Origin of the sequence: Photobacterium sp. TY1-4, from assembly GCF_025398175.1 — a bacterium.
In the GTDB taxonomy this organism is placed as follows: domain Bacteria; phylum Pseudomonadota; class Gammaproteobacteria; order Enterobacterales; family Vibrionaceae; genus Photobacterium.
Genome location: NZ_CP099734.1, coordinates 3,336,203 through 3,393,873 on the forward strand (window position 1 = coordinate 3,336,203; position 57,671 = coordinate 3,393,873).

Annotated in this window: 45 protein-coding genes, 7 tRNA genes, 4 rRNA genes, 2 pseudogenes and 1 other annotated feature (2 of these 59 running past the window's edge); of the genes and pseudogenes, 24 read left to right on the plus strand and 34 right to left on the minus strand. The window is 51.8% G+C overall.

What is annotated here, in order from left to right; genetic code table 11:
- The 10 genes from dusB to NH461_RS15445 all read left to right on the plus strand — a co-directional run.
- Positions 1-571, plus strand: partial view of a tRNA dihydrouridine synthase DusB gene (dusB, locus tag NH461_RS15400; RefSeq protein ID WP_261601166.1) — the 3' portion only. Its footprint begins 395 nt before the window's first position; the window shows 571 of its 966 coding nt (coding positions 396-966); its start codon lies off the left edge, out of view; it ends in the stop codon at positions 569-571.
- 22 nt (positions 572-593) lie between these two features.
- On the plus strand, positions 594-890 hold the full coding sequence (gene fis / locus NH461_RS15405; RefSeq protein ID WP_005372656.1) for a DNA-binding transcriptional regulator Fis: 297 nt from the start codon (positions 594-596) through the stop codon (positions 888-890).
- An 842-nt stretch (positions 891-1,732) separates the two neighbouring features.
- Positions 1,733-1,948, plus strand: a complete 216-nt coding sequence (locus NH461_RS15410; protein ID WP_261602929.1) for a helix-turn-helix transcriptional regulator — start codon at positions 1,733-1,735, stop codon at positions 1,946-1,948.
- A 5-nt stretch (positions 1,949-1,953) separates the two neighbouring features.
- The gene (locus NH461_RS15415) at positions 1,954-2,358 is read left to right on the plus strand and encodes a hypothetical protein (RefSeq protein ID WP_261601167.1); all 405 of its coding nucleotides are present in this window, start codon (positions 1,954-1,956) and stop codon (positions 2,356-2,358) included.
- A 181-nt stretch (positions 2,359-2,539) separates the two neighbouring features.
- Positions 2,540-2,800, plus strand: coding sequence for a hypothetical protein (locus tag NH461_RS15420; RefSeq protein WP_261601168.1), 261 nt, complete (start codon positions 2,540-2,542; stop codon positions 2,798-2,800).
- Positions 2,801-2,903: 103 nt separating this feature from the next.
- Complete coding sequence (locus NH461_RS15425) at positions 2,904-3,470, plus strand: HGGxSTG domain-containing protein (protein WP_261601169.1); 567 nt, start codon at positions 2,904-2,906, stop codon at positions 3,468-3,470.
- A gap of 363 nt (positions 3,471-3,833) precedes the next feature.
- A complete protein-coding gene (locus NH461_RS15430; protein WP_261601170.1) occupies positions 3,834-4,586 on the plus strand; it encodes a helix-turn-helix domain-containing protein in 753 nt (250 codons plus the stop codon).
- Between the two features lie 55 nt (positions 4,587-4,641).
- Positions 4,642-5,562: an IS5 family transposase gene (locus NH461_RS15435; RefSeq protein WP_261600582.1), complete on the plus strand. Its 921-nt coding sequence runs from the start codon at positions 4,642-4,644 to the stop codon at positions 5,560-5,562.
- A gap of 58 nt (positions 5,563-5,620) precedes the next feature.
- Positions 5,621-6,931, plus strand: coding sequence for a hypothetical protein (locus NH461_RS15440; protein ID WP_261601171.1), 1,311 nt, complete (start codon positions 5,621-5,623; stop codon positions 6,929-6,931).
- A 791-nt stretch (positions 6,932-7,722) separates the two neighbouring features.
- A complete protein-coding gene (locus tag NH461_RS15445; RefSeq protein WP_261601172.1) occupies positions 7,723-9,255 on the plus strand; it encodes an anti-phage dCTP deaminase in 1,533 nt (510 codons plus the stop codon).
- Positions 9,256-9,320: 65 nt separating this feature from the next.
- On the opposite strand, the gene NH461_RS15450 is transcribed toward NH461_RS15445, so the two are convergent.
- Both NH461_RS15450 and NH461_RS15455 read right to left on the minus strand, forming a co-directional pair.
- Positions 9,321-10,541, minus strand: a complete 1,221-nt coding sequence (locus tag NH461_RS15450) for a tyrosine-type recombinase/integrase (protein WP_261601173.1) — start codon at positions 10,539-10,541, stop codon at positions 9,321-9,323.
- 427 nt (positions 10,542-10,968) lie between these two features.
- Positions 10,969-11,250, minus strand: a complete 282-nt coding sequence (locus NH461_RS15455) for a pyrimidine/purine nucleoside phosphorylase (protein WP_261601174.1) — start codon at positions 11,248-11,250, stop codon at positions 10,969-10,971.
- A gap of 289 nt (positions 11,251-11,539) precedes the next feature.
- Between NH461_RS15455 and adhP the strand changes: the two genes are divergently transcribed.
- Positions 11,540-12,553 (plus strand): alcohol dehydrogenase AdhP, encoded by a 1,014-nt coding sequence (gene adhP, locus NH461_RS15460; protein WP_261601175.1) that lies wholly within the window; start codon positions 11,540-11,542, stop codon positions 12,551-12,553.
- 34 nt (positions 12,554-12,587) lie between these two features.
- On the opposite strand, the gene zntR is transcribed toward adhP, so the two are convergent.
- On the minus strand, positions 12,588-13,004 hold the full coding sequence (gene zntR / locus NH461_RS15465; RefSeq protein WP_261601176.1) for a Zn(2+)-responsive transcriptional regulator: 417 nt from the start codon (positions 13,002-13,004) through the stop codon (positions 12,588-12,590).
- A 237-nt stretch (positions 13,005-13,241) separates the two neighbouring features.
- On the opposite strand from zntR, the gene purH reads away from it, so the two are divergent.
- Both purH and purD read left to right on the plus strand, forming a co-directional pair.
- Positions 13,242-14,834, plus strand: coding sequence for a bifunctional phosphoribosylaminoimidazolecarboxamide formyltransferase/IMP cyclohydrolase (gene purH, locus NH461_RS15470; protein ID WP_261601177.1), 1,593 nt, complete (start codon positions 13,242-13,244; stop codon positions 14,832-14,834).
- 213 nt (positions 14,835-15,047) lie between these two features.
- Complete coding sequence (purD, locus tag NH461_RS15475) at positions 15,048-16,331, plus strand: phosphoribosylamine--glycine ligase (RefSeq protein WP_261601178.1); 1,284 nt, start codon at positions 15,048-15,050, stop codon at positions 16,329-16,331.
- A gap of 79 nt (positions 16,332-16,410) precedes the next feature.
- Here purD and NH461_RS15480 read toward each other — a convergent pair whose 3' ends face one another.
- Positions 16,411-17,109, minus strand: a complete 699-nt coding sequence (locus tag NH461_RS15480; protein ID WP_261601179.1) for a DUF1481 domain-containing protein — start codon at positions 17,107-17,109, stop codon at positions 16,411-16,413.
- Positions 17,110-17,150: 41 nt separating this feature from the next.
- Complete coding sequence (gene hupA / locus NH461_RS15485; protein WP_261601180.1) at positions 17,151-17,423, minus strand: nucleoid-associated protein HU-alpha; 273 nt, start codon at positions 17,421-17,423, stop codon at positions 17,151-17,153.
- Positions 17,424-17,650: 227 nt separating this feature from the next.
- On the opposite strand from hupA, the gene NH461_RS15490 reads away from it, so the two are divergent.
- The gene (locus tag NH461_RS15490) at positions 17,651-18,709 is read left to right on the plus strand and encodes a CNNM domain-containing protein (RefSeq protein ID WP_261601181.1); all 1,059 of its coding nucleotides are present in this window, start codon (positions 17,651-17,653) and stop codon (positions 18,707-18,709) included.
- Positions 18,710-18,803: 94 nt separating this feature from the next.
- Here NH461_RS15490 and brnQ read toward each other — a convergent pair whose 3' ends face one another.
- Positions 18,804-20,120, minus strand: coding sequence for a branched-chain amino acid transport system II carrier protein (gene brnQ / locus NH461_RS15495; RefSeq protein WP_261601182.1), 1,317 nt, complete (start codon positions 20,118-20,120; stop codon positions 18,804-18,806).
- A 487-nt stretch (positions 20,121-20,607) separates the two neighbouring features.
- Positions 20,608-21,195 (minus strand): YjaG family protein, encoded by a 588-nt coding sequence (locus tag NH461_RS15500; RefSeq protein WP_261601183.1) that lies wholly within the window; start codon positions 21,193-21,195, stop codon positions 20,608-20,610.
- A 69-nt stretch (positions 21,196-21,264) separates the two neighbouring features.
- Between NH461_RS15500 and NH461_RS15505 the strand changes: the two genes are divergently transcribed.
- Together NH461_RS15505 and NH461_RS15510 are read left to right on the plus strand one after the other, a co-directional pair.
- Positions 21,265-22,176: a D-2-hydroxyacid dehydrogenase gene (locus NH461_RS15505; RefSeq protein ID WP_261601184.1), complete on the plus strand. Its 912-nt coding sequence runs from the start codon at positions 21,265-21,267 to the stop codon at positions 22,174-22,176.
- 28 nt (positions 22,177-22,204) lie between these two features.
- Positions 22,205-22,801 (plus strand): uracil-DNA glycosylase family protein, encoded by a 597-nt coding sequence (locus NH461_RS15510; RefSeq protein ID WP_261601185.1) that lies wholly within the window; start codon positions 22,205-22,207, stop codon positions 22,799-22,801.
- Positions 22,802-22,918: 117 nt separating this feature from the next.
- On the opposite strand, the gene hemE is transcribed toward NH461_RS15510, so the two are convergent.
- The 4 genes from hemE to nudC all read right to left on the minus strand — a co-directional run bounded on the left by hemE (position 22,919) and on the right by nudC (position 26,531).
- The gene (gene hemE / locus NH461_RS15515) at positions 22,919-23,986 is read right to left on the minus strand and encodes a uroporphyrinogen decarboxylase (protein ID WP_261601186.1); all 1,068 of its coding nucleotides are present in this window, start codon (positions 23,984-23,986) and stop codon (positions 22,919-22,921) included.
- Between the two features lie 391 nt (positions 23,987-24,377).
- Positions 24,378-25,145 (minus strand): hypothetical protein, encoded by a 768-nt coding sequence (locus NH461_RS15520; RefSeq protein ID WP_261601187.1) that lies wholly within the window; start codon positions 25,143-25,145, stop codon positions 24,378-24,380.
- The gene (locus NH461_RS15525) at positions 25,145-25,633 is read right to left on the minus strand and encodes a hypothetical protein (RefSeq protein ID WP_261601188.1); all 489 of its coding nucleotides are present in this window, start codon (positions 25,631-25,633) and stop codon (positions 25,145-25,147) included. The genes NH461_RS15520 and NH461_RS15525 overlap by 1 nt, the downstream gene beginning before the upstream one ends.
- A 139-nt stretch (positions 25,634-25,772) precedes the next feature.
- Positions 25,773-26,531 (minus strand): NAD(+) diphosphatase, encoded by a 759-nt coding sequence (nudC, locus tag NH461_RS15530; protein ID WP_261601189.1) that lies wholly within the window; start codon positions 26,529-26,531, stop codon positions 25,773-25,775.
- A 149-nt stretch (positions 26,532-26,680) separates the two neighbouring features.
- Here nudC and rsd point away from each other — a divergent pair, with 149 nt between their 5' ends.
- Entirely contained in the window at positions 26,681-27,163 is a 483-nt protein-coding gene (rsd, locus tag NH461_RS15535) for a sigma D regulator (RefSeq protein ID WP_261601190.1), read from the plus strand.
- A 260-nt stretch (positions 27,164-27,423) separates the two neighbouring features.
- On the opposite strand, the gene rpoC is transcribed toward rsd, so the two are convergent.
- The 16 genes from rpoC to murB all read right to left on the minus strand — a co-directional run bounded on the left by rpoC (position 27,424) and on the right by murB (position 44,092).
- Complete coding sequence (rpoC, locus tag NH461_RS15540; RefSeq protein ID WP_261601191.1) at positions 27,424-31,641, minus strand: DNA-directed RNA polymerase subunit beta'; 4,218 nt, start codon at positions 31,639-31,641, stop codon at positions 27,424-27,426.
- Positions 31,642-31,741: 100 nt separating this feature from the next.
- Positions 31,742-35,767 (minus strand): DNA-directed RNA polymerase subunit beta, encoded by a 4,026-nt coding sequence (rpoB, locus tag NH461_RS15545; RefSeq protein ID WP_261601192.1) that lies wholly within the window; start codon positions 35,765-35,767, stop codon positions 31,742-31,744.
- Positions 35,768-35,990: 223 nt separating this feature from the next.
- Entirely contained in the window at positions 35,991-36,356 is a 366-nt protein-coding gene (rplL, locus tag NH461_RS15550) for a 50S ribosomal protein L7/L12 (protein ID WP_261601193.1), read from the minus strand.
- A gap of 61 nt (positions 36,357-36,417) precedes the next feature.
- The gene (gene rplJ / locus NH461_RS15555; RefSeq protein ID WP_261601194.1) at positions 36,418-36,912 is read right to left on the minus strand and encodes a 50S ribosomal protein L10; all 495 of its coding nucleotides are present in this window, start codon (positions 36,910-36,912) and stop codon (positions 36,418-36,420) included.
- Positions 36,913-37,170: 258 nt separating this feature from the next.
- A complete protein-coding gene (rplA, locus tag NH461_RS15560; protein WP_261601195.1) occupies positions 37,171-37,875 on the minus strand; it encodes a 50S ribosomal protein L1 in 705 nt (234 codons plus the stop codon).
- Between the two features lie 4 nt (positions 37,876-37,879).
- On the minus strand, positions 37,880-38,308 hold the full coding sequence (gene rplK / locus NH461_RS15565) for a 50S ribosomal protein L11 (RefSeq protein WP_261601196.1): 429 nt from the start codon (positions 38,306-38,308) through the stop codon (positions 37,880-37,882).
- A 121-nt stretch (positions 38,309-38,429) separates the two neighbouring features.
- On the minus strand, positions 38,430-38,975 hold the full coding sequence (nusG, locus tag NH461_RS15570; RefSeq protein ID WP_261601197.1) for a transcription termination/antitermination protein NusG: 546 nt from the start codon (positions 38,973-38,975) through the stop codon (positions 38,430-38,432).
- 11 nt (positions 38,976-38,986) lie between these two features.
- Positions 38,987-39,364: a preprotein translocase subunit SecE gene (gene secE / locus NH461_RS15575; protein ID WP_261601198.1), complete on the minus strand. Its 378-nt coding sequence runs from the start codon at positions 39,362-39,364 to the stop codon at positions 38,987-38,989.
- 216 nt (positions 39,365-39,580) lie between these two features.
- Positions 39,581-40,765, minus strand: a complete 1,185-nt coding sequence (gene tuf, locus NH461_RS15580; protein WP_261601199.1) for an elongation factor Tu — start codon at positions 40,763-40,765, stop codon at positions 39,581-39,583.
- A gap of 102 nt (positions 40,766-40,867) precedes the next feature.
- A tRNA-Thr gene (locus NH461_RS15585) sits at positions 40,868-40,943 on the minus strand.
- A gap of 12 nt (positions 40,944-40,955) precedes the next feature.
- Positions 40,956-41,030 (minus strand) — tRNA-Gly (locus tag NH461_RS15590).
- 38 nt (positions 41,031-41,068) lie between these two features.
- Positions 41,069-41,153: transfer RNA gene (locus NH461_RS15595), tRNA-Tyr, on the minus strand.
- Between the two features lie 36 nt (positions 41,154-41,189).
- Positions 41,190-41,265, minus strand: a tRNA-Thr gene (locus NH461_RS15600).
- Between the two features lie 96 nt (positions 41,266-41,361).
- On the minus strand, positions 41,362-42,093 hold the full coding sequence (locus tag NH461_RS15605) for a type III pantothenate kinase (protein WP_261601200.1): 732 nt from the start codon (positions 42,091-42,093) through the stop codon (positions 41,362-41,364).
- On the minus strand, positions 42,093-43,055 hold the full coding sequence (gene birA / locus NH461_RS15610) for a bifunctional biotin--[acetyl-CoA-carboxylase] ligase/biotin operon repressor BirA (RefSeq protein ID WP_261601201.1): 963 nt from the start codon (positions 43,053-43,055) through the stop codon (positions 42,093-42,095). Before birA ends, NH461_RS15605 begins: the two co-directional genes overlap by 1 nt.
- Positions 43,052-44,092, minus strand: coding sequence for a UDP-N-acetylmuramate dehydrogenase (murB, locus tag NH461_RS15615; RefSeq protein ID WP_261601202.1), 1,041 nt, complete (start codon positions 44,090-44,092; stop codon positions 43,052-43,054). The genes birA and murB overlap by 4 nt, the downstream gene beginning before the upstream one ends.
- Before the next feature lie 75 nt (positions 44,093-44,167).
- On the opposite strand from murB, the gene NH461_RS15620 reads away from it, so the two are divergent.
- The 7 genes and pseudogenes from NH461_RS15620 (at position 44,168) to NH461_RS15645 (ending at position 49,155) form a co-directional block, all read left to right on the plus strand.
- Positions 44,168-44,641 carry a GNAT family N-acetyltransferase gene (locus NH461_RS15620; protein ID WP_261601203.1) on the plus strand — a complete coding sequence of 158 codons (474 nt, stop codon included), beginning with the start codon at positions 44,168-44,170 and terminating at the stop codon, positions 44,639-44,641.
- 77 nt (positions 44,642-44,718) lie between these two features.
- Positions 44,719-46,068 (plus strand): CDP-diacylglycerol--serine O-phosphatidyltransferase, encoded by a 1,350-nt coding sequence (gene pssA / locus NH461_RS15625; RefSeq protein ID WP_261601204.1) that lies wholly within the window; start codon positions 44,719-44,721, stop codon positions 46,066-46,068.
- A gap of 11 nt (positions 46,069-46,079) precedes the next feature.
- Entirely contained in the window at positions 46,080-46,709 is a 630-nt protein-coding gene (locus NH461_RS15630) for a nicotinamidase (protein WP_261601205.1), read from the plus strand.
- Positions 46,710-47,095: 386 nt separating this feature from the next.
- A pseudogene (locus NH461_RS25830) lies at positions 47,096-47,425 on the plus strand (helix-turn-helix domain-containing protein); the annotation flags it as partial.
- Between the two features lie 44 nt (positions 47,426-47,469).
- Positions 47,470-47,637 (plus strand): annotated as a pseudogene (locus tag NH461_RS25835) (IS630 family transposase); the annotation flags it as partial.
- Positions 47,638-47,724: 87 nt separating this feature from the next.
- Positions 47,725-48,875 (plus strand): IS3 family transposase gene (locus NH461_RS15640; protein WP_261600818.1). Its coding sequence is split into 2 segments (ribosomal slippage): positions 47,725-47,962 and positions 47,962-48,875, totalling 1,152 coding nucleotides; the frame shifts between segments, so codons are not numbered across the junction.
- Positions 48,865-49,155, plus strand: a complete 291-nt coding sequence (locus tag NH461_RS15645; RefSeq protein ID WP_410000083.1) for a transposase — start codon at positions 48,865-48,867, stop codon at positions 49,153-49,155. The genes NH461_RS15640 and NH461_RS15645 overlap by 11 nt, the downstream gene beginning before the upstream one ends.
- 138 nt (positions 49,156-49,293) lie before the next feature.
- Here the strand turns inward: NH461_RS15645 and NH461_RS15650 are convergent.
- The 7 genes from NH461_RS15650 to rrf (NH461_RS15680) form a co-directional block, all read right to left on the minus strand.
- Positions 49,294-49,370 (minus strand) — tRNA-Asp (locus NH461_RS15650).
- A gap of 14 nt (positions 49,371-49,384) precedes the next feature.
- Positions 49,385-49,500 (minus strand): 5S ribosomal RNA (gene rrf / locus NH461_RS15655).
- A gap of 89 nt (positions 49,501-49,589) precedes the next feature.
- A 23S ribosomal RNA gene (locus NH461_RS15660) occupies positions 49,590-52,475 on the minus strand.
- Between the two features lie 288 nt (positions 52,476-52,763).
- Positions 52,764-52,839, minus strand: a tRNA-Ala gene (locus NH461_RS15665).
- Between the two features lie 40 nt (positions 52,840-52,879).
- Positions 52,880-52,956, minus strand: a tRNA-Ile gene (locus NH461_RS15670).
- 73 nt (positions 52,957-53,029) lie between these two features.
- Positions 53,030-54,595, minus strand: a 16S ribosomal RNA gene (locus tag NH461_RS15675).
- A 290-nt stretch (positions 54,596-54,885) separates the two neighbouring features.
- A 5S ribosomal RNA gene (gene rrf, locus NH461_RS15680) occupies positions 54,886-55,001 on the minus strand.
- The 16S, 23S and 5S rRNA genes sit together here with 3 tRNA genes alongside, the layout of an rRNA operon.
- Positions 55,002-55,090: 89 nt before the next feature.
- Positions 55,091-57,671 (minus strand) — a sequence feature (most likely nonfunctional fraction of RNA operon); it runs 1,660 nt beyond the window's last position.

Here is a 57,671-nt window from a genome sequence, read left to right on the forward strand (position 1 = left end):
TGATGTTCCGGTGACGCTGAAAACCCGGACCGGTTGGGATCCGGACAACCGAAACTGTGTCGAGATTGCCCAAATGGCTGAGCAATGCGGCATTCAGGCTCTGGCCCTGCACGGCCGGACCAAAGCCTGTATGTACAAAGGCGAGGCAGAATACGATTACATCAGAGCGGTGAAAGAAGCGATTTCGATCCCGGTGATTGCGAACGGTGATATCGACTCACCGGAGAAGGCACGCTTCGTACTGGATTACACCGGTGCCGACGCTTTGATGATTGGCCGCCCGGCTCAAGGGCGTCCATGGATTTTCCAGGAAATCCAGCATTACTTAACAACTGGCGAACATTTGCCGGCCCCATCAATTGATGAAGTCGGTAATACCATGCTGGGCCATGTTCAGGAACTTCACCGTTTCTACGGCGAGTATCTCGGGTTGCGCATCGCACGTAAACACGTGTCTTGGTACTTGAAAGAACATGCTCCGGCAGGAGATTTTCGCCAGACCTTCAACGCTATCGAAGATGCCCAACAGCAACTCGATGCGCTGCAAGGCTACTTCGAAAACGTTGCATAAATACGAGAAGAGCTGACAGAATATGTTCGAACAAAATCTGACTTCAGAAGCACTAACAGTGACGACTGTAACTTCACAAGACCAAATCACACAGAAGCCACTCCGTGACTCTGTCAAGGCGTCACTCAAGAACTACCTGGCTCAGTTAAACGGTCAGGAAGTCGATGATCTGTACGAGCTGGTTCTGGCTGAAGTTGAACAGCCACTACTGGACACCATCATGCAGTACACCCGCGGTAACCAGACGCGCGCAGCAACCATGATGGGCATCAACCGCGGCACTCTTCGTAAGAAGCTGAAAAAATACGGCATGAACTAAAGCCTAACACATAAGCTATTGATTAAAAAGCCGTGCTTCCCTTTGGGGGCACGGCTTTTTTGATATATGTACTCTCACATGTACCCCTTGCAACAGAATAAGAACACTAACGCTCTATGCGCACGATAAAAATAAATTTCCAAGCACTAGATCAAACATCTCTTGCCTTACAAGGGCTAGAGTCAATACAGCAACGTAATTTTGGCTTAGGTGACTTATTAGCAAAACTACACCCAATAGCTGAACTACACCCAATCGCTGAACTACACCCAATCGCTGAACTTGTTAGAAGCATCACCAATAGTGTGGTTAAAAAAGAGCATAGTGCGTACATCAATAAGATCACTGAGTTCACCCTGAGACATAAAGATATTCAAGATCTTATCCAGGAAAACGCTCCAATTAATAGTCTTACAACACGTGGAGTGAGAAGCCTCGTTTATAGTATTTATGGGGGAGCCGTAAGCCACGCAGAAAAACGGCCACTCATAGACAACGTTATCGACATAGCAAAACTCTTCTACAAACAGCACCCATCAATCACTATCAAGCTCGGTTGCCTCATTGAGCACATTAGAGAGCTCTGCTCGCATAAAGTTGTATTACCAGCAACGAGCATCTTTCGGTCTAAGATGAAACATCTAATTCCCAATAGCGCTGTTGGGCTAGGGAGGAGTTGTCGAGATGCAAGCAGAATCGTGAACAGCTACTTTAACCAAAACCCTCAGGTTCTAGCTACCTTAGTTTAGTGTAAATTGCCTACTGACTGTTAAGCATGCCTGCTCCACTTTAATCAAAATGAATACAAACAAATTCATTGGTTAACGAGTCAAAACATGAGCATGAAAACAGACAAAGGCAAAATTGCATCACAATCAGAGTTAAATTTTACCGATCGTCTTGTTCGAGAAGACGAGCGGCGATTACTTACATCCATTAGCCGCTCACACTGCTATCAGCTAGAAAAGCAAGGACGATTCCCTGCCCGTATTCGACTGGGAGCCAGAAGCTGTGCTTGGAAACTGAGTGAGTTGTTAGCTTGGATTGAGGGCAAGTAACTTTGGTGAGAAAAGCGAATAGCAAGGGGATGCTACCCAATGGTCGAGCAAAAGCAAAAGATGGATTTGTAAAAGCACTCCATAAAATCTTTGACCATGAGGACTATCAATCCTTGAGCCATAGCGCACAGAGCCTACTGTGGCTTCTAGCTCGCCAGTACAACGGATTCAACAACGGTTCACTAACTCTGGCCCTTTCCGTCGTCGGAAAATGGGGATGGAAAAAAAAGCTCCTTCAAAAATGCCGAGATGAGCTAATTGCCAAAGACTGGATCAGGATATCTCGAACTCCTGCGTTTCCCAAACAGCGAACGCTATACGCACTGTCATGGCAACCTATCGATGAAGTTAATGGCATCACTTATGACGATGGAGTATTGGGTCAAAAACTAAGGTCATTACGATTCTAGGGGGCCAATGGAGCCCATAAAGTCTATTTAAGGGTTCCCTTGGGTACCAAAAGTACGATAAGCGAGCAGTAACATTCCTTTTATGGCTCCTAATGGAGCCCATAACTGCCCAATCACCGCTGATTTATGGGGTGTAAAAGAGCCCCATCTATAGATATTTACCATGTGCAGGAGAGCAGCCATGTCAATGCTAACTGACAAGAAAAGAACAAACCGCCAAAACTCAGACAAAGTACTGCAAAAACACAAACAGACTGAAGACAAAGCAGAAGCCAACAATGCCAGCTCCTTACATCAGGTTATTCGAATGATGCGAGCACAAATCAGCAGACTGACCAAAGAAAATGCCCACCTCACTATGGAAAAAGGGAAACTAATGAAAGAAAACGAGATGCTCGTCAGCGAGTTAATGTCACGGCTAAAGCCAGGAAAGTCCAAATAACAGCAATATCAGCTGCGCAGTTTCATTTATGGCGAAAACGGACCCCATGAACCGAACTCAACATAGCAAGTAAACTGCGCAGTTTGCAGGAGACTGAACAGTAATGACACGATTCAAGTTAACTAGCCTCCCCCTATGCGGCGCAAAAACACGAAGCGGTACGCCGTGCAAACGAAGAGGCAACAAACGCAATGGCCGCTGCAAACTACACGGCGGGCGTTCAAGCGGAGCACAAACAGAACAAGGAAAAATGACATCGAGAGTCAATGCCCTCAAGATTTTTCCGGGCTGGCACTTTGGAGAACCCGTAGCGCAGGAATATCTGATACGTGCAACAAACTGCTACCACAAGCTTTCCGAAGCAATGAACACCAAACCAATTGATTGGCAGCATGTATTCAGCATTATTGAACAAGACCGCATTCCGTTAGAGATGCTCAAATACCATATAGGGGAGTGTACCAGTGCAGCCGATTTCATCATGATCCAAACCGCTCTAGATCGTTACTATCAAGAATATAACCACCAGCATCTTAGCTTTACGGTTTACGCTCCTATGGTGATGCCTCAGGCTTATTTCAGAGACTTAAGCTCCCCACAAAGGGAGTATCTGCTGCAATGGCTGCACAAGCATTCCATCTTCAACAAAATAGCCCTTGCAACTAAATAATAAAAAATTCGAATCCACCAGCGATTTACTCAATTAGAAACGCTGGTGGGTGTTTCGTTGTACCCATCAACTACAATTAGCTCGATAAAACAAGTGTCATATCTAACAGACTGAAGGTGACCACATCAAAGAAACCCATGCACTTCATCTGGCGTTTCATGTATATGCTCCGATGATTGCCTTCCATAAGTTTTTCAGGCAGCTGTCAGCCGCTGATAGAGGTTATCTGGATAATTGGTAAAAGAATATCACGCAAGACACCAAGACTATTTCAGTTGGTCGTCACGACAGATTTCATACAATCTGTTGTTTCATCAGCAGACCGTACGTTGAAAAACCAGTATCATATTCGGCATCATCAAGTTGAAAGAAACCACCATACGCAGCGGTGAGCAAATGAACATAACCATCGAGGATATCCTAGACCTTAAAACCCTAGTTGAGTCTGACCAAGTCGAGTTCAAACTGGCTGGTGGTAAAGACGGTAAAGGTGCATTACCCAAAGACTTCTGGTCATCCTACTCGGCCATGGCCAATGGGCGTGGTGGCTGGGTTATACTCGGTGTACAAGAAAAACATAGTGAATTCGCTCCGGTTGGCGTCGTCGAACCCGAAAAAGTGAAAACAGACCTTTTCAATCAACTCAATGATCGCGACAAAGTCAGTAGCAATGTAATATCCGATCAGGATGTACAACATGTAATACTACAGGGTAAGCCTGTACTAGCTATTCACGTTCCACCAGCATCTCGCAAGCAAAAGCCCGTTCATCTGAAGAAAACGCCTTTCGGAAATACTTACTTGCGTATGCACGAAGGCGATCGTCGCTGTGACGATGAAACAGTCAAGCGCATGCTGGCTGAACAGCTCCATGACAGTCGCGATAATGAAATCCTTTCGGATCATTACAGTTTTGCTGACGATATCAACATGGATAGCTTGAAAACCTACCGCAACCTACTCGCGGCACATAGCCCTCAGCATCCATACCTGGAATATGAACTCTTCGAATTATTCAAAAAGATAGGTGGATGGCGAAAAGACCGTGAAACAGGCAAGCAAGGGATCACCATAGCAGGCATACTAATGTTGGCTTTGTTGACTAAATCGGCGTGAACTTTTCTTGCAGTCAGTGATCTGATCTTGTGACGTTTACTGACAGGCCACCCTCATGGGAAAAAGCACTTACCGAACAGATAACTGGAAAGAGTACAACCAATCACTGATTAACCGCGGCTCGCTGACATTCTGGATCGACGAAGAAGCGATAAGCGGCTGGTTATGCTCTGAACATCACGGTAACCGTGGACGCGGCTATCAATATTCAGACACTGCGATCATGACTGCTCTCATGGTGAAGCGACTATTCAACCTGTCACTTCGTGCTGTTCAAGGTTTCATGAACTCGGTGTTTTCTCTGATGAAAGTACCACTAACATGCCCGAACTACAGCAGCATCAGCAAGCGAGCGAAAACGGTCGATATCCCTATCAAAATGCCTGCTCGGGGTGAAATTCGTCATCTAGCTATTGACGCAACTGGCCTGAAAGTATTCGGCGAAGGTGAGTGGAAAATGAAAAAGCATGGCAAAGAACAACGTCGTGTCTGGCGAAAGCTCCATCTTGCTGTTGATGCTGATACCCACCAAATTATCTGCGCAGAACTCTCGTTATCAACCGTCACCGATGGTGAGGTCATGCCAACATTACTTAACCAAACTTATCGTAAGATCAAATCGATATCAGGTGACGGCGCTTATGATACCAGGCTGTGCTATCAAGCGATTCAACGGAAGAAAGCACAGCCCCTTATCCCTCCCAGAACTGGAGCAGCATACTGGGAGCACGGTCACCCCAGAAATGTTGCGGTTGCAAACCAGCGTATTCACGGTAGCAATGAACACTGGAAAAAGACCAGTGGTTACCACAGTCGCTCAATCTCGGAAACGGCGATGTCGAGATATAAGCGACTGCTTGGTTCAGCTTTAAGCCTGCGTGATTACAACGCTCAGGTCGGAGAAGCGCTTGCTGCCGTCCGTGCGTTGAACAAGTTAACAGGGCTCGGCATGCCCGTAACTCGTAAAGTTAGCTAAAACATGGCTTAAATTGGGTCGATCTGTTGTTTTCCTGATTTGATCAACAAAGCCACTAATGTTCGGTAATTGGGAAGCTATTACAGCAGCAGCGCCTAATTACTTTGTTGATTATCAAGAGCGCCCCGAAGCCAAAACTGAACTACGATGGATTGATCGTGTCTGCCCTGATGGCACTTGGTCTGGCAACCTCTTTGATTTTTATCGCCGAGTATACCAAAAGCTTACAGCCGACCTCAAAGTACCATTCAAGCTAGAACAAGGGCAACGCAAAGCTGATACTCCTGTTCACATCGCACTTCGTGAAGCATTAGTAAATTGCATCGTCCATGCAGACTTTTCTGATCGCGTTTCTATTTTAGTCGTAAAGCGGCCGGATATGTTCGGTTTTCGAAACCCCGGTCTAATGCGAATACCTCTGGAAGAGGTAATTGCAGGGGGAACCAGTGATTGTCGCAACCGTCTGCTACATCAGATGTTTCTTCTGATAGGCTTAGGTGAGCGGGCTGGTTCTGGAATGCCAAAAATCTTTAGTGGGTGGAAATCCGTAAACTGGCGCACTCCAAAGCTCTGGGAGAAAATGCCACCAGCTCAAACATTATTAGAGTTATCTACAGCTAGTTTAATCCCAGATGACATTCGTGAACTCTTACACCAGCAGTTTGGTGATAGATTTAACAAACTAGATGACTTTGAACAACTTATTGTGACAACCGCTGCTGTGGAAGGGTGGATCAACCATGAACGAGCTTGTCAGCTGACTACCAAGCACTCTCGAGAAGTGACCCTAGCCTTACCTCGACTAGAGCACAAAGGCTTTCTGGTTTCTAATGGAGAGCAAAAACAGAAATCCTATACTCTTCCTGGCGTATCTCTTCCGACCCCAGATGAAGTTTTTGCATCTGCTTCAAACGTTAATATGTTAAACTCAACAGAAAGCTCCACACATAACGAGCAGAACTCCACATATAACGAGCAAAGCTCCGCACATAACAGCAACAACTTCACACATAAGAGCACACAACAAGAGAGTCAACGTGACCGATATGGTCGTCTATTAAATGGTTATCTCGACAAACCTTATATTGACTCTGTAGACAAACTGGAACCAAGTTATCAGCAAGAGCTATTCCTCCGAGCAGAAAAGCCTAGAAACAAAGCCCGTCTTTCAAAAGATATTATGGAAAATGCCATTTTAGAAGTATGTCGAGAACATTACGTTTCCGTCTCTTCTCTTGGTGAAATTGTTAATCGCAACCCTAATGCACTCAGGCAACAGTACCTCAAAAAATTAGTTGATGAAGGACGTCTTTGTCTAGCATTTCCGCAATATAAGAACGATCCTAAACAAGGTTACACCACAGCATGAAGCCACAAAGGATTTGATAGTTCTTTGTCAATGTAAATCACAAATCCACATAGGGATAGCTCCCGCCCGGGAAGTGGGTACTCAACTGAAATTTAGCCAGATTTCAATTCTGCATCGGGTGCTCGCTTCCCAGAGGCAAGCAGCTTCCGAAAGTTGGTCTCGTAAGCGAAACTGCCTTGAGGTTGACCTGTTTACGGAACAGACGATGCTGCGCTTCAACAGCATAGGAAATGTATATGACCCGCCAAATCGGTTAATGACACTTCATGCGCCTCGGCAACAAATTGTCCGTTTGTCTCTCAGCCGAAAGATGATAGCAACAGTGACCTATCTTGTATTAAACCACCACATATAGTGCCTCTTTCACAAGCAACATACGACATACAGCAACGAAGATATAAAACCCTTTTAATTCAGCTAGTTAAAAAAAATCTATTCACATCCCATTTTTCGAGTTTCTTCTTCACTAAGAAAATTTTTTAAGCTAAATTGATATTGAATTGATGTACGAAAGCTGTACAATTCGCAACCTATTATCTCACCCCCAGCAAGTAGGGCTCACTATGCTATCTCTAATAAAACATGAGGAAAAAGAAACTAAAACTGTAAAGCAGAGTGATACCAACTGTAGTTCTAATGTCGTGTCTATTGGCTCTAGAGACCGAAAAAGTGAGAAATCTCAGAAAAATGTGTTAGCGGCTGCAAAAAAACTAAAATGGTAACTTGCCGAATAGCGTTACTCTTATAGTCTACAGGGATTAATGAACCCTGTTTGATATGAGAGATGTATAATGCAAGTAGTAGCTGTTGCCCCTTCCCAAGCATCACCATCAGATAGCTTAACACCAGAAAATACGACCAAACACATCCAGAACAGGCGTTCTCAAGAGCTAGTTATCGGACTTTGTGGTGCTATTGGTTCCGGTGTGAAAGCACTAAAAGAAACCTTGAGCAGTGTACTAACAGCCTCTGGGTACACCATTCATCATATTAGAATTAGTGATCACATAAGTAATATTTCCGGTGGGAATCTATCTAATTTAAGGGGTTATGAGCGATACAAAGCTCTACAAGATGCTGGCGATGTACTTCGAGAGAAGCACAAAAATACATTTTTAGCTGAAGTTGCTATTAATGCCATCACTGTATTTAGAGATAAACACTTTGGTACGGATTCAGATGAAGGGGAAATCGTAAAAACTGACCTAAAAGTAGCATACATTATTGACCAACTGAAGCATCCCGACGAGATTAGCCTTCTCCGAACGGTATATCCAAACAACTTTTACCAAATTGGCCTTATCAGAACAGAAAAGGAACGAAGAGTTAACTTAAGTGATGAACAAATAGATGCTTCACACATTGACGAACTAATAAGAAGAGATCGCAAAGCTGATGACCCACATGGTCAACAAGTAGAGAAAGCTCTTTATAGTGCTGATTATTTTATCAGAAACCTCTCCAATCAAAGTAAGCTAATGAGAGAATCCGTCAGTAGGTTTGTAAACCTCATCCATGGACAAGTAGGGATAACACCGACTTATGATGAAATAGGCCTATTTGCAGCATACTCAGAGTCCTTAAAGTCAGCATGTCTATCTCGACAAGTAGGTGCCGCTATCATGGATGACACCGGGCAAATCATAGCCACTGGGTGCAATGATGTCCCAAAATATAAAGGAGGCCTCTATAATGCTAACTCTACAGGTGATTTTCGATGCATCCATCAAAAACGCTGTTCTAATGATAAACATAAACAAATGCTAGAAGCTGAAATTGAAAACGTACTGATTAGCAATAACATCCCAGGACATAGGGCTAAAGAATTAGCTAATAGTATTATCAATGAAACTAAAGCTAAATCTATTATCGAATACTCTCGCGCAATTCATGCTGAAATGGATGCAATTACTAGCCTAGCTAGAAAAGCATCATGTAGCTCTCAAGATAAAACACTTTACTGTACAACTTATCCATGTCACAACTGCGCTAGGCACATAGTAGCCGCGGGTATCACACGTGTTGTTTACATTGAACCTTATGAAAAAAGTCTTGCAATGCAACTTCATGGAGATGCTATAACTGATAGCACAGAACCAAATAAAGTGGTATTTGAACCGTTCGAAGGCGTAGCTCCAAACCGTTATGACTCATTTTTCAAATACAACACTAAGCGCAAGGATTCATCAGGAAGAGCAATTGATTTCAACATCATCGAATGCCACCACGTTGATCCACAATACTTAGATAGCTACCATGATTATGAGTACCGCATTGCAGACATTGTGAATAAAAAGCTCACTCCGCCGCCTCAAACCGCATAGCATTTCTACTATCAGATGGGAGAAAATAGCTCCCATCGTACTTATATATAAACAACTTTATATTTTTAAGCGCGCATAAGTACAACATTGTGCGGTTGAGTGGAGATCAACTCTAACCACTCAACCCACTTATCTAAAGCTTCAGCCTTCTCAGGTAAGTACTGGCTTCTGTTGTAAATAGCCATGATCCCCGGCATCGTATGGCCAAGAAGCTGCTCAACAACATAAGGTGGCGCAATACCAAGATCATTCATACGAGTATCCAAAGTACGTCTCAAGTCATGTAATGTCCATGGTTCCTTGTGGCCAAGACGTTTCCAAAACTGCCCACCTGTTTGGCTAACAGCTTCAGGCTTCTTCAACTCGCCAAGCACATAGTCATTTTCTTTATTTGCTGCTTTTAACTCCAAAAGCCAAGACTTCAGTTGCTCAGGTATTGGCCTGGTAATCTTGATATTTGTCTTACAGTGACTTTTAGGAACAGTCCAGATTAAACACTCAAAGTCCCATTCATCCCATTTTGACAACCTAACTTCTTGTGTCCTTGCACCAAAGACCATCAACAACCGGATTAAATGACGATAATATCGTAAATAGCGCTCATCATGAAACAAGCGCCAAACATCACCAAGTTCCTGATCGGTTAAATAGCGATCTCTTTTTTGCTGTTTTTTGCCAACATCCGTTACGACCAAATCATCTAAAACTCTGCTGGTGGCATAATGCCGTACCCGACAAAAGCGCAGAGCCTGCTTTGCATTTTGTAATACATATCCAGCAGCAACAGGCGCTGGACGCCTTTTACCCGGAATCCCTTTTCGAGCTCGATCAAAGCACTCAAGCCAATGGTGTGTCTCCGTTTGGCTCAATGGATAGTCACCGATATAAGGGTAGATATGCCGCTTAAACTGAGCGCGGTGCTTAGAGGCATTGGCTCGGTTTTCTTCTGCGTACTCGGTCAGCCAATACTCTAGGGCATCTTTGACAGTCACGGGCTTGAGCGTTTGATTCCGCTGTATCGCCCGCTGAAGCTTAGGGTCATACCCTTCAGCCAGCCACTCCCGGCACTGCCTTGCCGTCTCTCTCGCTTTGACCAGAGAAACTTCCGGATAATCCCCAAGATCGAGGCGCTTCCCATTTCCGTCAATCTTGTATCGGTATTGCCATCGGACCTTGCCTAAGGGAGACACTCGCGCGCCAAGCCCACCGCCATCGTTTAACACGACCGTTTTATCTCGCGGCTTATTCAGCGCTGCCTTCAGGTTTTTATCAAACAGCTTGTTCATCGCCCCATCACCCTCATCTCCAGCGTGTACATATCACCGAATATGTACCCCCATATGTACACCGAGATCACTGTAACAACCCGAAAAAACCCAGACACCCCAGAACACAAATCAATTATAGATTACTGATAATGAAAAGGAAAATGACAAGATTTCGGACAACCTCAGACAGGGCAAAACACTAAAAATGATAATACGGCATGAACTGATTGCCGGCTTCCCCGGAAGCAGACAGAATAAATAAGGGCAGAAACTTCGGTTTCTGCCTTTTGCATTTCTGGCCCGGCTCCGGGCTCGCCCCGTCAGCGGACCGCTTCACTGATGCTGTTGGCTGCGTGTACTGTTGACTGCGTATTCTATTGACTACATAAGCTGGCGGAGGGTTACCCCACCCTGTTGGCATCACCGCAGACGCTTACCATTTGAATTAACGGTAGTCACACAGGTAGGCGGTTTCTTTCTCGACTTTGACATGGAAAGACGCATCGCCCGGGACTTCAAAATCATCACCGGCATAGTAAGTTTCCCAGTCAATATGACCCGGCAACTTCACGGTCATGGCCCCTTTGACCACCGTCATCCGCTCCGGCGCAGCAGTCGCAAACGTATATTCGCCCGGCAGCATGACGCCGACACTGGCACGCTCGCCACCGCTCTCAAATCCGATGGACTTGACCTTGCCTTCAAAATATTCATTCACGTTCAACATGATTTTCCTTATCTAAGTTCCGTAACATCTTCATTTCTCGACGCTATCACATTTACGAGTCCGCCCCTAGCAAAAAATACCGACGCGATTCGGAAGTGATACGCCGCAACGCTTTCCGGGCCTGACCTCGTCGGCTTCGATGCACGCACTGGATCGCAAGTTCAGGAACAACCCCGGCAACAGTGACTCGACATCCCCCATCACTATGAGCCGGATCACATACAATACCACCTACAAGTGATAATAATTATCACTTACATCCATTCAAGAACCTCATTCAGGAGAGATTATGAAAGCTGCTGTCGTCAGTGAGTTCAAAGGACCGTTGGTGATCAAAGACATCCCGGTTCCGGCGGTCAAAGCCCGCGATGTGCTCGTGAAAATCCATGCCTGCGGCGTGTGCCACACCGATCTGCATGCCTGTCACGGCGACTGGCCGGTGAAGCCGAAAATGCCGCTGGTCCCCGGCCATGAAGGGGTGGGCGAAGTTGTTGCCGTCGGCAGCGAAATCCATCACCTGACAATTGGCGATCGGGTCGGCGTGCCATGGCTCTACAGTGCCTGCGGCCATTGTGACTACTGCCTCGACGGCCAGGAAACCCTGTGCCTGGATCAGCACAATGCCGGTTACTCGGTTGATGGCGGCTATGCCGAATATTGCCTGGCGCATGGCGACTACGCCATCAAGATCCCCGACGGCCTGAACTATGTCGATGCTGCGCCCCTGTTCTGCGCCGGGGTGACGACCTACAAGGCCCTCAAAGTCACCGGGGTGAAACCGGGGCAATGGGTGGCGATTGTCGGTGCCGGCGGGCTGGGCCACCTGGCCATCCAGTATGCGGTGGCCATGGGCATGAATGTGATTGCCATCGACACCGGTGCAGAGAAGCTGGCGCTGGCCAGAGAGCTTGGCGCCACCCATACCATCGACTTCATGCAGGAATCGCCCTCAGCGGCGGTACAGCGCCTGGTCGGCGGCGTGCACGGGGTGGTCTGCACCGCGGTGTCGAAGCCGGCCTTCGAAGAAGCCTATAAGTCGATCCGCCGCGGCGGCACCTGTGTGCTGGTTGGCCTGCCGCCGGATGAGATGCCGATCCCGATTTTTGATACCGTGCTGAACGGGGTGAAAATCATCGGCTCGATCGTCGGCACCCGGAAAGATCTGCAGGAGTGTCTGCAATTTGCCGCCGAGGGCAAGGTGAAGGCCATTACCCAGGTCAAACCGCTGGAAGACATTAACGCGATTTTTGCCGAGATGGAAAAAGGGGAGATTAACGGTCGGATTGTGATGGAATTTGCATAAACGCCCGGTCCGGCAGGCGCAAGGCCTGCCGGATTCACGAAGCTTTATCCCCCGCCGCCAGGGCTTCGAGGATCGAACAATGGCTGGCATTGTCGTCATCATGGCCACAGCAGGCATCATTGATTTTCTTCAGCGCCGTGCGAATCCGGGTCAGCTCAGCAATTTTGCTGTCGATCAGCGTCAGCTTGGCTGAGGTGATCGCCTTGACCTCGGCGCAGCTATGCTCGGTCGCTTCCAGGCGAATGTCCAACAGCTCGCGGATCTCGTCCAGGCTCAGCCCCAACTCTTTGGCTTTCAGGATAAAACTAATCTGTTTCAGGCTGGCTTCGTTATACAAACGATAGCCGGAATCACTCCGCCCCGCCGGGGTCAGCAAACCGTTCTTTTCGTAGAACCGTAAGGTATCACTGCTAACCTCACACAGCTTGGCCAGTTGCCCAATCATGTACATAGCCGACTTTTCCTTTCCAGAGGCACCATGAGAAAGTCATCCTGCCTGCCACAAGAAAAAGCAAACGTTTGCGCAACAGGCGAAATGATGTAAGATAGGCGCCATCGACACAGGGGATCCCTGCCCGGAGATACCGCCTATGGGTCGATTCTACCTGACTGAGGGTATTTGCCAAAACCCGGCTGATACGAGCCGGCTTTTGGCAAATATTCCCCGTGTACAAAAGAGATGGTCACAATGGAAAACGCTCGTCCTATTCGCCGTGCGCTGATCAGCGTATCAGACAAAACTGGAATTGTTGAATTCGCACAAGCTCTTGCCAACCGTGGTGTGGATATCCTGTCGACCGGTGGCACCGCCCGCCTGCTGGCCGAACAAGGCATCAAAGTCACCGAAGTTTCCGACTATACCGGCTTTCCTGAAATGATGGACGGCCGGGTGAAAACCCTGCACCCGAAAGTACACGGTGGCGTGCTGGGTCGCCGCGGCCAGGATGATGCGATCATGGCTGAGCACGGCATTGACCCGATTGACATGGTGGTGGTGAACCTCTACCCGTTCGCCCAGACCGTTGCCAATCCGAACTGTACCCTGGCAGATGCGGTCGAAAACATCGATATCGGCGGTCCGACCATGGTGCGTTCAGCAGCGAAAAATCACAAAGACGTGACCATTGTGGTCAACGCCCACGACTATGACCGAATTCTGTCTGAGCTGGAAAGCCACGACGGCTCACTGACCCAGGCCACCCGTTTCGACCTGGCCATTGCTGCGTTTGAACACACGGCGGCCTACGACGGGATGATTGCCAACTATTTCGGCACCATGGTGCCGTCTTACGGCGAGAACAAAGAAGGTGATGCAGAATCGAAATTCCCGCGCACCTTTAACCAGCAGTTCGAGAAGAAGCAGGACATGCGCTACGGCGAGAACAGCCACCAGGCCGCCGCCTTCTACGTCGAGCAGCAGCCGGAAGAAGCCTCGGTCGCCACGGCCCGTCAGATCCAGGGTAAAGCCCTGTCTTACAACAACATTGCCGATACCGACGCGGCGCTGGAGTGTGTCAAAGAGTTTGACCAGCCCGCTTGTGTGATCGTCAAACACGCCAACCCGTGTGGTGTCGCGCTGGGCAGCGATATCCTGGAAGCCTATGATCGTGCTTACAAAACCGATCCGACGTCAGCTTTCGGCGGCATCATCGCCTTCAACCGCGAGCTGGATGCCGCAACGGCCACAGCCATTGTCGAGCGTCAGTTTGTGGAAGTCATCATCGCCCCGAGCGTATCCGCAGAAGCTATCGCCGTCGTGGCAGCGAAGAAGAACGTTCGCCTACTGGAATGCGGTGAGTGGTCTGCCAAAACCACCGGCTTCGATGTGAAACGCGTCAACGGCGGCCTGCTGGTTCAGGACCGCGATCAGGGCATGGTCGGTCTGGACGACCTGAAAGTGGTTTCCCAGCGCCAGCCAAGCGAGGAAGAGCTGCGTGACGCCCTGTTCTGCTGGAAAGTGGCGAAATATGTCAAATCCAACGCCATTGTCTACGCCAAAGGCAACATGACCATCGGCGTTGGCGCCGGACAGATGAGCCGCGTCTACTCAGCGAAGATTGCCGGGATCAAAGCCGCGGACGAGAACCTGGAAGTCGCCGGCAGTGTGATGGCTTCCGATGCCTTCTTCCCATTCCGTGACGGCATCGACGCCGCCGCCGAAGCCGGGATCACCTGCGTGATTCAGCCGGGTGGCTCGATGCGCGATGAAGAAGTCATCGCCGCCGCTGACGAACACGGCATGGCGATGGTCTTCACCGGCATGCGCCACTTCCGTCACTAAACCCCATATTCACACCCAGGCCCCGTTCACCGGGGCCTGGGTGTTATTTAATTTAAGCTCACTCGTTGTTGTGAGCGTTATTTTTAGCAACTTTTACGCATTTAGCGCAAAGCCATTTTTTTGAGTTCAAGGAAAGCGCACGGAGTTTATGCCGATAAATGAGTACGCTTGACACCGAAACCAGAAAAATGGCGACGCGATAAGGATGAAAACATGAAAGTTCTGATCATCGGCAACGGCGGCCGCGAGCACGCCCTGGGCTGGAAAGCCGCGCAAAACCCTCAGGTTGAAACTGTCTACGTCGCACCGGGCAATGCCGGGACTGCGCTGGAGCCGAAGCTGGAAAACGTCGCCATCGGCGTCGAAGACATCCAGGGGCTGGTTAATTTTGCCCGGGACAACCAGATTGGCCTGACCATCGTTGGTCCGGAAGCACCACTGGTGATCGGCGTGGTGGATGCCTTCCGTGCCGCAGGCCTGCCGATTTTCGGTCCGACCGAAGCCGCTGCCCAGCTCGAAGGCTCTAAAGCGTTCACCAAGGATTTTCTGGCCCGCCACCAGATCCCGACAGCGGAATACCAGAACTTTACCGAGATTGAGCCTGCGCTGGCGTACCTGCGCGAAAAAGGCGCGCCAATCGTGGTTAAAGCCGACGGCCTGGCTGCCGGCAAAGGCGTGATTGTGGCAATGACGCAAGAAGAAGCTGAAGCCGCCGTGCGCGACATGCTGGCCGGCAACGCCTTCGGCGAAGCCGGTCACCGGGTGGTGATTGAAGAGTTTCTCGACGGCGAAGAGGCGAGCTTCATCGTCATGGTTGACGGTGAAAACGTGCTGCCGATGGCCACCAGCCAGGACCACAAGCGGGTCGGCAACGGCGATACCGGACCAAATACCGGTGGTATGGGCGCTTACTCCCCAGCCCCGGTGGTGACACCGGCGATCCACCAGCGGGTGATGGACGAGGTGATCTACCCGACGGTGCGCGGCATGGCTGCCGAAGGCGCGCCGTACACCGGCTTCCTGTATGCCGGCCTGATGATCATGGCCGACGGCACCCCGAAAGTCATTGAATACAACTGCCGTTTCGGCGATCCGGAAACCCAGCCGATCATGCTGCGCATGCAGTCGGATCTGGTTGAGCTGTGTCTGGCAGCGATTGACGGCAAGCTCGATACCATGGCGTCGAAGTGGGATCCGCGCGCCTCGATCGGCATCGTGCTGGCTGCCGGCGGCTATCCGGCCAGCTACAATAAAGGCGATGTGATTTCCGGCCTGCCAACGCAAAACACCGAAGGTGAGAAAGTCTTCCATGCCGGTACCTGCATGCAGGACGGCAACGTGGTGACCAACGGCGGCCGGGTCCTGTGTGCCACAGCGATGGCCGACAGTGTGTCTGCGGCGCAGCAGCGTGCCTATGCGCTGGCGCAGCAAATCAGCTGGGACGGCATGTTCTTCCGTGAGGACATCGGCTACCGTGCGATCGCCCGCGAGCAGTAATCCCGTCATCCTTCGTGGATGAACACCATAAAAACGCGCTGATTTCAGCGCGTTTTTTGATCGTCTGGCCGCAGCGGGACTATTGGGGATCCAGCAACACCGGCGACACCAGACACTGCTGGCTGTTATCGGCCAGCAACAGTACCTGGCTGGCTTCGATGCTGTCGCGCCGGACTTTACCGGTCAGGGCCATATAGCCTGTGGCGCGATCATGCCCGGAGGCCGCCGCCTGCGCCGCGACCGTGTTAAACGTCAGCGACTTGGCCCGCTGCTCGCCGCACAGGATCATGTGCTGCTGCTGCCAGTAGCCCTGCACTAAGCTCAATCCGGCCTTGCGCTGCTGCGCGATCACCCGCAGTGCCGCATCGACCTGACGGATCGGAGCATACAGCTCGACATCAGACAACGGCAACACGCTGCCATCCTGGGTAAAACGCTGGTAGACCGCTTGTCCCTCGGCGTCATAGCGTAGGTGCAGGGTAAACGGCACCAGATAATGCTCATCGCCCAGCCGGGTCCCCTGACGCTTGATTTCACGCAGCTTGCCGTCTCGCCAGCGATATTCGGACTCATAGCGCTCGCTATGCTCAGCCGTCACGACTTCCGCCAGTTTCACCGGTTGGTTTTGTTGCGAGGTATACCAGTACAATGTTGTCTTGGCGCCTTGCTGATAGCCGGTCGCGTGTGTCGAGATCGGGGAGATGACGGTATCGGATACGGAAGTGGTTTCACATCCAGTCAGGAGGGAGAGGAAAACTAAAGGAATGAGACGTTTCATAACAAAAACTCCGCCAGATGCGTTATCTGGCGGAGTATAGATTATTTCACTGAGTCTTTCAGTGCTTTACCTGCGACAAATGCAGGAACGTTTGCTGCAGCGATTTGGATTTCCTGACCCGTTTGTGGGTTACGGCCAGTGCGCGCAGCACGGTGGTTTACTTTAAATGTACCAAAGCCAATTAGTTGAACCTGGTCACCTTCCTTCAGCGCGTCAGCAATACCGTCCAGAGTCGACTCCAGGGCGATTTTCGCTTGAGCTTTAGAAAGATCTGCCTTTTCAGCGATCAGGTCAATCAGTTGGGTCTTGTTCATTAGGTTTCCCTTCTAAGGTTTTTCTTAAGACGCATCAACTCTAATTCAAAAGAAGCCCGTGTGGCAAAGGTTTGTCAGCTATGATGTGGCTAGGTGCGGGCTCTTTAACCATAAACTGAGCGCAAGTTCACAAAATGTTACTTACCGGCCGGCGGAAATAGTTGTATTTATTCCCCGTCGCACCGATTAATATAACCGTCACTCTGTTGTTTGTTCATAAGGTAAGCATGATACTCCTAACGATTTACGTCGCGATTGCGATTGGTGTTTCGTTCATTTGTTCGGTTCTTGAAGCCGTTCTGCTCAGCATTTCGCCGAGCTACATCGGGACCCTGCGTCAGCAAGGCCACCCGTCGGCCGCCCGTCTGGCAGCCCTGAAAGATAATATCGATCGCCCCCTGGCCTCGATCCTCACACTCAATACCATTGCCCATACCATCGGGGCAGCGACGGCCGGTGCACAAGCCGCTGTGGTATTCGGCAGTCAGTGGCTCGGTGTGTTCTCCGGCGTGTTAACAATTGGTATCCTGCTGTTCTCCGAAATCATCCCGAAAACCATCGGGGCCACCTACTGGCGCCAACTGGCTCCGGCGTCTGCCAGTGTCCTGCGCTGGATGGTCTGGGCGCTGACGCCATTTGTCTGGGTTTCCGAGCAAATCACCCGCCGCCTGTCGCATGGCCACCAGCCACCGAAGCTGCGTGACGAGTTGTCTGCGATGGCGATGCTGGCCAAGGAATCCGGTGAGCTGGCCGAAGGCGAGTCGAAAATTCTGGCCAACCTGCTTCAATTCCGCGAAGTGAATATCACCAAGATCATGACCCCGCGTCCGGTCTTGTTCCGGGTTGAAGCCGAGCAGCCGATCAACGAGTTTCTCTCTCAGCACAAGGACAGCCCGTTTTCGCGGCCACTGGTCTATAGCGAGCAGAAGGATAATATCCTCGGCTTTGTCCACCGCCTGGAGCTGTTCGCCGAAAGTCAGGCCGGACGCGGCAACAATGAACTCGGTACCCTGATGCGCCCGCTGCCGGTGGTGCTCAATACTGTCAGCGTCCCCAAAGCGTTCGAGCAGCTGATGAAAGAGCGCTCGCAACTGGTTCTGGTGGTCGATGAATACGGTACGGTTCAGGGTCTGGTGACCATGGAAGATATCTTTGAACACCTGGTCGGCGAAGAGATTGTCGATGAGGCCGATAAGAACACCGACATGCAGCAGCTGGCGTTCCAGCGCTGGGAGCGATGGAAGAAGCTCCATGGCGTGATTGAAAGCAAGGACGACGAGGCCTAATCCGCTATCGCCTGTATCCATCACAATCCATCCGGATCACAACAAAGGGGCCCTGCGGCCCCTTTTTGATTTCTCTCGTTAACCTAACCGCGACTTAGCCTCGCGACCGATCGACCGCAACCGCAAGCCCCCGGCTTTTCAGCTGTTTGGCAACCACCGCGGCACTCAGCATCAAAGCGGTCGGCACCACCCAGCCCGCATAATAGCCGTACAAGGGTAGTTCGCGGCTCAGCACTGCCTGTAGCTCAGCCGGCATGCCGCCGAGAATATGCAGTGCATCCAGGGCGCCGAAAACCAACGCCGTCGCCACGGTGCCAACCACACCAACCGGTGACAGGAAGCGGCGCAGCGGCGCAATCATCAGCAGGGCAATGGCGACCGGGTGCAGCGCAACCACCGCCGGCAAGGTGATCGCCAGCAACTGATCCAAACCGATATTGGCCACCAGCGCCGAGACCCCCATGGTGACCCAGACACAGCCCCGATACGACACTGGGGTGAAGGTCCGGCTGTAGAACTCACTGCCCGCCGTCGTAACCCCAATCGCGGTGGTCAGACACGCCAGCACCATCACTACACCCAGCAGCAGGGTGCCGAACAGGCCGAATCGCGCCGTGGTAAAGGCCGTCAGGATTTCACCGCCGTTGCTGTATGCCTGGCCGTCATGAACACTGGTGGCCCCGATGTAGGCCAGGGAAATATAGACCAACGCCATGGCGATGGCATACATCAGCGCAGCAATCAGGGTATATTTAGCCGTCGCTTTCGGGCAGCTGACCCCCATACTCTGGATTGCCCGGAAGATGATCCAGCCGAAGCCAATCGAGCCCAAGGCGTCCATGGTCATATAGCCCTGGGTCAGCCCCTCCGCCAGGGCGCCGGAGACATACGGTCCGGTTGCCGCGCTCAGCGCACCGGCTGGCGACCACCAGGCCACACCCGCCATCACCACCAGGATCAGCAGCAGCACCGGGGTCAGCCATTTCCCCAGGGTATCGACCAGCTTGCCGGGATACAGGGCGAACATCACTGTCGCCAGACAGAAGATCAGCGAGAACGGGATCAGGGCAGACTCCCCGACGAAAGGGGCAAAGCTGAACTGATAGGCGACCGTAATGGCCCGCGGGATCACAAACGCCGGGCCAATGACGATAAAGACCATCACCCAGAAACTGGTGGCCAGCGGACGCGGCAGCACTGTGGTCAGGTTATCCGAGCCGCCGACCAGCGCGACCATCACCAAGGCAAGTGCCGGCAGGCCAACCCCGGTCAGCAGGAACCCCATCATGCCTTCGATCAGATGCTCTCCGGCCTGGTAGCCCAGAAACGGGGGGAAAATCAGGTTGCCAGCACCCAGGTACATGGCAAAAGTCATAAAGCCCAAAGCGGCGATGTTGCGTGCACTTAACATAGTCTTCCTCTGTCGGAGTCAGCCTGAAAGGTACTAGCAAGGGAACGTCAAGATGAAGGAGCGACTCTGCCAGCACAGCTCAGGCTGACAGAAAAATGGTACGGCCTGTCAGCCCCGGATAAGTTCCAGAGAGAGCAGGAGGAGCAGGTTTGCCGCCACAGCGCGTTGGCTGCGGTTCAACAAGCAAGTTGTAAAAGCGGTTGATGACATACCCGATCCCGGCTGACGGTAAAAAAAACAGGAAGGTCCACCTTCCCGATGACCCCTAAAGTTATAAACGCCCGGCCAATGTCCTGACAAGCCATGACGAGAAATAAGTGAATTCCTTCAGCGAACTAATAACATTCTGGTCAATTTGACTACACCAGAACAAAAATACCAGAGTAATTTACTAAGATATCCAGCTGCACCTTCTTACGCCGGCCATAAAAAAAGAGCCAGACGGCTCTTTTTCCAGAAGTGTCAACTAAAGACTACAGGACTGTCTTTACAGCGCAATGCCCAGGTTGCTGATTGCATCTTCACGCAATTCTTTACGCAGACCTTTGATCAGTTCAATGTCCCGCTTCTCCGCTTCTTTCAGGGCCCGGAAAATCGCCCACTGCATGTCCCACTCGGCACACACGGCTTCATTGCCTTTCTGGTTGTCATTCGTCACCGCTTCCCCGGTCTGGGCAAATTCCAGATCCGCCACGGTCTCCGCCGACAGGGAGCTCAACTTCTCCAGGGTCTCCAGCATCAGATCGCGATCCAGCAGCGCATGAAGCAGATCTGCCAGCGCCATACAGGCATCGATGGCCGGGTTCACCGCATACAGATCGTAGTCGTCAGCACTCGGAACCAGCTCTTCGAGCTTTTCCAGCTGCTTTTCAAAGTCGATCTTGGCCGACTTCACCGTCAGGATCTCCCAGATGCTATCGAGGATCAGGCGGTATTTCTGGGCATCGGCAAACTCAGTTTCCCGGCAGAAAAACGCATAGTTCGGATACATCCGCTCGCACAGCGAAACCATAAAGGTAATGTGTTGCCAGGGCTCTAATTTTTCTAGACGAAGCTGAACAGGATTCTTTAGCATGGAGTCATCTGCGGTAGTGATTTGAATAGGATTTTACTTGATTCGCCGCGTCGGAAAAAGGAAAAAGGAATGCACAAGGTACTAATCATCTCGAAACAACAGCCGCGCTATCACCAACGCCTCAGCGCAGCGCAACTGCCCGGGCTTCATCTCACCGACGTCCCGGATGAAGCCGAGATTGTCCTGGCCGACCCGCCTCTGGTCGCTCCGATGCTCGCCGACTTGCCTGCGCTGTGCTGGATGCAGTCGACCTTTGCCGGGATCGATGCCCTGATGCAACCCGAGCTGCGCCAGGACTATCAGCTCACCAATATCCGCGGCCATTTCGGACCACTGATCGCCGAATATGTGCTGGGCTATACCCTGGACTATACCCGCCACCTGAGCCAGTACCGCCGGCAGCAACGCCGCGGCCAGTGGCAGCCCCTGCCCTACACATCACTCGCTACGCGCACCCTGGTCATCCTCGGGACCGGCTCAATCGGCACCCATCTTGCTGGCGTCGCAAAAGCCATGGGGATGACCGTGGTTGGCGTCAATCGCAGCGGGCGTGCCGAGCCGGCGCATTTTGACCGCATCTACCCACTCACGCAACTGACCGACGCGCTGGCGCAGGCCGATGTCCTGGTCTCCACCCTGCCGGCAACCCCGCAGACTGATCGGCTGCTCAACCGTGACAGCCTGAGCCATTGCCGTGAGACGCTTGTCTTTAACGTCGGACGCGGCAACAGCCTCTGCGAAACCGGCCTACTGGCCGCAATTAATGCCGGACAGGTTGCCCATGCTTTTCTGGATGTGTTCAACCAAGAGCCACTGCCACCGCATCATCCGTTCTGGCAGCACCCGCAGATCACCGTCACCCCGCATATTGCCGCCGAAAGCTTCCCCGAGCAGGTGTTCGAGACATTCCGGGACAACTATCTGCGCTATACCCAACAGCAGCCACTGCATCATCTGATCAATTTCGAGCACGGCTACTAACTTTCACCGGAAAAACCAGGGAGCCCCCATGGCATCGCAACAACTTGATAACCTGTTGGATCAAATACGCCGCTGCGAGATCTGCAAGGATCATCTCCCGCTCGGCCCACGACCGGTGATCCAGGCCGCGAGCAGCGCCAGGCTGATGATTGTCGGCCAGGCGCCGGGAACCCGGGTCCATGCCACCGGGATCCCGTGGAACGATCCGAGCGGTGATCGGCTGCGCACCTGGCTGGCGCTGGATCGGGACACCTTCTACGATCCCCGACAAATCGCCATCATGCCGATGGGGCTATGCTATCCGGGCAAAGGCAAATCCGGCGACCTGCCGCCGCGGCCGGAATGCGCGCCGCAGTGGCACCCGCAGGTGTGGCCGCTGCTGCCGGCGATCGGGATGACCCTGCTGGTCGGTCAGTATGCCCAGCAGCGCTACCTCCCGGACAAGCCTAAAACCCTGACCGAAACCGTCAGAGCCTGGCGTCAATGGGCGCCGCGTTATATCCCGATGCCCCATCCCTCACCGCGCAACACGTTGTGGCTGAAGAAAAACCCGTGGTTTGAAGCCGAAGTGGTGCCCTATATCCGCGAATACGTCCACCAGCACCTGGGGATTGCCGAGGGATAATCCCGAAAAGAAAAAGCCCACACCGGCGACGGCGTGGGCTTTTCAATCGTCTCTGTCAATCAGAGCACGATGACTCAGTCCTGCTGCGATGAAGGCCAGCAGTGAAGTGTCGATATGTTATTTGTGGTACGGCTTGGACAACTCGTGGACCGCCTCAACAAAGACCCCGGCATTTTCCGGCGGCACGTCCAGGTGGATCCCGTGGCCCAGGTTGAACACATGGCCGGTACCGCCATGGCCGAAGCCTTCCAGGATCGTCGCCACTTCCTGGCGAATGCGCTCAGGCTGGGCGTACAGCATGGATGGATCCATGTTGCCCTGCAGCGCCACTTTGTCGCCGACACGACGCTTGGCATCCGCGATATTGATGGTCCAGTCCAGGCCCACCGCATCACAACCCGTCGCTGCGATCTGCTCCAGCCACATGCCGCCGTTCTTGGTAAACAGGGTGACCGGGACACGGCGACCGTCGTTTTCACGGATCAGACCGTCGACAATCTTGTGCATGTAGCGCAGGGAAAACTCGTTGTAATCACGCGGGGTCAGCACGCCGCCCCAGGTATCAAATACCATCACCGACTGGGCACCGGCCTTGATCTGGGCATTCAGGTACTCGATGACGCTATCAGCCAGCTTATCCAGCAGGGCATGCAGCGTCGCCGGCTCAGCGTACATCATCTTCTTGATTTTGGTGAACGCTTTCGAGCTGCCACCTTCGACCATGTAGGTCGCCAGCGTCCATGGGCTTCCCGAAAAACCGATCAGCGGTACTTCGCCTTGCAGATCTTTGCGGATCTGGCGCACGGCATTCATCACATACTGCAGCTCGCCTTCCGGATCCGGCAGGCCAATCTTGTCGACATCCGCTTTACAAGTGATCGGACGCTCAAACTTCGGACCTTCACCGGCTTCGAAGTACAGTCCCAGGCCCATGGCATCCGGAATGGTCAGGATATCTGAAAACAGAATGGCAGCATCCAGCGGAAAACGGCGCAGCGGCTGTAGCGTGACTTCACTGGCCAGCTCAGCATTTTTGCAGAGGGACATAAAGTCGCCGGCCACACTTCGGGTTGCACGGTATTCTGGCAGATAACGGCCTGCCTGGCGCATCATCCATACCGGTGTGCAATCGACCGACTGCTTCAGCAGCGCACGTAGGTAGCGGTCATTCTTTAATTCGCTCATTCGGGACTCCCTGGGTAAATTCTGCGGCGTATTGTATCACTCCGGGTCGGCAACAAAAGAGCCCGATTGTTAAGCAGATCATGTTTATCACAACAATCCGACCTCCGGGTTTGCGACCCGACCCGCCACCGTGGTACAAAATCTGCGCGCTAGCAACTATAACAATGATATTGCTCGTCAAAGAGCACGATAACTGCACCTTACCCCTCCGAACGGAGGGTTTTTTTATGCCCAAAACAGGCCAATGATGGCACAGGCCCGATGGCGGCCACACCCGGCAAAGCACCCTGCCGGCAAAATGCCACAGCCCCAGAATCAAGAAACCAGAATCAAGAAAGGAGGCTCACGCCTCCTTTACCCTGACCTCACTGCGTCGACCGCCTTGCGCGCGTTAGCCCGCAATCAGCTCGCAGACTTTTTTCGAGATCCCGGAGACATACCCCTGAGCCAAGTAAGAGGGACACAAGGCTTCCTGCACTTCGGAAGAATGCTTCAGGTACCCCTCAGCCCCTGCCAGTTTATGATCCCGGCAGTGTTGGGTCGCGACCGCCAACGCCGCCTGATAGTGCTGGTGTTTGGGCAACGCCAAGGTCTCCAGCACGCCTTTCGCCACATCCGCCTCTTGACAGTAATTGGCATTGCGCTGCACGGCTGGCACGAAGAACGGGACCGATGCGGTCGATGAAACCTGCTTCAGCGCCCGTTGTCCCTGCTGGAACAGCAGGTCCGCCGGTGCCGAGAAATGCGCCAAGGTTTGAGCATATTCATAGGTACAGGCCGCATTCCCGTAGCGATAACACGGCGCGTAATATTGCTCAGCCTGCGCCAGGTAGATCGCGGTAAACTCGCCATTGTTGACCAACTGCGGATACTGCAGCGCCAAACCCTTGCCGACCCCGATAATATCTTCCAGGCTCACCGTGGCCGTCAGCGATTTCAGAAACGCCACCCCGGCCTGATCAACCAGCGCCTGCCAGGTCGCTCCACGCTCTGCCGGACTGACATCCTGCAAATGCGTGATCACCTCGGTCCAGGCCTGCTGCCGAGCCAGTTGCTGGAGTTCATCGAGCGAGTAGATCTGCGGCTCTGCCTGAGCGCTGACTGCCACAAACGCCAAACCGATAGCCGCACCCCGGATACAAAAGCTCATACGTTCCATCAGCCCCATGCATCCTGCAGTAACTTCGCAAACTTACTATTGTAGGTCCCGTTTCCATTGAGTTTGATATTCAACTCAGTCCCATCCGGAGATAGGCTAAAGCTGGTATCACGCTCGGTGATTTTGCTTTGACCGCTGAAATTTAGTGTCTTCAGTTTGCTGAATTCCGCTTTATACAGCTCAGCATGATCAATCTTGGTACACAACGCCACCATATCGTCATAGATGTTGTTGACCTGACCGCCAACCCAGCCCGCCACGTTGACCGGATCTACGCGCGCTTCCTGGTAGTCATATCCAGACCAGGCTTGCCAGTCGATGCTGGCTTTCAGCTCGGCATTCCCACACTTTTGCTGGACCCGGGCGACCTCGCTTTCAATCACATCCTGGGACACCAGTTGCTTGGCTTTCACCTTGAGCCCGGCTGCGTTGGCGCCGCCCACCAGCGACATAGAGCATAAAATCAGAGCAATGTGACGATATTTCATAGCTTCCTCAATTCGTATCACCGATCAAAATTATGGTCGCTGTTGTATATGATTCTGCCGGGCACATCTACCGCTAAGCACGCTTAATAGTGAGAATAGGAAGCAACCTCGAGGTGTTATGAAATTGACCGTTTTAACATCACATGAGTTCCAGAGTCGCCTCGATCAACGTCCGGGCAATGGTACCGGGAGGCGCCACGGGTGGCAGGTTATCCGCCCTGGCCCAAATCGCATCACTGAGCTCGGTATAGTCGGGTTTGAGTTCGCCACCGGCATAGTCGGCCAGAAACCCCATCATCAGGTTCGACGGAAACGCCCAGGGCTGGCTGGCGACATAACGAATATTAGTCACGTCAATACCGGTTTCTTCTTTCACCTCGCGCGCCACGCACTGCTCCAGGGTTTCACCGGCCTCAACAAATCCGGCGATCACTGTGTACATGCCGGTTTTATGGCGCGGATGCTGCGCCAGCAAAACCTGATCGTCTTTTCGGACCGCGACAATCACGCAGGGAGACAAGCGGGGATAATGATGAATCTGGCAAGCCGGGCAAGCCATCGCCAGCTCGTGGACGGCCAGGTGGCAGCGCTCCCCACAGGCGGCACAAAATGCCTGGCTGCTCAGCATATGCGACAGCTGTGTCGCCTTGCCGGCGAGGTTGAATAATTCCCCATCGAGATGCAGTAATTCCCTTTGGGAGTAGAAATGCGCCTCGCCATCGCTTTCAGTCACTTCCAGCCAATACACCGGTTTATCGTGAAAATGACCAATCAGGTGGGCCTGATCGCACGAAAACCCTAATTGTTCAGGCGTAGATAGTGGAAGCGTTTGATTTTCTAAGTATAACTGGCGATCTTTGACGACACACCAATAGGCGACATCTTGGTTATTTAACATCAATGTTACATCCATCCTTGCAGGGTTTGATTTTTACTGGCAATCTAAACTTATCAACGGATGCGATCCGTCAGACAAGGGTCTCTTTTTAAAGAGATTCAACTGTAGTTTCGTCAGTATTGATACTGGCCGATCATGAGGGCATGGTCATGCTAAGTAAATTCGAGCAAGTTCAAAAACAGTGGGGCGGCACCAGCGATGTCATTGATCACTGGCTAATGTCCAGGCAACAACTCCTGATTGACTATTGCAAGCTTGCCGGGCTTCCGCCCTTCGAGCAAAAACAACGTCAACTCCCCACCGCAGCCCAGCTGCAACTGTTCAGCCAGCAATTAGTCGATTACATCTCCGAAGGTCATTTCAAAATTTATGATATGGTCATGGCCCGCTGGAATGCCACCGGTTATTCGCCCACCGAAGAAATTTCAACACTCTACTCGCAAATCACCCGCACCACAGATCCACTGCTCAATTTTGCCGACCGCTACTGCGATATCGCAGAAGACGACGAGCTGCCGGATTTTGACACCGATCTGTCTCTGACAGGTGAGCTGATCGAGTCGCGGTTTGAACTGGAAGACGAGTTAATCGAGCTGATCAGCGAAAGCCTGGCCTGTCCGCCCGGGGCCTGATCGCCCAAGCAGAACCTGTCCTCCACCAGCCTGATGCGCACATCGGGCTGGGTGGTATGACGCCGAAAATCCAGTCAAACTCTCAGCATATTCCCGCCCCAACGTCCCCCCTGATTTGCATCGCGTCGATACGAAACCTACAGAGCTATCTCTATTTTGTTTTGCTGAGCGCTCTTCTTTGCTAAGCACCCCGCCATGGTACCGACAATAAAAAAGGGTACCCGAAGGTACCCTTTTCAATCAATGCGATAAACGAGAGATTAATGCTCGTCGTTCAGGCCGGCATTCAGCAGTGCCGCCAGATCTTGCGAAGCTTGCTCCGCATCAACCTGAGGTGCAACTGGCTCAAGCTCTGCATCACGTTGGCGCTGACGCTGCTGATGGTACGCAAAACCGGTACCGGCAGGGATCAGACGACCCACAATGACGTTCTCTTTCAGGCCACGCAGTTCATCACGCTTACCAGAAACCGCAGCTTCGGTCAGTACGCGAGTCGTTTCCTGGAACGACGCCGCAGAGATGAACGACTCTGTCGCCAGAGATGCTTTGGTGATACCTAGCAGATCACGCTCGTAAGTGGCTGGGAGTTTACCTTCAGATTCCAGCTTACGGTTTGCGATGGTCACGCGAGAGTATTCCAGCTGCTCACCCGGCAGGAACTCAGAGTCACCCGAAGACACGATGGTAACTTTACGCAGCATCTGACGAACAATCGTCTCAATGTGCTTATCGTTAATCTTAACGCCCTGGAGACGGTAAACTTCCTGAACCTCGTTCACGATATAGTCAGCAACAGCGTTCACGCCACGCAGACGCAGGATATCGTGTGGCGCCTCTGGACCATCGGCGATGACATCACCTTTCTCGACCTTCTCACCTTCGAATACGTTCAGCTGGCGCCATTTCGGTACCATTTCTTCGTAGACGTTCCCTTCAGCAGGGGTGATGATCAGACGACGCTTGCCTTTGGTCTCTTTACCGAAGGATACCGTACCTGTGATCTCAGCCAGGATAGCAGGCTCTTTCGGTTTACGCGCTTCGAACAGGTCGGCAACGCGTGGCAGACCACCGGTGATATCTTTCGTACCGCCAGATGCCTGAGGAATACGCGCCAGCGTATCACCGATACCAACCATGGCACCGTCTTCCAGCTGGATAATCGCTTTACCCGGCAGGAAGTACTGTGCAGGCATTTCGGTACCCGCGATCATCACGTCATGGCCATTCTCGTCAACCAGCTTGATGGTCGGACGCATGTCTTTACCCGCACCGGTACGCTCTGCAGCGTCCAGTACCGTGATCATCGACAGACCGGTCAGGTCATCCGTCTGGCGAGAAACCGTCACGCCGTCGATCAGGTCAACGAACTGAACACGACCCGCCACTTCAGTGATGATTGGCATGGTGTGTGGGTCCCAGTTGGCAACCACTTCACCGGCATTCACATGCTCACCGTCATTCTTGCTCAGGTGTGAACCGTATGGCAGCTTGTAGTTCTCTTTCGTACGGCCGAACTCATCAATGATGGTCATTTCAGACGCACGAGAGGTGATCACCAGCTTACCTTCGTTGTTCACAACGAACTTGGCATTTTGCAGTTTCAGAGAACCGTTGTTTTTCACCTGAATGCTGTTTTCAGCCGCTGCCGCAGATGCCGCACCACCGATGTGGAATGTACGCATCGTCAGCTGGGTACCCGGCTCACCGATAGACTGTGCAGCAACAACACCGACCGCTTCACCTTGGTTTACCAGGTGACCACGGGCCAGGTCACGGCCGTAACAGTTACGACAACAACCGAAGTCGTTTTCACAGCTAACAACCGAACGTACTTTCACCTGGTCAACAGAGTTTTCTTCCAGGATGTCACACCACTTCTCATCCAGCAGCGTGTTACGCGGCGCAAGAACTTCTTCCGTTCCTGGCTTCAGTACGTCTTCAGCAACCACACGACCCAGTACACGCTCACGCAGTGGCTCTTTAACATCACCACCTTCGATCAGCGCCATCATGTTGATACCTTCGTGGGTACCACAGTCATCAGACATGATCACCACGTCTTGCGCAACGTCTACCAGACGACGAGTCAAGTAACCGGAGTTCGCTGTCTTCAGTGCGGTATCCGCCAGACCCTTACGAGCACCGTGGGTTGAGATGAAGTACTGGAGTACGTTCAGACCTTCACGGAAGTTCGCGGTGATTGGCGTTTCGATGATCGAGCCGTCCGGCTTGGCCATCAGACCACGCATACCTGCCAGCTGACGGATCTGAGCGGCAGAACCACGCGCACCCGAGTCGGCCATCATGTAGACGCTGTTGAACGATTTCTGCTGCTCTTCTTCACCATCGCGGTTGATAACGGTGTCGAAAGACAGGTTATCCATCATCGCCTTGGCAACCTGCTCATTGGCAGTGGCCCAGATATCGATCACTTTGTTGTAACGCTCACCAGCAGTCACCAGACCCGACTGGAACTGCTCCTGGATCTCGGCAACTTCAGCTTCGGCTTCTGCGATCTTGGTGTATTTCGCTTCTGGTACAACCATGTCGTCGATACCAACAGACACACCAGACAGAGCCGCGTACGCGAAACCGGTGTACATGATTTGGTCCGCAAAAATAACGGTCTCTTTCATGCCCAGTTCACGGTAACAGGTGTTCAGCAATTTAGAGATTTGCTTCTTACCCAGCGCCTCGGTGTTGACCAGGCTGTACGGCAGACCTTTCGGTACGATTTGCCACAGCATGGCACGACCAACTGTGGTATCAACCAGCTGAGTGTTAGCAACCAGGTTACCCTGCTCGTCTTTCACGTGCTCAGTGATACGCACTTTCACACGAGAGTGCAGCTCGGCGTTGCCGGTACGGTAGGCTTTTTCAGCTTCTGCTGAACCCGCCAGGTACATACCTTCACCCTTCGCGTTGATTTTCTCACGCGTCATGTAGTACAGACCCAGTACAACGTCCTGAGAAGGAACGATGATTGGATCACCAGACGCTGGCGACAGGATGTTGTTGGTCGACATCATCAGCGCACGCGCTTCCAGCTGTGCTTCCAGGGTCAGCGGAACGTGGACCGCCATCTGGTCACCATCGAAGTCGGCGTTATAGGCCGCACACACCAATGGGTGCAGCTGGATCGCTTTACCTTCGATCAGCACTGGTTCAAATGCCTGGATACCCAAACGGTGCAGGGTTGGTGCACGGTTCAGCATCACCGGGTGTTCGCGAATCACTTCGTCCAGGATATCCCAAACAACCGCTTCTTCGCGCTCGACCATCTTCTTGGCAGCTTTGATGGTTGTGGCCAGGCCACGCGTTTCCAGCTTGCCGTAGATGAATGGCTTAAACAGCTCCAGTGCCATCTTCTTCGGAAGACCACACTGATGCAGACGCAGGTAAGGACCTACCGTGATTACAGAACGGCCTGAGTAGTCAACACGCTTACCCAGCAGGTTCTGACGGAAACGACCCTGCTTACCTTTGATCATATCGGCCAAAGATTTCAGAGGACGCTTGTTCGAACCTGTGATCGCGCGGCCGCGACGACCGTTATCCAGCAATGCATCAACAGACTCCTGAAGCATACGCTTTTCGTTACGTACGATAATATCAGGCGCAGCCAGATCCAGCAGGCGCTTCAGACGGTTGTTACGGTTGATCACGCGACGGTACAGATCATTCAGATCTGAGGTTGCGAAACGACCACCATCCAGCGGTACCAGCGGACGTAGATCCGGCGGCAGAACTGGCAGAACAGACAGGATCATCCACTCAGGGTTGTTGCCTGACTGCAGGAATGCTTCGACCAGCTTCAAACGCTTGGTCAGCTTCTTACGCTTGGTTTCAGAGTTGGTTTCTTCCAGCTCTTCACGCATCAGTTCGATTTCAGCATTCAGGTCCATGTTGGCCAGCAATGCTTTGACCGCTTCGGCGCCCATTTTCGCGTCGAATTCGTCGCCCCACTCTTCCAATGCGTCCAGGTACTGCTCTTCGCTCAGCAGCTGGCTACGCTCAAGGTTGGTCATGCCTGGTTCGATCACAACGTAAGATTCGAAGTACAGTACACGTTCGATATCACGCAGTGGCATGTCCATCAGCAGGCCGATACGGGACGGCAGTGACTTCAGGAACCAGATGTGGGCAACCGGAGAAGCCAGCTCGATGTGACCCATACGCTCACGGCGCACTTTGGTCTGCGTAACTTCTACACCACATTTTTCACAGATCACACCACGGTGCTTCAGGCGTTTGTATTTACCACAAAGACACTCGTAGTCTTTTACCGGGCCAAAGATACGTGCACAGAAAAGACCGTCACGCTCAGGCTTAAAGGTACGGTAGTTGATGGTTTCTGGCTTTTTCACTTCACCAAACGACCATGAACGAATCATGTCTGGTGACGCAAGACCGATTTTGATCGCATCAAATTCTTCAGTCTTGTGTTGTGCTTTCAGAAACTTAAGTAAGTCTTTCACATTCGGCTCCTGTGAGGAGTTGACCCATAAAGGCGCCAGTTGGCTGGCGCCTTCATATTTATACCGGTTTAACTAATAAGTATAGGTAACCAACCTAGGCTTATTCGTCTTCCAGCTCGATGTTGATACCCAACGAGCGGATCTCTTTCAACAATACGTTGAACGATTCCGGCATACCTGGTTCCATACGATGGTCGCCATCGACGATGTTCTTATACATCTTCGTACGGCCGTTCACGTCATCCGACTTAACAGTCAGCATTTCCTGCAGGGTGTATGCTGCGCCGTATGCTTCCAGCGCCCACACTTCCATCTCACCGAAACGCTGACCACCGAACTGTGCTTTACCACCCAGCGGCTGCTGAGTAACCAAGCTGTAAGAACCGGTAGAACGGGCGTGCATCTTGTCATCAACCAGGTGGTTCAGTTTCAGCATGTACATGTAACCCACGGTTACCGGACGCTCAAACTTGTCACCAGTACGGCCATCAAACAGCGTCAGCTGACCAGACTCAGGTAAATCACCCAGCTTCAGCAGCTCTTTGATCGAGGACTCAGGCGCACCATCAAAGACTGGTGTCGCGATAGGCAGACCGCCACGCAGGTTCTCAACCAGAGTGCGAACTTCATCGTCTGACAGGGCAGCAATGTCGACGTTCTGGCGTGTATCGCCCAGATCGTAAACTTTCTGCAGGAACTCACGGAACTTGTGCAGTTCTTGCTGCTGCTTCAGCATCTCGTTGATCTTGTCACCGATACCTTTCGCTGCCAGACCCAGGTGGGTCTCCAGGATCTGACCGATGTTCATACGAGACGGTACACCCAGTGGGTTCAGAACGATATCAACCGTCTGGCCCTTCTCGTCGTACGGCATGTCTTCGACAGGGTTGATCTTCGAGATAACACCCTTGTTACCGTGACGACCGGCCATCTTATCACCCGGCTGAATGCGACGTTTCACGGCCAGGTAAACCTTAACGATCTTCAGTACACCCGGCGCCAGATCATCACCTTGGGTGATCTTGCGACGCTTGGTCTCGAACTTCTTATCGAATTCGGCTTTCAGCTCGTCGTACTGCTCGGCCAGCTGCTCCAGCTGGTTCTGCTGGGCTTCGTCGTCCAGCGTCTGTGCGAACAGTTTTTCGCGATCCATCGACAGCAGTTTGTCTTCGCTGTAACCGGCTGCCAGCAGCAGGGTGCGAACACGTGCCAGAAGGCCACCCTCAAGGATTTGGAATTCCTCGGTGATGTCTTTCTTCGCTTCTTTCAGCTGCATCTCTTCGATTTCAAGCGCACGCTTGTCTTTCTCCACACCATCGCGGGTAAAGACTTGGACGTCGATAATCGTACCAGAGACAGAGTTCGGCACACGCAGAGAAGAGTCTTTCACGTCAGACGCTTTCTCACCGAAGATCGCACGCAGCAATTTCTCTTCCGGCGTCAGCTGAGTTTCACCTTTTGGTGTCACCTTACCAACCAGGATGTCGCCGCCTTTCACTTCAGCACCGATGTAAACGATACCTGACTCATCCAGCTTCGATAGCGCTGCTTCACCCACGTTCGGGATATCGGCAGTGATTTCTTCCGCACCCAGCTTGGTATCACGCGCCACACAAGACAGCTCTTGAATGTGGATGGTGGTCAGGCGATCTTCCTGGACCACGCGCTCAGAAACTAAGATGGAGTCTTCGAAGTTGTAACCGTTCCAAGGCATGAACGCGATGCGCATGTTCTGGCCCAGTGCCAGCTCACCCAGGTCCGTTGACGGGCCGTCAGCCAGGACGTCGCCACGCGCAACCGGCTCACCCGGCATGACAGTTGGACGCTGGTTGATACAGGTGTTCTGGTTCGAACGGGTGTACTTGGTCAGGTTGTAGATGTCGATACCAGCTTCGCCTGGTACCAGCTCGTCTTCGTTAACTTTAATCACGATACGAGAAGCATCGACGGACTGAACCATACCGCCACGTTTGGCAACAGCTGTTACACCGGAGTCAACCGCTACGTTACGCTCGATACCGGTACCAACCAGCGGCTTGTCAGCGCGCAGCGTTGGGACGGCCTGACGTTGCATGTTCGCACCCATCAGGGCACGGTTCGCATCATCGTGTTCCAGGAACGGGATCAGGGATGCCGCCACCGATACAACCTGGTTGGTTGCAACGTCCATGTACTGGACGTGATCGCGTGGGTGCAGACCGGATTCACCTTTCTGGCGAGCCGTGATCAGTTCGTCAGCGAAAGAGCCGTCTTCGTTCAGCGCGGCGTTGGCCTGCGCGATGACGTAGTGGCCTTCTTCGATGGCAGACAGGTAATCAATTTCTTCCGTGACCTTGCCGTCGATGACTTTACGGTATGGGGTTTCCAGGAAACCGTAAGCATTACACTGTGCAAACGCAGACAGTGAGTTGATCAGACCGATGTTCGGACCTTCAGGTGTTTCGATAGGGCACAGGCGACCGTAGTGGGTTGCGTGGACGTCTCGAACCTCAAAGCCAGCACGCTCACGTGTCAGACCACCTGGACCAAGCGCCGAGATACGACGTTTGTGAGTAACTTCTGACAGTGGGTTGTTCTGATCCATAAACTGAGACAGCTGAGAAGAGCCGAAGAACTCTTTCACTGCCGCAGAAATCGGCTTGGCGTTGATCAGATCCTGAGGCATGACAGCATCCAGATCGCCCAGGCTCAGACGCTCTTTCACCGCACGCTCAACACGGACCAGGCCAACACGGAATTGGTTTTCCGCCATCTCGCCCACAGAGCGGATACGACGGTTGCCCAGGTGGTCGATATCATCGACTTCACCTTTACCGTTACGGATGTCGATCAGCTTACGCATCACTTCGATAATATCGTCGTGATCCAGTGTACCGGCACCCGTGCCTTCTTCACGGTTCAGTGAGCTGTTGAACTTCATCCGACCAACCGCAGACAGATCGTAACGATCTTCGCTGAAGAACAGGCTTTCAAACAGCTGCTCTGCCGCTTCGCGTGTCGGTGGCTCGCCCGGACGCATCATGCGGTAGATCTCAACCAGTGCGCTCAGACGGTCAGTGGTGCTGTCGACACGCAGGGTTTCTGACATGTATGGACCGAAGTCCAGGTCATTGGTAAACAGGACTTCCAGTGACTTGTGACCCGCTTGTGACAGCAGTGCCAGCGTCTCCAGGCTTAGTTCCTGGTTCGCAGCAGCGATCAGCTCGCCAGTCTCTTCGTTCACATAGTCACGAGAAGCGATTTTGCCAACAATATATTCAACCGGCACTTCGATGTGATCGACGCCGTCTTTGCCCAGCTGGCGAATATGGCGAGCCGTAATTCGGCGGCCTTTTTCCACGTAAACGGTGCCGTTGGCTTCGATGTCAAAGCTTGCAGTTTCGCCACGCAGACGCTCTGGGATCAGCTCCATCACCAGAGATTTGCCCTGAACTTCGAACTTCACTTTCTCGAAGAACATATCCAGGATCTGCTCGGTGGTGTAGCCTAGTGCACGCAGAATGATTGATGCTGGTAGCTTACGACGACGGTCGATACGTACGAATACGTTATCCTTAGGATCAAATTCGAAATCCAACCATGAGCCACGGTAAGGGATGACGCGTGCATTGTAGAGCACTTTACCTGAGGAGTGGGTTTTACCCTTATCGCTGTCGAAGAAGACACCCGGGCTACGGTGCAGCTGGGATACGATAACCCTCTCGGTACCGTTAATAACGAATGTACCGTTATCTGTCATGAGCGGAATTTCGCCCATGTATACTTCTTGTTCTTTGATGTCTTTAACTGTGCCAGCAGGTGCGTCTTTATCGTACATCACCAGACGCAGCTTCACGCGCAGCGGCGCAGAATAAGTTACGCCACGAATCTGACATTCTTTAACATCGAAGACCGGCTCACCGAGACGATAGCTAACGTATTGCAGCTCGGAATTGCCGTTATAGCTCTGAATTGGGAAAACAGAACGAAAGGCAGCTTCTAGACCGTAATGCCCTTCCGGATCCTGCTCGATGAACTTGTCAAAAGACTCAAGCTGGATCGACAGCAAGTAAGGTACATCCAATACTTGTGGACGCTTACCAAAATCCTTACGGATACGCTTTTTCTCGGTATAAGAGTAAACCATAGGTTCCTCAGATCGCTGATAAGTGATCCAAACTACCTCGAGTATGAGGCAGTGACTAATAACACTGTTTGTTGTAGGTTCAGCACTCTTTTGAATGCTGTTTTTTGCACGGGCCGTGGTCGCAAAACAATGTGAAAAACACCACTACCCTACAGCGCAAAAAGGCCGGTGGCTATTTAGCCACCAGCCGTTAGCCTTTCCAGGCTAAGAAATTAAGTAATTATTACTTAACTTCAACAGAAGCACCAGCTTCTTCTAGTTGAGCTTTCAGAGCTTCAGCTTCTTCTTTAGAGATAGCTTCTTTCAGAGGAGCTGGAGCGCCGTCAACCAGTGCTTTCGCTTCTTTCAGGCCCAGACCAGTTGCGCCACGTACTGCTTTGATAACAGCAACTTTGTTACCGCCAGCAGAAGTCAGGATTACGTCGAATTCAGTTTGCTCTTCAGCAGCTTCAGCTGCTGCGCCGCCTGCTACAACTGCAGCTGCAGCAGTAACACCGAATTTCTCTTCCATAGCTTCGATCAGCTCAACAACTTGCATTACAGACATTTCTGCAACTGCGTCTAGGATTTGCTCGTTAGTGATAGACATAACAATTCTCTTTTAAAGTCAACAATTAGTTTAAATAGCAACCAGATGAAAGCAAGGGCAATTAAGCCGCAGCTTCTTCTTTCTGATCGCGAATAGCTGCGATAGTACGGACCAGCTTGCCAGCAGACGCTTCTTTCATGCACATCATCAGGCGTGCAATCGCTTCGTCGTATGTTGGTAGAGTCGCTAGTACTTCAACGTCAGCAACAGCGCCTTCGAATGCAGCTGCTTTGATCTCAAAATCTTTGTTCTCTTTCGCGAAGTCTTTGAACAGACGCGCGGCAGCACCTGGGTGCTCATTAGAGAAACCGATCAGAGAAGGACCAACGAAAGTGTCTTTCAGACACTCAAAGTCAGTACCTTCTACAGCACGACGTGCCAGGGTGTTACGAACAACTTTCAGGTAAACGCCGTTTTCACGAGCTTGTTTACGCAGAGAAGTCATCGCACCCACAGCAACACCGCGTGAGTCAGCAACAACTGCAGACAGGGCACCATTGGCAGCTTCGTTGACTTCAGCAACAATTGCTTTTTTGTCTTGAAGGTTCAATGCCATTGGATTTGCTCCTGGATTTTAGCCGGGTTAACCCCGAACAGTACACCACTCACTGCCACGATGACAGGAGAGTTAATACGGCGCAGATCCAAGAAAGACATACATCAATCATGTTCTGGCACCGTCTACGTAGGTATTATTAAGTCGAGCCTTTCAGTCACGACGCCTACGGTCTTTGACGGAGGCTGTTATAGACATAACAGCCTCAGCCATGAATTCGGAAGCGCGAATTATACACGAATTACGCGCTTCTGCAAATTACTGTGCGTTAGTTTCCAGAGTATTCTGGTCTAGCGCTACACCTGCACCCATAGTGGTAGAGATGCTTACTTTCTTGATGAAAGTACCTTTCGCTGAAGAAGGCTTAGCTTTCTTCAGAGCAACCAGCAGAGACTCTAGGTTCTCTTTCAGTTGCGCGGCGTCGAAATCCACTTTACCGATAGTGGTGTGGATGATGCCGTTCTTGTCGTTACGGTAACGAACCTGACCTGCTTTCGCGTTCTTAACCGCTTCAGCAACGTTTGGTGTTACAGTACCAACTTTCGGGTTTGGCATCAGGCCACGTGGACCCAGGATAGTACCCAGCTGACCAACAACGCGCATTGCATCTGGAGATGCGATAACGACGTCGAAGTTCATTTCGCCTTTCTTCACCTGCTCAGCCAGATCTTCCATACCGATCAGGTCAGCACCAGCTTCTTTAGCTGCTTCAGCGTTTGCACCCTGAGTGAATACCGCTACGCGGATGTCACGGCCAGTACCGTGTGGCAGGACAGTTGCGCCACGAACGTTCTGGTCAGATTTACGTGCATCGATACCCAGGTTAACAGCAACGTCAACGCTTTCAGTGAATTTAGCAGTAGCCAGTTCTTTCAGCAGAGCAACAGCTTCGTTGATGTCGTACTCGCGAGAAACATCTACTTTCTCACGGATTACGCGCATGCGCTTAGTTAGTTTTGCCATTGTCTTAACCCTCTACTACCAGACCCATTGAACGTGCAGTACCAGCAATCGAACGCTTCAGAGCTTCGATGTCAGCACCAGTCATGTCCGCAGCTTTAGTTTCTGCGATCTCTTGGATCTGAGCGTCAGTTACAGTACCAACTTTCTCAGTGTTCGGACGGCCAGAACCAGACTTAACACCAGCAGCTTTCTTCAGCAGAACTGCAGCAGGAGGCGTCTTAGTGATGAACGTGAAAGAACGGTCGTTGTATACTGTGATAACAACAGGAGTCGGCAGACCTTTCTCCAGAGAGTCGGTCTTAGCGTTGAACGCTTTACAGAATTCCATGATGTTCACACCATGCTGACCCAGAGCTGGACCAACTGGTGGACTTGGGTTTGCCATACCAGCCGCAACTTGCAGCTTGATGTAAGCTTCTACTTTTTTAGCCATTGCTATTTACCTAAATTTGGGTTCAAACGTCTATCTTGAAATAGACTCCCCGTCTAACGAAAGGGCGCGAAATTATAGTCAAATTTCACGCCCCTGACAAGCCGATCTGATTACTTATTGATCAAACTTTCTCAACCTGGCCAAACTCTAGTTCGACAGGTGTGGCACGGCCGAAGATAGAAACCGACACTTTCACGCGGCTCTTATCGTAATCCACTTCTTCAACCACGCCATTAAAGTCGGCAAACGGACCATCCGTAACACGGACCACTTCACCTGGTTCGAAGACCGTTTTGTGCACCGGCGACTCACTCGCCTGCTGCAGACGGTTCAGAATGGCATCCGCTTCTTTATCAGAGATAGGCGCCGGACGGTCCGAAGTACCGCCGATGAACCCCATTACACGAGGGATGCTACGCACCAGGTGCCATGTTTCGTCGTTCATCACCATCTGGACCAGTACATAGCCTGGGAAGAACTTACGTTCACTTTTGCGGCGCTGGCCAGCACGCATCTCAACCACTTCCTCTGTCGGTACCAGCACCTCGTCAAAGTAGTCTTCCATGCCATGCATTTTGATATGCTCACGGAGTGATTGTGCAACTCGGCCTTCAAAACCTGAAAAAGCCTGCACGACATACCATCGTTTTTTTGGAGCTTCGCTCATGAACTCTTACCTCACACACCGGTAACTAGGCGGACTAGACGGACCATGATGCCGTCGATACCCCACAAGGCTAACGCCATAATGACAGTGACAGCTAAAACGATAAAGGTTGTCTGCGTAGCTTCCTGACGAGTAGGCCATACTACCTTGCGGACTTCCATGCGCGATTCACGGGCGAACGTAATCGCGGTTTTACCTTTTGCCGTAAGTGCAGCAATACCACCAGCAGCCGCCACAAGGACAACTACCGCAGCAGCGCGGATCACTACGGAAACATCACTGTACAGGTAATTACCAACCACAGCGGCAGCTAGCAGCGCAAATACAACGACCCATTTCAGGCTATCCATACTGCTGGAGCTGCTTTGGTTTTCGGCATTCGCTTTCATACAACCAACCTGTAACTAGTCTCAATATAGACGAAAATAACCCCGCAAGTGCGAGGCCATAAATGAAGGAAAGCACTAAGGCTTTAATTACAATCAGAAAACTTCATATCAATGAACTGCTTTTCTGCGATTTAGACCAAAAAACAAGCAAGAAATTGTTCAAACGCAGAAAAAGGGCATCAAATGATGCCCTTTTTGGTACCTAGTCGTCAAATATTATTCAACGATCTTAGCTACAACACCAGCACCAACGGTACGGCCACCTTCACGGATTGCGAAGCGCAGACCTTCGTCCATTGCGATAGGTGCGATCAGCGTCACAACCATCTTGATGTTGTCGCCAGGCATAACCATCTCAACGCCTTCTGGCAGCTCGATGGTACCAGTCACGTCAGTTGTACGGAAGTAGAACTGTGGACGGTAGCCTTTAAAGAACGGAGTATGACGGCCGCCTTCGTCTTTAGACAGAACGTATACTTCAGACTCGAAAGTCGTGTGCGGAGTGATTGAACCAGGCTTCGCCAGTACTTGGCCACGCTCAACTTCGTCACGCTTAGTACCACGCAGCAGAACACCAACGTTCTCACCGGCACGGCCTTCGTCCAGAAGCTTACGGAACATCTCAACACCAGTACAAGTTGTCGTAATGGTCTCTTTAATACCGATGATCGCAACTTCGTCACCAACAGTGATAACACCTTGCTCAACACGACCAGTTACAACAGTACCACGGCCTTGGATTGAGAATACATCTTCGATTGGCAGGATGAATGGCTTGTCGATCGCACGCTCTGGCTCTGGGATGTAAGTATCCAGTGCTTCAGCCAGCTCAATGATTTTGTCTTCCCACTCTTTCTCGCCGTTCAGGGCGCCCAGAGCAGAACCCATGATTACTGGGCAGTCGTCACCTGGGAAGTCGTACTCAGACAGCAGTTCACGAACTTCCATCTCAACCAGCTCTAGCAGCTCTTCATCATCAACCATGTCACACTTGTTCATGAATACAATGATGTAAGGGATACCAACCTGACGGCCCAGCAGGATGTGCTCACGTGTCTGAGGCATAGGGCCATCAGTTGCAGCAACAACCAGAATACCACCGTCCATCTGCGCAGCACCGGTGATCATGTTTTTAACATAGTCAGCGTGTCCTGGGCAGTCTACGTGTGCGTAGTGGCGAGATGGAGTATCGTACTCTACGTGAGAAGTAGAGATAGTGATACCACGCTCACGCTCTTCTGGCGCGTTATCGATCGATGCGAAGTCTTTCGCTACACCGCCGTAAACTTTGGCCAGAGTCGTACAGATAGCTGCAGTCAGAGTAGTTTTACCGTGGTCAACGTGGCCGATAGTACCAACGTTAACGTGCGGTTTAGTACGTTCAAATTTTTCTTTAGACATGGATAGTCCCTCTAGGCACGGTATTTGGTGGCATTACGACCACACAACCAATCATGGGTTTGTAGAGTATATATCAAAAGAATTGAAGCGACTTGAGGAGAGTGGTGCTGATAGGCGGATTTGAACCGCCGACCTCACCCTTACCAAGGGTGCGCTCTACCGACTGAGCTATATCAGCACACAAGAAGTGTGGAGCGGGCAGCGGGAATCGAACCCGCATCATCAGCTTGGAAGGCTGAGGTAATAGCCATTATACGATGCCCGCTAAACTCGTAACTCGTCAAGCTATCAATCATTTGAAAATGGTGGAGGGGGACGGATTCGAACCATCGAAGGCAGTGCCGGCAGATTTACAGTCTGCTCCCTTTGGCCACTCGGGAACCCCTCCAGATTTTTACTGCACTTTCACTCATTTAGGAGAAAGTGGTGCCGACTACCGGAATCGAACTGGTGACCTACTGATTACAAGTCAGTTGCTCTACCTACTGAGCTAAGTCGGCGTAAGTGCTGCGCATTCTAGAGAATGATGACAGCCCTTGCAATACCTTCAAGGCGATTTTTTTTAGTTTTTATTGTGAGCGATGGATTTTTAGCCACTAGCGACACTTTGCATACAATGCCAGGCCTTCCAGCACCAAGTCCGAGCGGCGACGGTATGATTTCGCCCAAGAAACCGGCAGGTGACGGACGCCGCCCCCACACAGGACCACTTCCGGCTCGGCTTTCAGTTTCTCGCGCGCCTGCCCGAGGCCATACTCGATCAGCCCGACCAGGGCCGCCCGGCAACCGTTTTTCAACCCGTCGGCGGTATTGTCGGCAAAAATGAGCTCGTCACCATGCTCATGGTCCGAGAACACCTTGGTGGTATTCTCCAGCACCGATTTCATCATCAACTGGTAGCCCGGGGCGATCCAGCCGCCCAAGTGCTTGCCGTCTTCCGACAACACATCAAAGGTCAGTGCGGTGCCGATATCGATAATCACCGTCGGCACTTTGAATTCCTGCCGAATGGCCACTAGCGTTAACCAGCGATCAACACCGAGATACTGATATTCGGCGTAGGCATTTTTGACACCAAAGTCTTTGCGCAGGGTTTTGACCTGCATCACCGGGATATTTGCCAGCTGCGCAATGCGCTGGATCGAGTTATCCACTTCTACCGGCCCGACGCTGGCAAAGACGATCCTGTTAATTCCCTTATCTAACAGCGGCTCTAAAACCATCTCCAGCTTACGGCTCGGGTAACGCCCCAATAACTCAAAGTCACCGTTATCAAATAACTGGGCAACTTTAACGTAGGTGTTACCCGCTTCGATTAGTAATTGCATTAACAACCTCTGAGGCTGATTTCTCCACCGATATAAGGCGTGATCCCCTGATCGGTTTCCAGTAATAGCGCGCCCTGACCATTGATTCCGCGGGCAATTCCTTCTACCACGCGCTCACCGATCAACAACTTCACAGGGCGATCCAAAAAATTATCCAAACGATTCCAGCGTTCGACAAAACCATCCAGCCCAATCTGCTCATACTGCTTCAGAGTCTGGTGTAAACGCTGTATCAAAGTGGCAGCCAGCAAATTACGCTCCGGCAACGCCGGGCATGCTTTCTCCAGCGTGGTCCAGGCCTGGCCGATTTCCGTACCTTCCTGCTCACGCATGGCCACATTCAACCCCATCCCGATCACCAGGTGTGCGGCCTCACCCGTCTGGCCGGTCATCTCAATCAGGATACCCGCCAGTTTCTGATCCCGGTAATACAGATCATTGGGCCATTTGACCTTCACTTCATCTGCCCCCAGCGACTGCAGCGCTTCGGCAATAGCCACGCCGACCACGAGGCTCAACCCCATCGCAGCCGCCATTCCGGCATCTAACCGCCAGTACATTGACAGGTACAGGTTGCTGCCAAACGGGGATAACCACCGACGGCCGCGGCGACCGCGTCCGGCCTCCTGATATTCCGCCAGACAGATGGCGCCCTGGGGTAACTGGCCGACTCTGTCCAGCATATATTGGTTGGTCGAATCAATCACGGGGATGAGATCCAGGCTCGGGCACTTTACCTGAGCCTGGATCTTATCGCAATTGAGCAAGTCCAATTTTGATACCAGGCTGTATCCTTTTCCCTGCACCCGGAAAATATCAAGCCCCCAGCTTTGCAATACCTTGATATGCTTACTGATTGCAGCTCGGGAGATCCCCAGCGTCTGCCCCAGCACTTCACCGGAGTGGAATTGGCCATCAGCGAGCTGAGCGACTAAAGCCAAACGTGTGCCATGCTCTTTCATCGCAGAACCCCCTGTAAGTCGGTCTCTTGCGTCGCCGCCATAAACCGAACTTCATGGACTAACCTCACGCCAAAGGCTTGCTGCACCATAGCGACCACCTCCGCAGCCAGCGCCACTACATCACTCGCACGCGCCCCGCCGGCATTCACCAGCACCAAGGCTTGCTGCTCATGGACTTTAGCTCCGCCGATCTGATGACCTTTCAAGCCACACTGATCAATCAACCAGCCTGCAGCCAGCTTGCATGAACCGTCGGCCATCTCATAACTGGGCATCGTCGGGTATTGCGTCAATAACCTATCCCGCAGCTCCCGACTGATCACCGGATTCTTAAAGAAGCTCCCGGCATTCCCCAGGACAGCAGGATCAGGCAGCTTTTCCCGGCGGACCCGGCACACTTCCTCAAAAATATCTTTGGCGCCGACTGTGCTGGCGTCAAACTTGGCCAGCGGGCCGTAGCTGATGTTCGGTTGCCAGGCTTTCGGCAACACAAAGCCGACCGCGGTGATCGCATGGGTCTCTTTCAGCTGATGTTTGAAAACAGAATCACGGTAACCAAACTGACACGCTTCCGCGGTTAGACGCTTTTCCTTACCGGTGGCCAGCTCAACAATATCGACATACTGGCAGACATCTTTGAGTTCCACCCCATAGGCGCCGATATTCTGAATTGGCGACGAACCCACACATCCCGGGATCAAAGCCAAATTCTCCAATCCCGGCATATGACGGGCGATGGTCTCGCACACCAGCTGGTGCCAATCTTCCCCGGCCCCGACGTGCAGGTGATAGGCTGATGGGGTTTCCGTCACGGTGATCCCGGCAATGCGGTTTAAGACAACCACCCCGGCGTAGTCTTCACAGAACAGTAAGTTACTCCCCTGACCGACAATCAGCTTGGGCATGGTTTGGTATTGCTCATCCTGCCAAATCGCCACCAGATCAGCCGTCGATTCTGCCACCAGAATCTGTTGCGCCTGAGTCTCAATCCCAAAGGTGTGAAAAGATACCAATGATCTTTCTTGCAAAACTTTCATGCCAATACCGAACCATACCTTTTATACTTGGAGGCGCATTCTAACCGATTCATACCAACGACGCAGTGTTTTCCCATGAGTAACCTTAGATTCCACCCCATAGAAGCCCTTCGTTTTCCCCTGATTAATCGACTCTATAAAACCTATTATCCAGCCGGAAAAGCAAAGAAGGACGAAACCATTTGGGTTGGAGAAGATACCAGCGGTTTGATCTGCTGTGTCAGGTTCAAGCAATTTGAACACGAGCAACTCCTGACCGGCATGCTGGTTCACCCAGCGCACCGCGGCCAAGACCTGGGACTCGCGCTATTGGCCGCGGCCCGGGAGCAACTCCATCACCTGCCCTGCTATTGCTTTGCTTTCCGTTATCTGGAAGGGCTCTATCACGAGGCCGGATTTCGCCTGATCGCCGACCACGATTTGCCCGAAGCCCTATCCAGCCGGATCAGGCGCTACCGGCAAAGCGGGAAAGATCTCATTGCCATGCAATTTGATCCGCTCGGCATAAATTCCATGTCCCACGACGCAAGCCTTGAACGTCATGGATAGGATCGGGGAATTTTCTGATATAATTCCGCTCTAAACTAACAGATTTATCTTAAATAGATCGCGTAAACGAGGCGATAATGGATTCAGCTATTGCTCACAGGCAGCGCATTGATCAATTACCGTGTATTGCACACAACCCGGAAGATTTAGAAACGCTGCTCGATGCGGGGTCATTCCGGGAGCGTCTACTCCACGAAATTACCCATGCTACACAGCGCATTTATCTCGTCGCGCTTTATCTTCAGGATGATGAAGCCGGGCGAGGTGTACTCACCGCACTCTATGAGGCGAAGCAGGCTAACCCCGCGCTGGATATCAAGGTCCTGGTGGACTGGCACCGCGCACAAAGAGGCTTGATCGGCGCTGAAAAATCCGATGGCAATGCTGCCCTGTATCGAGAGTTCGCCGAGAAATACGCACACCAGATTGAGATCCTGGGCGTGCCGGTGCGAAACCGCGAAGTGTTCGGTGTGCTTCACCTGAAAGGATTCGTCATCGATGACAAGGTGATTTACAGCGGTGCCAGCCTCAATGACGTCTATTTAGCGCAACATAATCGCTACCGCTATGACCGCTATCATGTGATCAGAAACACACAGCTGGCCGACAGCATGGCGGCATTCATCACCGAAACCCTGGCTGAAAGCGATGCCGTGAACTGCTTGAGCCAGGCTGTTCGCCCGGATACCAAATCACTGAAAGGCGCAATCCGAACGCTCCGCGGTCAGCTACAACGCGCCAGTTATAGCTTTCCGCCTGAGCAGATCGGCGACAATCAGGTCGGCCTGACGCCCCTCATCGGCCTCGGCAAACGAAGAAACAAGTTAAACCAGCATATTTGCACTCTGATCGCCAGCGCCGAGAAAGAGCTGACCATCTGTACCCCGTATTTCAACTTCCCGCGCATGATCAGTCGTGAAGTGAAACGAGCATTGCGACGCGGTGTGAAGGTCACCATTATTGTTGGTGATAAAACGGCTAATGATTTCTACATCCCGCCAAGCGAGCCATTTAGGACCATCGCGGGACTGCCTTATCTGTACGAGATCAACCTGCGTAATTTTGCAAAGCACAACGAAGCCGCAATTGCCCGGCGTCAGCTGGCTATCCACTTGTGGAAACATGCTGACAACAGTTTCCACCTGAAAGGGGTCTGGGTCGATCGCCAATACATGCTGATCACCGGCAGCAACCTCAATCCACGCGCCTGGAAGTTGGATCTGGAGAATGCCATCCTGATCCGGGATAAAAACCAGCTTCTCGCGGACGAGAAGCAGAAAGAGTTAGACTGCATTTTGCGCCATACTCAATTGGTAGGCAGTTATAAATTCATCGACAAAGTGGATTCTTATCCGATTCCGGTGAAAAAGCTGATCAAGCGGATCCGCCGCATCAAGGCCGATCATATTTTGAACCAGATCCTTTAAGGAAGAAGATCATGGCTATCGCCGCAATAGACGTTGATCCGCAGCGGACATTCAGTCCGCTCTGTCCGGCAGAGCTCCCGGTCCCTGAAGGCGATCAAATCGCCGCGGCACTGAATGCTCAGGCCGAGTTTGCGGCCTTGCGAGTTCTCACCAAGGATGCCCACCCGGCCAATGCCGTTTGGGTCGTTGATAGTCATGACCAGATGCTCCAGCCTTTATCACTGCCTAATGCAGATTTGACCTGGGTTGCGCACGCGGTTCCCGGTACCGACGGATTTAAAACGATCCCTGGCTTGCCGGCTGTGACCGATTACGATCATGTGATCTGGAAAGGGATCGAGCCGGATCTTCACCCATACGGTGCCTGTTACCACGATCTGCTGGAAAGGCTCAGTACCGGGCTGATCGAATGGCTTGTGGCAAATCAGGTTTCAACCGTGGTCATCGGCGGCTTAGCGACCGACTACTGTGTCAAAACAACGGCTTTACAACTGCAAGCCAGCCATCAATTTAGAGTGTTCGTGAACCTCGCAGCTTGCCGTGGTATTAAGCCCGATACAACAGAGAAGGCCTGCGCTGAGATGCAAGCTGCCGGGATCACAGTAGTACCCAATCTGGAAGCCCTGCGCGCAAACCTGTAAACAAGCATCATCTCCATTTCAAAGGCAGCCCCACCAGGCTGCTTTTTTCCATCTACGCATCCTTAGCCGAATACAACGTACCGGACATGGGCATTTAGCCGGTATTACTCACTCGGCAACACATTCACCCGCCCAAAATCCCTTTCCATGATTTCCCTAGCGAATAAATCCTCATCTAAATACCGATACCTCTTGTAAACTGCCCAGGCACACTTGCCTGCATTCATAGCGGATGATCAACCACACCATAAAAGGTTTAATACCATTCTAAGTAAGAATAGGAACTAATTGAGGCTTCTCTTTCAAATGGTCAAATCGCTATGGATAGCCTCAATCATATCGACTTCAAAAAGCTGGCAAGCCAGCAAAAATCCATTCAAATGAAAATGAGATTGTTCGCGTTTGCCCATTTCAAAGAAGGCCAGTCCCGCACTCAAATTGCCAAGTATCTAAAAGTCAGCAGAACCAGTGTCAGCAAATGGGTTCACACCTTTCTCGAAGAAGGCTTCGCAGGACTTCAAGAAAAACCAAGAACAGGTAGACCTGCATTCTTAACCCCAGAGCAACAAGAACAGCTTCGCCAATATCTCAAAGATAAAGCGCATAACCCGCAAGGCGACAGACTCACGGGGGCCGATATCCACGCATATATCGTCCAGAAGTTTAGTAAACACTATCACCTTGATTCCATTTACTATTTGCTCGATCATATGGGCTTTTCATGGATAACATCCCGGGCCATCTCAGCCTTGAACAGGTGGATGTCTGGTTCCAGGATGAAGCCAGATTTTGCCAGCAGAATACAACGACACGGCTTTGGGCACCGCGCGGAACACGGCCTAGAGCTGTTCGGCAGCAACAGTTCGATTACGCCTATTTGTTTGGCTCCGTTTACCCAAGCCGAGGGCTCGGTGAAGCGATTGTCGTCCCTTGGGTTTGTCGTCCCTTGGGTTGAATAGCCACCGACTTGATAGACACCTTTTAGTTAGACAAAATGACTAGCAGAGAGGTGCTTATGAGCAACAAGCGATACCCAGAAGAATTCAAAGTTGAAGCCGTCAAACAGGTTACTGAAAAAGGCCATAGTGTAGCCGATGTGGCAAATCGTTTAGGGACTACCACGCATAGCCTTTATGCTTGGATTAAACGCTACGGCCCAGATTCCTCCCAATATCAAGCCAAGTCCGATGAAAGTGCCGAAATTCGTCGACTCAAAAAGGAGCTGCAAAGAGTCACCGAAGAAAGGGACATATTAAAAAAAGCCGCGGTGTACTTCGCAAGCCAGTCCGACTGAGGTACGCCTTTATCAAAGCCAATCAGGCTGTTTGGCCTGTTCGACGTATGTGTAAAGTCCTTAGCATCCACCCAAGTGGTTATTATGCTTGGCTTAAGCAACCCGACAGCAGACAGGAGAAACGGCGTAAATACCTTCTCGGACTCATCAAGCAGTTCTGGCTGGAATCTGGCGGCGTTTATGGCTATCGAAAAATATACAGTGATTTACGTGATGAAGGTGAATGTTGCGGTATCAACCAAGTTCACCGCTTGATGAAACGAGAAGGCTTACAGTCGCAAAGAGGATATCGAAAACCCAGGCCCAAAGTGGGCACAGAGAATGTCGTTGTTGCGAATAAGTTGGCCAGGGAGTTCAACCCGACTGCTCCAAATCAGTCTTGGGTGACCGATATCACGTATATAAAAACTCACGAAGGTTGGCTATACCTCGCAGTCGTCGTTGACCTGTTCTCTCGGAGAGTGATTGGTTGGTCGATGAAAAGCAGAATAACGAAAGAGCTGGTATTGGACGCGCTTCTGATGGCGATATGGCGACGCTCACCGTCAGAGAAGGTACTCGTGCATTCCGATCAAGGAAGCCAGTATACAAGTCATGACTGGGATAAATTTTTAAAGCAGCACGGTCTGGAATCAAGCATGAGCCGTCGGGGTAACTGCCATGACAATGCGGTAGCTGAAAGTTTTTTCCAGTTACTGAAAAGAGAAAGAGTGAAGCGAAAGATCTATTCCACTCGGGAAGAAGCGCGGATGGATATCTTCGAATATGTCGAGATGTTCTACAACGTCAAACGCAGACACGGTTCCAATAATCAGTTGTCACCAGTAGAGTATGAAAAGCGGTATGAAGAAAGGTTAATTAGTGTCTACTGAGTCGGTGGCTATTCACATGGATGGTGCGGGATGGCATACTGATGACCTCGCGCATCAATTTGAGAATGTCTGCATCATCAAGCTGCCTCCCTATTCTCCTGAGCTTAACCCAATCGAGCAGGTATGGAGTTGGTTAAGGCAACGTTGTTTAGCCAATCAAAGTTTCAGCGATTATGACGATATTGTTGATAAGGTTTGTACTGCTTGGAACCAGTTCTTGCAGTGCACTCATCGGGTCAAACAGATGTGCTCACGGGAATGGATTGACCTGACCAGTTAATTTTCCAGAATGGTATAAATGGCGGAGCGGACGGGAATCGATGGTCCGGCAATCCGGCCCGCGAAAAAAGTGCGTAGCACTTTCGGGAGCGTAAAATGTAAAAAAGCCCGAATCTTTCGACTCGGGCTTCTTAAAGAGTGGCGGAGCGGACGGGACTCGAACCCGCGACCCCCGGCGTGACAGGCCGGTATTCTAACCAACTGAACTACCACTCCGCACTAAATTGGAAGCCTGGCGATGTCCTACTCTCACATGGGGAGGCCCCACACTACCATCGGCGCTGCTGCGTTTCACTGCTGAGTTCGGCATGGGATCAGGTGGGTCCGCAACGCTATGGTCGCCAAGCAAATTCGTTACAATCTTGGAAAATCTGACTAAAGTCTCAGCACATCATTCAAGTGCTCGTGGAGTCCGTAAAACCCCTTGGGTGTTGTATGGTTAAGCCGCACGGGCAATTAGTACAGGTTAGCTCAACGCCTCACAGCGCTTACACACCCTGCCTATCAACGTCGTCGTCTACGACAACCCTTCAGAAGGCTTAAAGCCTTGGGGATGACTCATCTTGAGGCTCGCTTCCCGCTTAGATGCTTTCAGCGGTTATCGATTCCGAACTTAGCTACCGGGCAATGCGTCTGGCGACACAACCCGAACACCAGCGGTTCGTCCACTCCGGTCCTCTCGTACTAGGAGCAGCCCCTCTCAATCATCCAACGCCCACGGCAGATAGGGACCGAACTGTCTCACGACGTTCTAAACCCAGCTCGCGTACCACTTTAAATGGCGAACAGCCATACCCTTGGGACCGACTTCAGCCCAGGATGTGATGAGCCGACATCGAGGTGCCAAACACCGCCGTCGATATGAACTCTTGGGCGGTATCAGCCTGTTATCCCCGGAGTACCTTTTATCCGTTGAGCGATGGCCCTTCCATTCAGAACCACCGGATCACTATGACCTGCTTTCGCACCTGCTCGAACCGTCATTCTCGCAGTCAAGCGGGCTTATGCCATTGCACTAACCTCACGATGTCCGACCGTGATTAGCCCACCTTCGTGCTCCTCCGTTACGCTTTGGGAGGAGACCGCCCCAGTCAAACTACCCACCAGGCACTGTCCGTACCCCCGATAAGGGGGCGACGTTAGAACATCAACACTACAAGGGTGGTATTTCAAGGACGGCTCCACAGATACTGGCGTACCTGCTTCGAAGCCTCCCACCTATCCTACACATGTAGGGTCAATGTTCAGTGCCAAGCTGTAGTAAAGGTTCACGGGGTCTTTCCGTCTAGCCGCGGGTACGCAGCATCTTCACTGCGATTTCAATTTCACTGAGTCTCGGGTGGAGACAGCGTGGCCATCATTACGCCATTCGTGCAGGTCGGAACTTACCCGACAAGGAATTTCGCTACCTTAGGACCGTTATAGTTACGGCCGCCGTTTACCGGGGCTTCGATCAAGAGCTTCTCCGAAGATAACCCCATCAATTAACCTTCCGGCACCGGGCAGGCGTCACACCGTATACGTCATCTTTCGATTTTGCACAGTGCTGTGTTTTTAATAAACAGTTGCAGCCACCTGGTATCTGCGACTCTCAATAGCTCCATCCGCGAGGGACTTCACCGTCAAGAGTGTACCTTCTCCCGAAGTTACGGTACCATTTTGCCTAGTTCCTTCACCCGAGTTCTCTCAAGCGCCTTGGTATTCTCTACCCGACCACCTGTGTCGGTTTGGGGTACGATTCCTTACTATCTGAAGCTTAGAGGCTTTTCCCGGAAGCATGGCATCAATGACTTCAGTGCCGTAGCACCTCGACATCGGGTCTCAGCCTTGAGATGGTCCGGATTTGCCTAAACCATCAGCCTACACCCTTGAACCTGGACAACCGTCGCCAGGCCCACCTAGCCTTCTCCGTCCCCCCATCGCAATAGTAAGAAGTACGGGAATATTAACCCGTTTCCCATCGACTACGCCTTTCGGCCTCGCCTTAGGGTCGACTCACCCTGCCCCGATTAACGTTGGACAGGAACCCTTGGTCTTCCGGCGAGGAGGTTTTTCACCCCCTTTATCGTTACTCATGTCAGCATTCGCACTTCTGATACCTCCAGCAGCCCTTACAGACCACCTTCAACAGCTTACAGAACGCTCCCCTACCCAATACAATAAATTGCATTGCCGCAGCTTCGGTGTATCGCTTAGCCCCGTTAAATCTTCCGCGCAGGCCGACTCGACCAGTGAGCTATTACGCTTTCTTTAAATGATGGCTGCTTCTAAGCCAACATCCTGGCTGTCTGAGCCTTCCCACATCGTTTCCCACTTAGCGATAACTTTGGGACCTTAGCTGGCGGTCTGGGTTGTTTCCCTCTCCACGACGGACGTTAGCACCCGCCGTGTGTCTCCCGGATAGTACTTACTGGTATTCGGAGTTTGCAAAGGGTTGGTAAGTCGGGATGACCCCCTAGCCTTAACAGTGCTCTACCCCCAGTAGTATTCGTCCGAGGCGCTACCTAAATAGCTTTCGGGGAGAACCAGCTATCTCCAGGTTTGATTGGCCTTTCACCCCTAGCCACAAGTCATCCGCTAATTTTTCAACATTAGTCGGTTCGGTCCTCCAGTGCGTGTTACCGCACCTTCAACCTGCCCATGGCTAGATCACCTGGTTTCGGGTCTAATCCCAGCAACTGCACGCCCAGTTAAGACTCGGTTTCCCTACGGCTCCCTAGATGGTTAACCTTGCTACTGAAATTAAGTCGCTGACCCATTATACAAAAGGTACGCAGTCACACCACGAAGGTGCTCCTACTGCTTGTACGTACACGGTTTCAGGTTCTATTTCACTCCCCTCACAGGGGTTCTTTTCGCCTTTCCCTCACGGTACTGGTTCACTATCGGTCAGTCAGGAGTATTTAGCCTTGGAGGATGGTCCCCCCATTTTCAGACAAGATAACACGTGTCCCGTCCTACTCGTTTTCACTTTAAATGCGTTGTCGGCTACGGGGCTATCACCCTGTATCGCGGCACTTTCCAGAGCCTTCACCTGACACATAAAAAGCTTAAGGGCTAATCCGGTTTCGCTCGCCGCTACTGCCGGAATCTCGGTTGATTTCTCTTCCTCGGGGTACTTAGATGTTTCAGTTCCCCCGGTTCGCCTCAACACGCTATGGATTCACGTATTGATAACTGCTTCTGCAGCTGGGTTTCCCCATTCGGAAATCGCAGACTCAAGTGGCTCTTACTGCCTCATCTGCGCTTATCGCAAGTTAGTACGTCCTTCATCGCCTCTGACTGCCCAGGCATCCACCGTGTACGCTTAGTCACTTAACCATACAACCCCAAAGGGTCTGTATCGTAAACAACCAAGGTTTTCCATCAATTACTTGATGGATTAGTTTGTTTTGCCGGACTCTTTGTCTGTCTTCACTTTGAAAAGTGAAAGCAAACTTACACAAGACACTTGAATGTGTATTGCTTGAGAACTCGTTTCTCTTTCGAGAAACAATAATTTCGATTCCTAAAAATCGAATTACTAGTCAGCTTTCCAGATTGTTAAAGAGCATGTGTTTGCCTTTCGGCATCCACTTTCTAATCACACTCGTAAGTGTATTTAGAAAGTGGTGGAGCTAAGCAGGATCGAACTGCTGACCTCCTGCGTGCAAGGCAGGCGCTCTCCCAGCTGAGCTATAGCCCCGACGATTCCGATGCCTCACCAACTTCCCTTGGGCAGGAAGTGGTGGGTCTGAGTGGACTTGAACCACCGACCTCACCCTTATCAGGGGTGCGCTCTAACCACCTGAGCTACAGACCCAGCATCGTTTCGCTCTTCACATTTTAACCAGGCAATCTGTGTGGACACTGCATCAAACAATGTGTCATATCGTTAAGGAGGTGATCCAGCCCCAGGTTCCCCTAGGGCTACCTTGTTACGACTTCACCCCAGTCATGAACCACACCGTGGTAAACGCCCTCCCGAAGGTTAAGCTATCTACTTCTGGTGCAGCCCACTCCCATGGTGTGACGGGCGGTGTGTACAAGGCCCGGGAACGTATTCACCGTGGCATTCTGATCCACGATTACTAGCGATTCCGACTTCATGGAGTCGAGTTGCAGACTCCAATCCGGACTACGACGCACTTTTTGGGATTCGCTCACTATCGCTAGCTTGCAGCCCTCTGTATGCGCCATTGTAGCACGTGTGTAGCCCTACTCGTAAGGGCCATGATGACTTGACGTCGTCCCCACCTTCCTCCGGTTTATCACCGGCAGTCTCCCTGGAGTTCCCACCCGAAGTGCTGGCAAACAAGGATAAGGGTTGCGCTCGTTGCGGGACTTAACCCAACATTTCACAACACGAGCTGACGACAGCCATGCAGCACCTGTCTCAGAGTTCCCGAAGGCACCAATCCATCTCTGGAAAGTTCTCTGGATGTCAAGAGTAGGTAAGGTTCTTCGCGTTGCATCGAATTAAACCACATGCTCCACCGCTTGTGCGGGCCCCCGTCAATTCATTTGAGTTTTAATCTTGCGACCGTACTCCCCAGGCGGTCTACTTAACGCGTTAGCTCCGAAAGCCAGTGTTCAAGACACCAACCTCCAAGTAGACATCGTTTACGGCGTGGACTACCAGGGTATCTAATCCTGTTTGCTCCCCACGCTTTCGCATCTGAGCGTCAGTCTTTGTCCAGGGGGCCGCCTTCGCCACCGGTATTCCTTCAGATCTCTACGCATTTCACCGCTACACCTGAAATTCTACCCCCCTCTACAAGACTCTAGCCTGCCAGTTCCAAATGCGATTCCGAGGTTGAGCCCCGGGCTTTCACATCTGGCTTAACAAGCCGCCTGCATGCGCTTTACGCCCAGTAATTCCGATTAACGCTCGCACCCTCCGTATTACCGCGGCTGCTGGCACGGAGTTAGCCGGTGCTTCTTCTGTCGCTAACGTCAAACGGTACCGCTATTAACGATACCGCCTTCCTCACGACTGAAAGTGCTTTACAACCCGAAGGCCTTCTTCACACACGCGGCATGGCTGCATCAGGGTTTCCCCCATTGTGCAATATTCCCCACTGCTGCCTCCCGTAGGAGTCTGGACCGTGTCTCAGTTCCAGTGTGGCTGATCATCCTCTCAGACCAGCTAGGGATCGTCGCCTAGGTGAGCCGTTACCCCACCTACTAGCTAATCCCACCTTGGCTAATCCTGACGCGAGAGGCCCGAAGGTCCCCCTCTTTGCTCCCATCTCGTAAAAGATAGGAGATTATGCGGTATTAGCCATCGTTTCCAATGGTTATCCCCCACATCAGGGCATATTCCCAGGCATTACTCACCCGTCCGCCGCTCGCCGCCCAACAAATCACCCGAAGGGTCAATGTTGTCGCTGCCGCTCGACTTGCATGTGTTAGGCCTGCCGCCAGCGTTCAATCTGAGCCATGATCAAACTCTTCAATTAAAGTTTTGTGTTTCCGAAGAAACGGCTCAGTGATTACTGATAAATTGACTGTGCTGATACTGAAGTATCAATTTGGTCACTCAGTTCACTGATAAATCTTTTGACTATCATTTCACGAGTGCCCACACAGATTGCATGGTCAAATTGTTAAAGAACTGTGTTTTCAGCGCCTTAGCGCTCAAGCGAGGTGCGTATAATACGCTTCCCACTTTGAAAGTCAACATAAAACTCTAAGAAACTTTAGAACTTTATGGTGACTTGCTTGAATCTCAAGCAAAGTCGGAATGAAAGCCTGGCGATGTCCTACTCTCACATGGGGAGGCCCCACACTACCATCGGCGCTGCTGCGTTTCACTACTGAGTTCGGCATGGGATCAGGTGGGTCCGCAACGCTATGGTCGCCAAGCAAATTCGTTACAATCTTGGAAAATCTGACTAAAGTCTCAGCACATCATTCAAGTGCTCGTGGAGTCCGTAAAACCCCTTGGGTGTTGTATGGTTAAGCCGCACGGGCAATTAGTACAGGTTAGCTCAACGCCTCACAGCGCTTACACACCCTGCCTATCAACGTCGTAGTCTACGACAACCCTTCAGAAGGCTTAAAGCCTTAGGGATGACTCATCTTGAGGCTCGCTTCCCGCTTAGATGCTTTCAGCGGTTATCGATTCCGAACTTAGCTACCGGGCAATGCGTCTGGCGACACAACCCGAACACCAGCGGTTCGTCCACTCCGGTCCTCTCGTACTAGGAGCAGCCCCTCTCAATCATCCAACGCCCACGGCAGATAGGGACCGAACTGTCTCACGACGTTCTAAACCCAGCTCGCGTACCACTTTAAATGGCGAACAGCCATACCCTTGGGACCGACTTCAGCCCCAGGATGTGATGAGCCGACATCGAGGTGCCAAACACCGCCGTCGATATGAACTCTTGGGCGGTATCAGCCTGTTATCCCCGGAGTACCTTTTATCCGTTGAGCGATGGCCCTTCCATTCAGAACCACCGGATCACTATGACCTGCTTTCGCACCTGCTCGAACCGTCATTCTCGCAGTCAAGCGGGCTTATGCCATTGCACTAACCTCACGATGTCCGACCGTGATTAGCCCACCTTCGTGCTCCTCCGTTACGCTTTGGGAGGAGACCGCCCCAGTCAAACTACCCACCAGGCACTGTCCGCACCCCCGATAAGGGGGCGACGTTAGAACATCAACACTACAAGGGTGGTATTTCAAGGACGGCTCCACAGATACTGGCGTACCTGCTTCGAAGCCTCCCACCTATCCTACACATGTAGGGTCAATGTTCAGTGCCAAGCTGTAGTAAAGGTTCACGGGGTCTTTCCGTCTAGCCGCGGGTACGCAGCATCTTCACTGCGATTTCAATTTCACTGAGTCTCGGGTGGAGACAGCGTGGCCATCATTACGCCATTCGTGCAGGTCGGAACTTACCCGACAAGGAATTTCGCTACCTTAGGACCGTTATAGTTACGGCCGCCGTTTACCGGGGCTTCGATCAAGAGCTTCTCCGAAGATAACCCCATCAATTAACCTTCCGGCACCGGGCAGGCGTCACACCGTATACGTCATCTTTCGATTTTGCACAGTGCTGTGTTTTTAATAAACAGTTGCAGCCACCTGGTATCTGCGACTGCCAGCAGCTCCAAGAGCGAGTCTCTTCACCGCCGGCAGCGTACCTTCTCCCGAAGTTACGGTACCATTTTGCCTAGTTCCTTCACCCGAGTTCTCTCAAGCGCCTTGGTATTCTCTACCCGACCACCTGTGTCGGTTTGGGGTACGATTCCTTACTATCTGAAGCTTAGAGGCTTTTCCCGGAAGCATGGCATCAATGACTTCAGTGCCGTAGCACCTCGACATCGGGTCTCAGCCTTGAGATGGTCCGGATTTGCCTAAACCATCAGCCTACACCCTTGAACCTGGACAACCGTCGCCAGGCCCACCTAGCCTTCTCCGTCCCCCCATCGCAATAGTAAGAAGTACGGGAATATTAACCCGTTTCCCATCGACTACGCCTTTCGGCCTCGCCTTAGGGGTCGACTCACCCTGCCCCGATTAACGTTGGACAGGAACCCTTGGTCTTCCGGCGAGGAGGTTTTTCACCCCCTTTATCGTTACTCATGTCAGCATTCGCACTTCTGATACCTCCAGCAGCCCTTACAGACCACCTTCAACAGCTTACAGAACGCTCCCCTACCCAATACAATAAATTGCATTGCCGCAGCTTCGGTGTATCGCTTAGCCCCGTTAAATCTTCCGCGCAGGCCGACTCGACCAGTGAGCTATTACGCTTTCTTTAAATGATGGCTGCTTCTAAGCCAACATCCTGGCTGTCTGAGCCTTCCCACATCGTTTCCCACTTAGCGATAACTTTGGGACCTTAGCTGGCGGTCTGGGTTGTTTCCCTCTCCACGACGGACGTTAGCACCCGCCGTGTGTCTCCCGGATAGTACTTACTGGTATTCGGAGTTTGCAAAGGGTTGGTAAGTCGGGATGACCCCCTAGCCTTAACAGTGCTCTACCCCCAGTAGTATTCGTCCGAGGCGCTACCTAAATAGCTTTCGGGGAGAACCAGCTATCTCCAGGTTTGATTGGCCTTTCACCCCTAGCCACAAGTCATCCGCTAATTTTTCAACATTAGTCGGTTCGGTCCTCCAGTGCGTGTTACCGCACCTTCAACCTGCCCATGGCTAGATCACCTGGTTTCGGGTCTAATCCCAGCAACTGCACGCCCAGTTAAGACTCGGTTTCCTACGGCTCCCCTAGATGGTTAACCTTGCTACTGAAATTAAGTCGCTGACCCATTATACAAAAGGTACGCAGTCACACCACGAAGGTGCTCCTACTGCTTGTACGTACACGGTTTCAGGTTCTATTTCACTCCCCTCACAGGGGTTCTTTTCGCCTTTCCCTCACGGTACTGGTTCACTATCGGTCAGTCAGGAGTATTTAGCCTTGGAGGATGGTCCCCCCATCTTCAGACAAGATAACACGTGTCCCGTCCTACTCGTTTTCACTTTAAATGCGTTGTCGGCTACGGGGCTATCACCCTGTATCGCG

What these genes read in the sequence shown, in the direction of transcription:
- rplA (WP_261601195.1), bottom strand. Translation starts at nt 37,875, where the DNA reads ATGGCAAAACTAACTAAGCGCATGCGCGTAATCCGTGAGAAAGTAGAT.
- NH461_RS15435 (WP_261600582.1), top strand. Translation starts at nt 4,642, where the DNA reads ATGGGAAAAAGCACTTACCGAACAGATAACTGGAAAGAGTACAACCAA.
- NH461_RS15450 (WP_261601173.1), bottom strand. Translation starts at nt 10,541, where the DNA reads ATGAACAAGCTGTTTGATAAAAACCTGAAGGCAGCGCTGAATAAGCCG.
- hemE (WP_261601186.1), bottom strand. Translation starts at nt 23,986, where the DNA reads ATGAGCGAATTAAAGAATGACCGCTACCTACGTGCGCTGCTGAAGCAG.
- NH461_RS15445 (WP_261601172.1), top strand. Translation starts at nt 7,723, where the DNA reads ATGCAAGTAGTAGCTGTTGCCCCTTCCCAAGCATCACCATCAGATAGC.
- NH461_RS15605 (WP_261601200.1), bottom strand. Translation starts at nt 42,093, where the DNA reads ATGCAATTACTAATCGAAGCGGGTAACACCTACGTTAAAGTTGCCCAG.
- NH461_RS15510 (WP_261601185.1), top strand. Translation starts at nt 22,205, where the DNA reads ATGGCATCGCAACAACTTGATAACCTGTTGGATCAAATACGCCGCTGC.
- birA (WP_261601201.1), bottom strand. Translation starts at nt 43,055, where the DNA reads ATGAAAGAGCATGGCACACGTTTGGCTTTAGTCGCTCAGCTCGCTGAT.
- brnQ (WP_261601182.1), bottom strand. Translation starts at nt 20,120, where the DNA reads ATGTTAAGTGCACGCAACATCGCCGCTTTGGGCTTTATGACTTTTGCC.
- pssA (WP_261601204.1), top strand. Translation starts at nt 44,719, where the DNA reads ATGGATTCAGCTATTGCTCACAGGCAGCGCATTGATCAATTACCGTGT.
- NH461_RS15620 (WP_261601203.1), top strand. Translation starts at nt 44,168, where the DNA reads ATGAGTAACCTTAGATTCCACCCCATAGAAGCCCTTCGTTTTCCCCTG.
- NH461_RS15505 (WP_261601184.1), top strand. Translation starts at nt 21,265, where the DNA reads ATGCACAAGGTACTAATCATCTCGAAACAACAGCCGCGCTATCACCAA.
- NH461_RS15525 (WP_261601188.1), bottom strand. Translation starts at nt 25,633, where the DNA reads ATGAAATATCGTCACATTGCTCTGATTTTATGCTCTATGTCGCTGGTG.
- NH461_RS15420 (WP_261601168.1), top strand. Translation starts at nt 2,540, where the DNA reads ATGTCAATGCTAACTGACAAGAAAAGAACAAACCGCCAAAACTCAGAC.
- purH (WP_261601177.1), top strand. Translation starts at nt 13,242, where the DNA reads ATGGAAAACGCTCGTCCTATTCGCCGTGCGCTGATCAGCGTATCAGAC.
- fis (WP_005372656.1), top strand. Translation starts at nt 594, where the DNA reads ATGTTCGAACAAAATCTGACTTCAGAAGCACTAACAGTGACGACTGTA.
- rplL (WP_261601193.1), bottom strand. Translation starts at nt 36,356, where the DNA reads ATGTCTATCACTAACGAGCAAATCCTAGACGCAGTTGCAGAAATGTCT.
- purD (WP_261601178.1), top strand. Translation starts at nt 15,048, where the DNA reads ATGAAAGTTCTGATCATCGGCAACGGCGGCCGCGAGCACGCCCTGGGC.
- secE (WP_261601198.1), bottom strand. Translation starts at nt 39,364, where the DNA reads ATGAAAGCGAATGCCGAAAACCAAAGCAGCTCCAGCAGTATGGATAGC.
- zntR (WP_261601176.1), bottom strand. Translation starts at nt 13,004, where the DNA reads ATGTACATGATTGGGCAACTGGCCAAGCTGTGTGAGGTTAGCAGTGAT.
- NH461_RS15490 (WP_261601181.1), top strand. Translation starts at nt 17,651, where the DNA reads ATGATACTCCTAACGATTTACGTCGCGATTGCGATTGGTGTTTCGTTC.
- nusG (WP_261601197.1), bottom strand. Translation starts at nt 38,975, where the DNA reads ATGAGCGAAGCTCCAAAAAAACGATGGTATGTCGTGCAGGCTTTTTCA.
- NH461_RS15520 (WP_261601187.1), bottom strand. Translation starts at nt 25,145, where the DNA reads ATGGAACGTATGAGCTTTTGTATCCGGGGTGCGGCTATCGGTTTGGCG.
- rsd (WP_261601190.1), top strand. Translation starts at nt 26,681, where the DNA reads ATGCTAAGTAAATTCGAGCAAGTTCAAAAACAGTGGGGCGGCACCAGC.
- NH461_RS15410 (WP_261602929.1), top strand. Translation starts at nt 1,733, where the DNA reads ATGAAAACAGACAAAGGCAAAATTGCATCACAATCAGAGTTAAATTTT.
- NH461_RS15630 (WP_261601205.1), top strand. Translation starts at nt 46,080, where the DNA reads ATGGCTATCGCCGCAATAGACGTTGATCCGCAGCGGACATTCAGTCCG.
- murB (WP_261601202.1), bottom strand. Translation starts at nt 44,092, where the DNA reads ATGAAAGTTTTGCAAGAAAGATCATTGGTATCTTTTCACACCTTTGGG.
- adhP (WP_261601175.1), top strand. Translation starts at nt 11,540, where the DNA reads ATGAAAGCTGCTGTCGTCAGTGAGTTCAAAGGACCGTTGGTGATCAAA.
- NH461_RS15440 (WP_261601171.1), top strand. Translation starts at nt 5,621, where the DNA reads ATGTTCGGTAATTGGGAAGCTATTACAGCAGCAGCGCCTAATTACTTT.
- tuf (WP_261601199.1), bottom strand. Translation starts at nt 40,765, where the DNA reads ATGTCTAAAGAAAAATTTGAACGTACTAAACCGCACGTTAACGTTGGT.
- rplJ (WP_261601194.1), bottom strand. Translation starts at nt 36,912, where the DNA reads ATGGCATTGAACCTTCAAGACAAAAAAGCAATTGTTGCTGAAGTCAAC.
- nudC (WP_261601189.1), bottom strand. Translation starts at nt 26,531, where the DNA reads ATGTTAAATAACCAAGATGTCGCCTATTGGTGTGTCGTCAAAGATCGC.
- NH461_RS15455 (WP_261601174.1), bottom strand. Translation starts at nt 11,250, where the DNA reads ATGTTGAACGTGAATGAATATTTTGAAGGCAAGGTCAAGTCCATCGGA.
- rplK (WP_261601196.1), bottom strand. Translation starts at nt 38,308, where the DNA reads ATGGCTAAAAAAGTAGAAGCTTACATCAAGCTGCAAGTTGCGGCTGGT.
- NH461_RS15500 (WP_261601183.1), bottom strand. Translation starts at nt 21,195, where the DNA reads ATGCTAAAGAATCCTGTTCAGCTTCGTCTAGAAAAATTAGAGCCCTGG.
- NH461_RS15480 (WP_261601179.1), bottom strand. Translation starts at nt 17,109, where the DNA reads ATGAAACGTCTCATTCCTTTAGTTTTCCTCTCCCTCCTGACTGGATGT.
- rpoB (WP_261601192.1), bottom strand. Translation starts at nt 35,767, where the DNA reads ATGGTTTACTCTTATACCGAGAAAAAGCGTATCCGTAAGGATTTTGGT.
- hupA (WP_261601180.1), bottom strand. Translation starts at nt 17,423, where the DNA reads ATGAACAAGACCCAACTGATTGACCTGATCGCTGAAAAGGCAGATCTT.
- NH461_RS15425 (WP_261601169.1), top strand. Translation starts at nt 2,904, where the DNA reads ATGACACGATTCAAGTTAACTAGCCTCCCCCTATGCGGCGCAAAAACA.